Origin of the sequence: Mesotoga sp. Brook.08.105.5.1, assembly GCF_002752635.1 — a bacterium.
In the GTDB taxonomy this organism is placed as follows: domain Bacteria; phylum Thermotogota; class Thermotogae; order Petrotogales; family Kosmotogaceae; genus Mesotoga.
The window spans coordinates 1-57671 of record NZ_AYTW01000013.1; the positions used below are offsets into that span (position 1 = coordinate 1).

Consider the following 57671-nt stretch of genomic DNA (forward strand, 5'->3'; position numbering starts at 1 on the left):
TTATTAGTTAGCATCGTAGGCGCTTCCTACAAAACCAAAACGTATTGCAACGTCGGCAGCGTCAGATTTTTATAAGAGACAGGGTATACACACTTCAACCCAGGAGATACAACGAGCGATAAACTCACTCAAAGTGATGAAGTTCAGTCATGGTGAGCAAAGTTACTACATGAAAGCCAAATCACTACCCCTTGCTTCGAAGATTCTTTCATTAATGAAGATAACACAACCCGACAAGGTAACGCCTCAAGAAGAACTCACTCTCTGAATACAGAGTTTGTAGTGGCAAAATTCTTAGTTTCTAAAAATACTTTCGCTTGTTTAGCTGTTTTCAGAAGATTAAGTGATAAACTCAAGAGAAGAAGCTACCCAGAGGGTAGCTTCTTTTTATGTTGAGTGATGTTACTTTGCTTTCCCCTGATTCGCAACTGCCTGCTGCGCCTTTGCGATTTCTTCCGGATCACCCAGATAATAATGCTTTATTGGTTTTAGATCGTCATTCAGTTCGTAAACTAGAGGTATTCCAGTCGGAATGTTCAATCCTACGATCTCGTCGTCGGGAATATTGTCCAGATATTTGACCAGTGCCCGAAGGCTGTTTCCGTGGGCTACAATCAGCACTTTCTTTCCAGACTTTATCTCCGAGGATATCTCATTCTTCCATAGTGGCAGGAATCGCGCCACCGTGTCTTTGAGGCACTCCGTTCTGGGGAGCTCGTCATCCGAGAGAGTCTTGTACTTGGGGTCATGTCCCGGGAATCTTTCATCGCTCTCTTCAAGTGCAGGCGGCCTGATGTCGTAGCTTCTCCTCCAGATCTTCACCTGTTCTTCGCCATGCTTGGCTGCGGTTTCGGCTTTGTTCAAACCCTGAAGGGCGCCGTAGTGCCTCTCGTTAAGTCTCCAGTCCCTAATCACCGGAATCCACATGAGATCCATCTCATCCATTATGTACCATAGCGTTCTTATCGCTCTCTTAAGAACGGAAGTGTATGCTAGATCGAAGTCGTATCCTTCGGCTTTCAATATCTCGCCAGCTTTCTTCGCTTCCTCACGGCCCTTTTCGGACAGATCAACATCGGTCCAGCCTGTGAAACGGTTCTCTTTGTTCCATGTGCTTTCTCCGTGTCTTACCAGCACGAGTTTGGTCATATTACTCCTCCTTCCACATATCTTCTACATTATAAACTATTCCTCAAATTGGGGCAGATCGGTCTTTCTTTCGAAATAGTCTGTAGTCTTACTTTCTGTTCTTAGTCATCCATTCAACCGCGAAATCAACCAGTTCTACTTGAGGGAGAAGAGTTGATTCGGCGTACCCGATCATTCCCTTGTTTACCTTTGAGGGGAAATCTCTCTCGAAGTCGCTTCCTATGATATAAAAGTCGTCTGAATCAAGGTCGAAATCGTTGAACTCTTTCCAGACTCTCCTTCCGTTTTCCATAATCGGGGCTCCATCTTTGCACTTCTTTCTGGAGGGAAAGTTGGCCCGGTATTCTGCCAGATGCAATGAACTGTTGTTCGAATGATCGACACCCAAAAGCAGTATGTGAGCATTCAGGTCGTATAGTCTGGCAAGGGGCGATCCTTCACCCATGCCGAACTCCAGTTCGTGGCTATCTACAATGTAAGAGACCTTCTTTCCCCTGGCGGCAAATGAGACCTGAGGATGGTCGCTTCTCACAACACCTTTCATCTTTCTGAAAGTCTCTGAAATGACTCCCATCCCTCTTGTCGGAGTCTCCGCTCTGTTGAAGGGAGGCATTGTTCTTCTGATCGTGTCAAACCAGGTCGCCGGAACAGGAGGATTCGACCAGTTTGAGGGCTCGCTGAGATCTCCCGAATGAGCAGGCATTACTAGTGTTCCTTCCTCATCAAGTACTGCTTCAAGCGCCCTAATCACTGTAATGGCTCCTCCGCACACCCAGCCTAGACTGCTTAGTGAAGAGTGAACTAGCAGTACCATTCCTTTCCTTACTCCGAGATGCTTGAGATCAGAAATCATCCTCTTCATAGTTAGAGGCCCGTTCTTGCTAAGAGCAATTGCATCGGCTTCACTCATGTTTGACTCCTCAGTGATCCTACTTGTTAGAAGAATCATTCGGCGATTAACCAGTAGACTTCTACTTCAGCAAGACGTCTGTCTGCAGAGGGATCTTCGAAGACAACTTTGAGAGAGTACTCCCCTTCTTCTTCGAAGGTCATTTCATTTCTTGTCTTTTGCCAGTCTTCTGCAAACCGCTGGATTTCCTCTTCGCCTTTTTCCAGTAAGAGATACACGTTATTGTTCTTCAACACTTTTATGTTCAGTCTCACTCTCAGTTGCTGGCCAGGTTGAATAACGAACTTGGCAAAGCTTTCACCTGAGTCTCTTGCATACAGGGTTGTGCTCTCAAAGCCGGAGGATCCTGCAAGGAACAGTGTGAGAACGACTAGCCCGAGTATCCCGGCAAATGTCAGACAGCGTCCCGCGACAACAAGTCTCAAAGTAAATACCTCCGTAAGAGTTTTTCGTAAATAGATTATAACCGAATCCAGTGCTGGCGTCGATCTTAAGCCACCAATAGAATAGTTCGAACAAGACAGTAATGCAGAAAACGAGGCCGATTCAGGTAGATGTATAATTGAGATGGGACATACACCCGACAACTTGTCGATATGGAGTCTGGTTTCATGTGATCTAGTATGAAATCACTATCTTGATTTGGATTTAGGCGTGAGAGACTATATTATTGTGATATAGAACGGTGAAAGGGGGTAAACCGCCTTGAAGATAATTATCTTTGGTGGCACCGGAAGAGTAGGGAGGGTCATACTTGATAGGGCCTTGAACGATAATCACATAGTCACAATATTTGTTGGCAACGTCTCGAAATTGACTGTTAGAAAGGAAAACCTCAGGATTTTCCAGGGCGATGTCTTCAATAGCCAGAGCGTGAGAGATGCAATAAGAGGGCAAGATGCGATTGTCAGCGCTTTAGGCCCGGATAATTCGGGAAGCGTGAACGATACTCTGGCAGTCGCTATGAGAAACATAGTGAATGCCGCCAGGGATACCGAAGTGAGTAAGCTCGTTACGATCGCGAATTCGGGTATTCTTCAGCTATCGCCGAGAGAACTCAGGCTTGATTCCCCCAACTATCCGCAATATCTCAAGAAATCTTCAAGAGAATTCATGGATGCGTTCGAAATCCTCAAGACTTCGGAGCTTGATTGGGTCGTTGTGTGCCCGCCATTTATGTCCTTTTCAGAAGGCAACCAGAGTTACAGAGTTTCGGCCGACTTCCTTCCAGAAAACGGAGAGAAGATTTCGATTCAGGACGTTGCCGAGTTTGCTTACAAGCAATTGTTCACGTCCGAATACACTCAGAAGAGAGTTGGCATTGCCTACTAACCGTGAAAGAACTCGAAAGGTGAAGTTCCCGATCCTGAAATACGTGTGAATAGACTGGAGGCACTTACGAATGGTGTGTTTGCCATCGTAATGGCTGTTCTTGTGCTTTCTCTCGGGGTCCCGGTAAAGGATAAGATTACAGATCAGGGCGCTCAGTAAGGCACGTATTGAGCAAGAACTACGACTTTCTGAGTTACTTCATCTCCTTTTTCGTGATCGGATCGATCTGGATCTCCACAGTTAGAAGGACAGACATTTTGAAGAAGACTGATTACCGGCATCTTTGGTTGAACTTACTCAATCTCTTCTTCGTTACAACAGTCCCTTTCACTACCGCACTTCTTGGGGATTATGGTGAATTTGAGTTTGCAGAGCTGCTGTTTCATCTGAATATCCCGATTCTTGAGATTATCGCACTTGTTCAATGGCATTATCTGATGAAAAACACCGGTCTGATTCGCAATGAGATCCTGGAGAGCCTTGATATGCATTACTACAGAAAGATCTATGTTTCAGCGTATTCATCCCGCTTTTTGAAATCGCGATTTTCATTCTGACACCCTTATGGAGCAACCTTGTGTATCTCGTCATATTTCTCAGGGTGCTCTTTATACTCAGGTAATACTTAATTATGGTTTTGATTGCTAGAATATATCTATAATCTAGGGGGCGATCGAGATATTGTTCACTATCATTCGTTTTGTTGTTGCTGTTCTTACGGCAGTCACCGGTGTATATATAGTGTTGAAACCGGAATCCTACGCCAAGCTGGCCGAGTTTTCGGCCGGTAATGCCAGAGGAAAAACGGAAGTGAAGGCTATCATGGGGGGCACGTTTATAGGGCTTGGAGTTGCTCCAATAGTTCTCTTGGGTGCGCAGATTTCATTCCTTTTTCTGGGGATTGTTTATCTGTTTATCGCCGCAACGCGTATAATGTCCATATTTGTGGATAAGTCTTTGACGTTCACTAATCTGATTACTCTTCTCGTTGAAATAGCATTTGGTCTAATTATGGTACTCCCTATTTGAAAGAAAAGAAACCGACTTAGGTCGGTTTTTTTATACGAGGTACTTCTACCCCTGAGAAGATCATGAAAGAAATGGAGGAAAGGAAATTGAGAGAGGAAGATCTTAAGAAGGCAATAGAGGAAGCATGGGCAAAACGCCTTCAGGTTCCTGTCGATAGATTTGTCTCGAAAGAGCGGTTTCTCATAGCAGATGAGGCTAAGAAAGGAAAGGGCGAGATCAGTCATCTGAGTTTTGAAAAGCGAACGGTAATTCTTTATGATCCTAAGCTCGAAACAGTTGTAAAATCTGCTATTGAAGAAGAGGATAGAGAAAAGTTGGCTCTTGAGAAGTTGCTTCACGAGTCTTTTTCTCTCTGGAAGAAGACATCCATCAAGTACCTTAACCCTTCGAACTACGTTCCTTACGACCCACCAATGGATTTCGTTGTCAGAAGACTAAATCAGGGCGACAGGACTGCTTTCTATCGGTTCAGAAACCATTGTACAAGGGAGGATCTCGCCGAAGGATTTGTCGAGCTCGACCACGTAGTTGTTTTCGGAGCCTTTTATGAAGAGGAGATCGTGGCGGTCTCAAGCATTATTGAATGGGATAGCATTGCAGATATTGGCATAATAACTATGCCTGATTTCAGAGAGCTTGGCCTGGGAAAGGCGATCGGTTCAAGGGCAAGCGAGTGGGCAATCGTCAATAAGAAACTGATTCAGTACAGACATGACGTATTGAACTACGGATCGCTGAAAGTTTCTCGTGCTCTGGGATTCAGAGAGTACATACTCGAGCAAGAATACACCTATATTGGATGATCACCTTATCGGAAGAGAAATGCATCTGTTTCTTCAAGTCAAGAACGTATCTCTCTGAGATTGTTACTAGTGCGTAAGAATCAGTTCAGTTTGTCGGGCGATTTTTGTCTCTTTTGATTTGACATGGTGAGCCACAAAAGTGTAGAATTCTTTCATAAATAGCGGGGAGATGAATTGATGATAGACTCCAGATTTTCCTGGATAAATGCATATTATTATAACAACAGAAGCATTTGCTTGTGAGTGATAACTCCGGGTAAGTGCTTCTTGCATTTACTCCGGATGAAAGAAAAGAAAGGGTCTCCAATCCGGAGACCCTTTTCTTTTTCAGACAGGAAGGCGGGGTGGTGAAATGGTAGTCGTTCTTAAGAGAGGTACTGGTGAAGAGGAGATTAAGCAAGTAGAGTCTCTTTCAGAGAGTCTGAATCTGAGCTGTCATGTTTCCATGGGGATGGAGAGAGTAGTGATTGGTGTCATCGGTGACGACCGTTATATGTCAGTTGAACGATTTGAGGCTCTTGAGTGCGTTGAACAAGTTGTTCGAGTTCTCAAGCCGTTTAAGCTTGTTTCCAGGGAGTTTCACAGCGAAGATATCTCTGTAGACATTGGCAATGTCTCGGTAGGAGGAGGAAAGTTCGTAGTGATGGCCGGTCCGTGCGCGGTCGAGGATAGGCCTATGATAGAAGAGATCGCCGCCTTCCTTTCTGAAATGGGAGTGAAAGTGATTAGAGGAGGGGCTTTCAAGCCAAGAACCTCTCCATACTCTTTTCAAGGTCTTGGAGAAGTAGGTCTGAGATATTTGAGAGAAGCTGCGGATCGGTACGGCCTCAAGACGGTGACCGAGGTAACTGGCGAAGGGACACTTGAGGCCGTCTATGAAATGAGTGACATACTGCAAATTGGGGCAAGAAATTCACAGAACTTCCAGCTAATTCAGAAGGTTGCCGAAAAGGGAAAGCCGATTCTTCTGAAGAAGGGCTTCATGAATACGGTTGAAGAACTTCTTCTTTCTGCGGAGTATATTGCCTCCAAGGGGAACATGTCGATAATACTTTGCGAAAGGGGTATCAGGACCTTCGAAACGGCCACGAGAAACACGCTTGATATTTCTGCCGTGCCTCTAATCAAACTTCAATCTCCACTTCCGATTATCGTTGATCCCAGCCACGCAGCAGGGAGGAGAGACTTGATAATACCACTTTCCAGAGCTGCTCTGGCGGCCGGAGCTAACGGTATCGAAGTTGAAATTCATCCCAGGCCGGAGATGGCTCTTTCCGACAGCAAGCAAAGCCTAAGTTTTGGCGAATTTGAGAAACTAATGGATAGCCTTGGAGCACTGGCCGATTCTGCTGAGCTCCTGCTTACATGACTGGCAGGGAGGATAAAATGAGATTGCTGCCTTCAAAGAAAGTTGCCGGTGAAATAGCCGTGCCTCCTGATAAATCAATCTCCCATAGGGCACTAATGATGTGTTCGATGTGCAGTGGCGTAAGTGTCGTCCATAACCTGCTTGAAAGCGAGGATACTTTAAGGACTTTCAGGATTATCAGCGAACTTGGAGGAGGTTTCAAGGGAGATTTCGACAGACTTGAAATATCTCAGGCGTCGTGGAAAGAGTCATCCGGGCCGCTTTATTGTGGGAATTCCGGAACCACTGCAAGACTGATGGCCGGAGTTCTTGCGGGCAAGAGAGGAACTCACATCCTTTTCGGCGATGAATCCCTATCGGTGAGACCCATGAGGAGAGTTATCGCCCCGCTGAAAGAGATGGGGGCAAGGATATCGGCGAGGCAAGAAGATTCGCTTCTTCCAATGTGCATAGCCGGCGGCGAACTGAATGGGTGCGATCATTCTCTTTCAGTGGCAAGTGCTCAGGTAAAGAGCGCGATCTTGCTGGCAGGCATTCAAGCAGAAGGAGTCACAACTGTTACGGAGCCTCACTGCAGCAGAGATCACACAGAGAGGTTGCTTCAATCCATGGGCGCCGAAATAAGCGTACTTGAGAGAAGAGTCGAAGTACGAAAGAGCGAGCTCTCGCCGATTCACTTTTCGATACCCGGTGATATCTCCTCGGCCGCTTTCCTGATAGCTCTAGCTGTTCTTCACAAGAACGGTGCGGTGACAGTTCGAAATGTCGGACTGAATCATGGAAGGATTGGATTCCTTAAGCTCCTGACAAGTATGGGAGCCGAGATCGAGTTAGAAGTTGAAAACAGCTTCCCAGAACCATCGGGAACAATCTTGGCCAGATCTTCTCACTTGAGAGGTATTGAAATCGAAAGTGCGTTGATTCCTTCAATGATAGATGAGCTACCTCTAATTGCGCTTGCCGGTACCTTTGCAGATGGTGTAACTACAGTCAGGGGAGCTGAGGAATTGAGGAAAAAGGAGTCTGACAGGATCTCGGTTACCGTTCAGAACTTTAGAAAGATCGGAGTAGATATCGTTGAACATGAAGATGGTTTTAGCGTAGAGGGCCCTCAGAGAGTAACCGGAGGCAAGGTTGATTCCTATGGGGATCACAGAATCGCGATGCTTTTTTCAATAGCGGGTTTGCTGAGCGAGGAAGGAGTAGAGATAACCAACACAGAGGCGGTTGGTGTGTCCTTCCCCGGGTTCTTCCAGACGCTCGAGGAGGTCTGTCGATGAGGTTATGCATAATAGGACATCCAATTTCGCACAGCATGTCGCCAAGCATATACGGCCGTTTTTTCGAGGCCATGAACATCGATGCAACCTACGAAGCAGTTGACATCGACCCCAATGAGTTTTCCACGAAGATAGTCTCGATCATTCAGGACTTCGATGGTTTCAACGTCACGATTCCCTTCAAAGAGAGAATTGTTCCGCACATAGTCAGTCAAGTAGAACCTCCGCTCCTTGCAGTGAACTGCATCTTCCAAGGAAGGGGGTACAACACCGACTGGATTGGTTTTGGAAAGCCTTTGCAAAGAAGACCGATAGAGGAGCCGGTAATGATTATCGGAGCCGGGGGAGCGGCGAGAGCCGTGGTTTTCTATTTGAAAAGGGCAGGCGTGAAGAACATACAAATAGTCAATAGAACACTTTCGAGAGCCGAGAAAATCAAAGAAGAGTTCGAAGTATCCGGGAATCTGGAAGTCAACGTCTTTCCCTTGGAATCAATAAGAGAAGTTGCAGCAAAGAGCAAGAGCATAGTAAATGCCTCTTCTCTGGGAATAAATGGAGAGGATACTGGGATCACTGCTGAAGAGCTTTCCGGTAAGAGCCTCGTATACGATCTCATCTACTGGAAGACGCCCTTGATCGAGTCTTCCCGCCGCTGTGAAGTGAAAACTGTTCTTGACGGAAGGCACATGTTGCTTCATCAGGCAATGGAGAACCTCAGAATTTGGGGAGTGCCTTCAGGCGAAAGTTTCGAAAAAACGTTTTGGGAAGTGATGAAGTGAAGTTCACAGTTGTCGGAGACTCTCATGGTAGCGGGGTTTTTGGACTCATTGAAGAACTGCCCTCAGGTGTTTCTCTTTCGATCGAAAGGATAAACCAACAACTCCTCCGCAGACAGAAGGGCTACGGCCGGGGGGAAAGGATGGAACTTGAGCAGGATAAAGCAGTAGTTAGGTCTGGTCTGTGGAGGGGAGTTACGACTGGAGCCCCGCTCTTAATAGAGATCCCTAATAAGGTTTCCAGTGCAGAGAAGAGTGTGAGAAGCATCCCGAGACCCGGCCATTCAGATTATGCTGCCTGGACAAGATACAAACTGAATGATCTCGCGGTTTATGCAGAGAGAAGCAGTGCAAGATGGACTGCAGCTGCAACGGCTGTTGGATCGGTTGCATCGCAGATTCTTCATGAACTGGGCATCGCTTTGTGCAGTTCAGTAATAGCTATCGGAAATGTAAGTTGCGGACTGCCCTCAGAGACCGGCTGGATTTCAAATAGAGATGCGTCTCCGGTGTTCTGCCACGACAAGGAAGCTTCTCAAAAAATGGTCGAAGAAATAGAGGATTCAATCAAAGCGGGAGATACGCTCGGCGGGAGATTTGTGGTTATCGCCGATGGAGTTCCGACGGGAACCGGAGGATACGGGACTCTCTTTGAAAGGCTTGATTCGAGGATCGGCGAGTACTTTATGGCGATTCCTTCTGTCAAAGGAGTCTTCATTGGAAATCCGGACGTGCGACTTAGGGGTAGTGCGTATCACGACAAACTGTTCGTTGAGAACGGCATGATCGTGAGAAAGTCAAACAATGCCGGTGGTATTGAGGGTGGAATATCGAATGGCGAGCAGATCGTTGTTGAGGCAAGCGTAAAGCCGATTCCTTCGTTGAGAAAGGGAATCTCTTCTGTTGACCTGAGCAAAATGAATGAAACGGCAGCTCCTTATGTGCGCGCCGATACGACGGCAGTTCCAGCGGCTTCGGTAGTAGGCGAGTCGATGCTTGCGCTCTTGTTGCTTGAAGCGATTCTTGAGAGGTTTGGAAACGGGGATTTTCGCTCGATAAAAAGGAGGGTGACGGATGAGAGTCTTCCTTATTGGAATGATGGGCTCGGGGAAAAGCACTATAGGTAGAATTCTATCTTCAGTTCTAGACAAGGAATTCATAGATATGGATTTAGAGATAGAGAAAGCTAAAGGAACTAGCATAAGTGAGATTTTCGAGAAAGAAGGCGAGGAAGAATTCAGAAGACTGGAAAAGGACCTTCTGAAGAAACTAGTCCACAGGGACGAGATTGTGGTATCGACTGGAGGAGGTATCATACTGGACAAGGAAAACCGCCAGATTTTGAAGGGAGAGAATGCCGTCTATCTTAGGCTTCCTCCGGCCGATCTTTACAGGAGAGTCACTGTCAAGGGACGACCGCTGCTCAAGGAAGGTAAGGAGAGTATCTTCAGGATTTGGGAAGAGCGAAGGGAGCTATACGAGCAGTTTCCGTCTGTTGAAACTTCCAGCCAGTCCCAGTGGGAAACCGTTGCCGCGATATCCATGAAGATAGCTTCCGGAGAAAGCAGAGTGCTCAATAGCAGCTCACATCCAGTGTCCATATCACCTGGAGGATTCAAGTCAATAGGTAGAATGCCGAACGCGGTGGTGTCTAGAAGAGTTGAAAGGATCTTTTCCGAGTGGATCCCTTCTTCGGCTCTATCCATTGACGACGGTGAAGAAGCAAAGGGATTTCACACTCTCTTTCAAGTCTATGAGTACCTCATGGATAGAGGGCTTTCGAGAAGCGATGTCTTGGTTGGCGCGGGGGGAGGAACGGTGACGGATCTAGTCGGATTCGCTTCCTCCACATTCAAACGCGGTGTCCCCTTAATTCAGTATCCGACGACTCTGCTTGCACAAGTAGATGCTTCTATTGGCGGGAAGAATGGTCTGAACTTCAAAGGGTGCAAGAACGTCGTCGGGAACTTCTACATGCCTTCTGAAACAATAATCGATCCGGTTGTAACGCTTTCGATGGACGAGGGACGGTTCGAAGAGGGCCTCGTTGAGGCCTTCAAGATATTCCTAATAACCGGTCAGTACTATGAGAAGTTCAAGAAGTTGTGCGGTAAATTGAAGGAAAGAAATCTTGCCGCACTGAGTGAGATGCTGGAAGAAGCGGTGAAGCAAAAGGATAGGATAGTCTCGATGGACATTCGTGAAACAGGACTAAGGAAGGTCCTGAATCTTGGTCACACGCTAGGACATCTCTACGAACCATTATCGAGAGTCTCACACGGTATGGCCGTGGCCTGGGGGCTGGAACGGGAGATGCATTATTTCGCGGGTCTGGGTGTTATAGATGAACAGTTGTACAGAGATGTCTCGGATACGCTTTCAGAGATCGTTGGCCTCGATTTTCCGCAACTGCCTGTCGAGGAGGCTCTTAGACTGCTTAGAAACGACAAGAAAGCAGTTGACTCTGAGAGTGCGGAGATAGAGATTCCTGTGGTCAAGAGACCCGGGGAGTTCGAGTTCTTGAAAGTAAGACTTGATGATTTGCTGGCGGTGGTTGTATGAAGATACTCGTATTAAATGGACCCAATCTTAATATGCTCGGCTCGAGGGAGAAGAGTATCTATGGGGGTTTCACCTACGACGAACTGCGCGAGGCAATAGAAAGGAAGTGCCTAGAGAAAGGGGCGGTGGCCGATCTCTTCCAGTCTAACCACGAAGGAGATCTAGTCGATAGAATCCAGCGTATAGACTATGATGCAGTCGTAATAAATGCAGGTGCTCTAACTCATTACAGCTACTCGCTTAGAGATGCTCTTGAGCTTTTCAAGGGTCTAAAGATCGAAGTGCATATTTCAAACATCTTCGCTAGAGAAAAGTTCAGAAGCCGCTCAGTGATTTCCCCCGTATGCAAAGGCACAATCGCGGGATTTGGACTGCAGGGATACCTGCTGGCCATAGAATATGCGGTTTCAAATCTACACTCGTCGGCGGATTGGGAGGCGGTTGAATGAAGGCTATTAGGGGTGCAACATCTATAGAGTCAGATAATCCCGAAGAAATCGGAAGTTGTGTTATAGAACTAATGGAGGAGATTTTCGGAAGGAACGAGATCGGTGAACTGCACTCCGTGATATTTACCGTTACAAGCGATATAACTTCGTACAATCCGGCAACTGCCTTCAGGAAGGCATTTAACCAGAGTGATGTCGCGTTGCTGTGCCTCTATGAAGCCTCTTTTGAGAACTCGTGTGGTGGGATAATCAGGGTGCTGATTCACTGCGAGTCAAAGACTAAGAATTTCGTTTATTTGCGACGGGCGAAGAACTTGCGCCCAGATCAGGTGGAGATTGGTGACTCGAACACATGAAAATACAGATTATCGGCGCCGGTTCGATTGGGGGTTCGATCGCGATAAGGCTCTCGAAGTGCGGCCACGAAGTTTCGGTTTTTGATGAAAGTATAGGCACAACCGAGGCTCTGAAAAGAAAACATCGAGACATTTCGATATCACTCAAAATCTGTGAGAGTGCGGATCTAACAATCTTGGCTGTTCCCATGAGTTCAGAAGCTCAACTGCTACAATCGGTTGCTTTCGAAGAGACCGTATTAGATGTTGCAAGCGTTATGCAGCCCTTCCAGTTGATCGCCAGAAAGAGAAAAATCAGGTTCATTAGCGGTCATCCGATGGCTGGTAACGAACACAAAGGTCCGGCCGGTTGGGACGAGTCGATGTTCGACGGCCGCGTCTTTCTGCTTTCTCCCGCGGAGTTTGCTTCCGCAGAGGATCTGAAAAGTGTTTTAGAGATTATAGGTGATCTGCGTTCGTCTCCGGAATACCTCTCGCCGGAGAGACACGATTTAATCGTAAGCAGGGTGAGCCAGGCAGCCTACTTTCTCTCTAGAGCTCTACTTAATCTCGGTAGTGATTTCGAGAAGTACACCGGACCGGGCTACGCTTCAACTTCCAGACTGGGAAGACAGAACAGGGATATGGTCATCGACATGGCTAGATTCAACGGAAAGAATATCGCTTCCTCGCTTGAGGAAGCGGAAATCTATCTGCGCAAGATCAGGGTCGCGATCGAAAATGAAGATCTGAACGAACTTGAAGAACTGATTTCCGAGTGACTTATCATATGTTGAATAGAGAACTCGACTCTGCCTATCCGCTTGAATTAACCAAGTCTATATCGAAGGGCTTGGAGGAGATCCCTCTGTCGGCATAAAGTCACAAATCTCTCGCCAAAAGCACAATGTTGTCTATTCCGGAGAGCATAACAACAGATCGAGCTACCGTGCCTAGATTACTGAATCCGTTTTCTACAAAGAAGCTTGTCGTCCCGTTCGGGAATGGACTTACTTCACCGGATAATACCTCTACGCGACTGAACCCGAGCTTTCTGCACTCCTCCAGGACAGACTCGATCAATTCCCCGCGATAGTCGTATCGGGAGTCAGGAGAACTATAGACGCAGGTAATGAAGGCTGTGGACTGGTCCTTTGAGATTGGGTAAGGGGAATTGAGCGAGGGAATAACTTCAACCAGAGCGACTAGTTTTCCTTCAGCAAAGGAAACGAAGCCGAAGACGACTCCATTTCTCCTGGAACGCTCGTTCCAGTCGATTTTGTTCTCTGTACCGTAGCCGGTTCCATTGGTGCACACAAGACATGCGTGCCTCAAAGACTCTTTCAAAAGGCGTTCTATACCATCGCTTTTCCGGAGGGTTTTCGTTTCGCTTGCTCGAACGGAGCCGCGATTTTCCGACCCGTCAGTACGTCAACTATGAAACTGGACGAGACCGGCCCCGCAATCTCCAGATCTCCGTGAATAACCGAGAAAGGAAAGAAAATACGGATATCGACGCTTTCCTACATTAGATTGCATTCGATGAGGTCAACATCTAGAACCGCCGCGGCCTTTCTAGCTTGCTGCAGTGCTGATGCGTTCCAGGAGCACTGCTTGCCGAAGTAACAGACTCTAAGTGCTCTGTCGGTCATTGACAACCTCGCTATTTCTTCACCAGCGTGTAGACAGTGTTTCCCATTGTCTCATCCCTGAGTATGTAGAAGCCGGCGTTTCTTAACCATTGATCGTACCAGCTCTTCAGGGGCTTGAAATTGTATCTTCCTTCTTCATCTAGAAACTCGCCGACAACTACAGGGAGTCCGCTTTTCTTAAGAATGTCGTGCCGCTTCTTGGCCTCTTCTTCTTCACTGATTCCCGTTACGATTAGACCCACACCGCTGGTCTTAACTGACCTGGCGATTCTTAGAAGGGTCTTTGACCATAACTCGGGATGGAGTCTTTGAAGCATCCCAGAAGCGATGAATCCATCAAAGATACCGAGGAAGTTGAAATCGGAAAGGCTCATATTCATAACCCGGATTCCCATTGACTGCCTGACCGCTTGGTTACAGGAAACCCCCACGACTCTAAGTCTCATATCTCTTAGGAGAGGCCAAAAATCTGCAGAGCGGCAGCCGAAGTCTGCGACTATGTTCGACTCTTCGAGAAAACCTACCATCCGTAATACGAAATCCTGCAGTTTTCCTTTGTCTATCTCAATGCCAATAGAAGGTTGCTCTAGCACTCTAGCTCTATGTTGTTCAAGCCAATCTCGTCTTTGCAATCTACTCACCTACTATTAGAGATTGTATCGGAGTATGGAGGATAATCAAACAAAAGTCCTGACTCTAGTTGTCAGAAATGGTAATTCATCTTCACTAATTCAGTCTTCGACTCTCCAAATCTATAGGCTATTTCTGCTACAAAAGTGAGCGATGCGTCTCTATCGGCCTAATAGTAGACTGCTTTTGCTAATTCCTGCGAATTATTGTCTAATGGTAGGAAGAGAGTCTCTCTCGAATCCTCTCCTTCAACAACCTTTATCACCGCTTCAGAAATTCTAAGCTCTTCATCTCTACAATACTGTGTGTACAGATCAATTGAGTAGTGGATCTTGTCTGTTTCAAGAAGCCATGCGTGTCCAAGCAATTGATAGTGCTGAATGTTGTACAGATCGTGAGAAATGGCAAATTCTTTGCTCAATGTCTCTTTGTCGCCATCTCTTAGTCTAACCTGACCGTGATAAGTCTCTTCAGGAAATAGCTCGATCATTGCAGTAAAGACACCGTTCTCAGATTCGAGTTCATAAGATCGAACATCTGCATTTTCATCGATCACATTCAGAAATAGCTGACTTCCTTCTGTGAATTCAGAAAAAGTTACAGAGACCTTAAGTACAACTTTTTCAAGAGAAGTTGTAGGTCTGGTGAAGTGCACCGACTTGGTAATGTCGTCGGATTTCTCGATTTGGTTTCGAATATCGTTAACAACGGAATCAAGAGATGCAACTCTCGATCTGAGAGTAAAAAGGTCGGTGCGAACTTTCGAAATCTCTTCCAAGAGCTTGTTTGACTTAAAAACGGTTGTTTCGAGATTAACGATTGCAGCCACCGAAATCAATACAACCAATAACCAAGCGATGCCCCTACTCATAACATCCTTTCCTACTAAGTATTCACCCCGGCAATTTGAATAATATCACGATTTTCGTCTTTGCTCAAACACAATGGAATTCGATGCAATATAATTTACTAAGAGGGAGGTCTGAAGATGATTGTTGATAACGTGAAAAGACTGAGAAGAGAAATACCTGATTATGTGACCATCGTAGCCGCATCGAAAACGAGGACTGCTTCAGAGATTCTAGAGCTTCTGGATAGCGGTTTGAGGGATGTCGGTGAGAACTACGTTCAGGAGGCTCAAGAGAAATTCGAGGTGATCGGCAGCAAAGCCAGATGGCACTGTATAGGTCACCTGCAGCGAAACAAAGTCAAGAAGGCCGTTGAGATATTTGACTTGATCCAGACTGTGGATTCCCTGAAACTGGCCGAGGAAATAGATAAGCGATGCGCTTTCATAAACAGGAGAATGCCGATAATGATAGAAGTTAACAGCGGCAGGGAGGAAAAAAAGGCCGGGGTCTTTCCCGAGAATGTCTTTGAACTTATTGAATCGATTTCATCCCTCGAGAATATTTCTGTAGTTGGTCTGATGACTATGGGGCCGTTAACCGATGATCAGGAAGAAATCCGACCTTACTTAAGACTAACTAGAGAGTTGTTTGAAGAGATCTCCATGCATAAGATCGAGAGAGTTCAGATGCGTTACCTTTCTATGGGGATGTCCGGCTCATACAAGGTTGCGATTGAGGAAGGATCCAATATGGTGAGACTTGGCACGATAATCTTCGGCGAAAGACAGTAGGACGAGCGCTCCACAAGGGTACCGAGTAAGCATACTCGGTCGATCTTCGAACAGTTGCTTAGGGTCAAGAGTCCCTATATCGATTGAGTTGTGTCCAACGATTTCACGAATTGCCTAACTCCGAGATTCGTTGCTGCCGGAAAGCAACTCCAATCCAATCCTCATTCTCTTGGTGTCAACTTCAAGCACTCTAACTTTCACGATCTGGCCGACGCTCAAGACTTCAAGTGGATCCCTAACTCTTCTTCCCATCTTGCTTTTGTGAATCAGACCGTCCTGTTTGACTCCAATGTCTACGAAGGCGCCGAAATCTACGACGTTGCGGACGGTTCCTTCAAGTTCCATGCCTTTAGACAGGTCTTCCATCGAAAGCACGTCGGTCCTCAGAATCGGTTTCTCCAGCTCCCCTCTTGGGTCTAAACCGGGCTTTTTCAGCATCCCTATTACTTCTCTCACAGTGATCTGGTTAAAACTGTTTTCCCTTGCCAGAGCTTCGGGATCGATTTGATCAAGCAATTCAGTAATCTCATCTTTTCTGTCGAAGAGCTCTTCCGGGAGCAACTCTACGCTTTCAAGAATGAATCTGGCGATCTCGTAGCTCTCCGGATGGACAGAGGTTCCGTCAAGAGCTTCGGATCCATTGATTATTCTGCAGAATCCCGCCGCCTGCTCGAAGGCCTTTGGACCTAGACCGGAGACTTTCAGCAGTTCCTTTCTGTTCCTGAACGCTCCGTTTTCAGCCCTGTGTTTTACAATGTTCAGTGCGGCTCTTGAATTCAATCCGGATATGTATTTGAGTAAATGCTCCGATGCAGTGTTTAGATTGACGCCTACTAGATTCACGACAGACTCGACCTCTCTGTCGAGGGTCCTTTTCAGTTCTGACTGATTTACATCGTGCTGATACATACCTACTCCAATAGCTTCAGGCGAAATCTTCACATATTCGGCGAGGGGATCTTGAACTCTTCGGGCGATCGATATAGCCCCCCTTGTTGTTACGTCCTCATCTGGGAATTCCTCAATGGCGACTTTTGAAGCCGAATATACAGATGCGCCCGACTCGGTGACTATCATATACTTGACAGGAAGATTGTGTTCTCTAATCAGCCTGCTCACGAAGAGTTCGGTTTCCCTTGACCCCGTGCCATTACCTATGGATATAAGCTCGACATTCAACGTGTTTATCGCCTGAACAACTTTCATCGATGAACCGACGTAGTCATTCTTTGGAGGGGTGGGAAAGATCACGTCATGATAAAGAAGGGAACCGTCCTTTCCGATGACTGCAAGCTTGCACCCGGTCCTATAACCGGGGTCAACACCCATGACCACCTTCTCGCCGAGAGGAGGCTGAAGAAACAGGTCTCTCAGATTTCTGGCAAATACATGGATTGCCCTGCTTTCTGCTTCTTCTCTTATCAGATTTCTCACTTCTCTTTCTATCGAGGGCATGAGAAGTCTGGAGAAGGAATCGACCGAAGCCTCAATCAACTCTTCATAGTAGGCGAGATAGTCTCTCCATCCCAAGAGATCTCTCAAAGTTGGAAGGATATCGTACGGGAGCTCCAGTTTCAGCGAAATAATCTCCTCGCGCTCTCCTCTGAAAAGAGCGAGAATTTGATGGGCTACCAGTCTTGATATTGGCTGAGAGAAGTCGTAGTAATCTCTGTAGACTTCACGCTCATCCTCCTTTTCGGTTCGGGAGCTCTTGATTATCCCCTTCTCCTTAAGTAGACTTCTTAGCTTTTCTCTTACTGCCACTTCCTGTGAGAATTCTTCGGCAAGTATATCTCTGGCTCCTTCGAGTGCATCTTCGAGCTTGAGGATTTCCTGTTCTGCATTTATGAAAGTGAAGACAAAAACCTCATCTTTGATTCTTGAAGATTTAAGGAAATCCGCTAGAGGCTGGAGCCCTTTCTCCCTTGCCTTGTCGGCTCTGGTCTTCTTCTTTGATTTGAAGGGAAGATAGAGGTCCTCGACTAACTGAAGATTCTTTGCTCCTTTGATGCTTGCTTCCAGCTCATCAGTAAGCTTGCCTTTTTCCTCGATTATCCTAAGAACCTCATCTTTTCTAGAACTCAGTTTTTTCGCATACTCGAGAGCATCGGAAATCTCTCTTAACTGTATCTCATTTAACTCTCCAGTCTTTTCCTTTCTGTATCTAGCGATAAATGGAATCGTCTTTCCTTCTTCGAGCAGTTCGACTGCGTTTTCTACTTTCCATCTTGGTAAAGCCAGCGAGTTGGCGATGTCCAATATTATCTCATTCATCCGAAGTGACCTCCAGAACGGTCTTAATTGTCTCAATAGGGAAGGAACCATAAGCAGTTTCATTCGAGAGGACGACACCTGAAAACCCCTTTCTCTGAACGTCCTTTAAGTGGCACAGTTCACTCCTCGTAGCGAAAGGGTGTTCTACCATGTGCTCCAGAACCTCCCCTGCCATCAGAACCGGCTTGTAAAGATCATTGATATTCGCCGAAAAATAGTCATAGAAGTCTACAAGCCCTCTCGGCCCCAGCTGTGCTCCGAGATCTCCGCGGCATAACCAGAGCTCGTCGCTTGAAGCGGAGATTTCCTCGATTTTCGAGAAGGGTAGCTCCCTTTCGATCTTCGATGCCACAGCTCTTCCGGAAAGATCCTTCAGTTCGATTACTTCACTTGGACTTGAGACGAATGAAAGAGCGTATCTTATGAAGTCATATTTCTTAGTAGTCAGCACAATTTCTATGTCTCTCGATGAAAGCTCGATCTGATTTATGGGGTGCGGCGAGATGTTCATTCCTTTGGAAGGTCTTATTGTTCCTCCTCTCAGGACCATAGCTCTTGCGCAATCGGCTTCCGTCTTTAGCACCTGGAGTTCTATTCTGCCATCTTCTATGGAGACTTTAATCCCCGGGGAGAGATATGACAAAGATCTCGGGTCTATCAGTATACCCCTGAGTTCCGAACATTTACTACCCAGAATCACCTGTTCTCCGGCCTTTAGTTCGATTACCCGCTGGCTGCGCGATAGTCTAAGCTTTGCTCCCTGGAGATCAATATACAGTGGAAGCGAGCAGTTTTCCTCGTAGTAAGACACGAACTTCTGGAGGTCCTCAAGAGTCACATGTGATGAGTTTATTCTTATCGCCGAAGCCCCGGCCATCTCTACAGACTTGAGGAGTTTCCTGTCACTTATTGTAACAACGATCGAAAACGCTCCCATACTGATCACCTCTACTGAATTATATCAGTAACACCATTTGAGGCCTCTGCTTTTTGAGGAAGATGAAGCTACCGAATCTTTAATAATGATGGCTCTTTCTTACATCAGGTAGGTGGGAAATTGAGGTAGTTATCGGCTAATACGCGATCGTTCAATACGCAAGATATTAGACTAAACAAGTCCTTCCCGAATGCAGCTCTCAAGAGCGTTCACAATCTCGGGATCATATTGGGTGCCCGCCTGGGACTTCAGTTCCTCAAGAGCACCCTTGCAGCTCATTGCATCTCTGTACGGTCTTCGCGACGTCATTGCGTCAAATGAGTCGGCTACAGCTACTATTCTGGCCTCCAGCGATATTTCATCTCCCTTCAATCCGTCGGGATATCCGGAACCATTTACGCGTTCGTGATGATGTCTGATGATGTCGTGAGTATCTTCTAGAAAGCTGTTTTTTACCATCTGACAGCCAAACACCGGGTGAAGCTTAATTCTCTCGAACTCCTCTTTGGTTAATCTTGAGGGTTTCTTCAGTATCGAGTCCTCGATTTCGATCTTTCCGATGTCGTGGAAAAGGGCTCCCATCGCTATGTTCTCTTGCTTCTCGGGAGGGACGCCTAGCTTTCTTGCTATGGCAAGCGATACGTCTCTGACTCTTTTCCCATGTCCGTGGGTGTATGAGTCCTTTATCTCAACTTGAGAAAGAATACTCTTCATCACCGAGATATTCTTGCTGATGTGCTTGAACAAAGGTCTTGAAGAAATATGTAGAAGCTTGACATCCGTTTGGGGTTTCAGCTCAACTGGAGCCTTAAGATTGTGGGCGTAGAAGTAGTCGCCATGGCCAAGATGAACTTCTTCATCGGAGAAGTTACAGGAAATCCTTCCTTCGATCACATAATAGAATTCAAGAAGATCTCCACCCGCAAAGGTATCCAGAAAAGTGACGACTCCCGACTTGAGTTCATAAACCGAAATCTCTACTCCGTCGCCGTGAGCCAGAAGAGACAGAGAAGAGTTTTTTTGGACAACCGTTTCGATCGCTTCGTTAGATTTGCAGACTTTGAACCCTTCCATTTATTCCCCCAAAAAGAGCATCACAGTAAAAAGTATAATCTAGTACAGTGTATCACAAAAGACGCATAGTTTGCCTAAAACGAAAAAATGCCGTAGATGACTACGGCATCTAAAGCTCACTTTAACTTGCATGACTTGATTAGTCATCGATAATCAGTATCGGATCTATTAGAAAGACCTTGTAGCCGAGCTTCACCGGTACATAGTAACAGATGGCTTTGTAACCAAGCTCTTCGATTCTCGCTATCGCATCCTGAGAAATACTTAGAGCCTTACTGGCGAGTTCATTGCCTAGATTGTCTATTAGGGTTTCATATGCGTTTTGTGACATCCCTCTTTCAGTATAATGCACCGTGAATTTCTCGGCCTTCTCTACCGCCACTTCAATCAGCGACTCAATCTGTTCGTTTGCAGTGTTGGCTATCTCTTGTGCTAGATCAACCGAGGTAGCGATATCCGCAACGGCAAAAACCGAAACAAGAAGAAGCAACAGCGTTAAGGCAATTCCTTTTCTCATTGGTGTCCCTCCTCTCAATTTTTTCGAACGTATTAATCATATCATATAATCTATCGATTTCAAATATTCCGATATGCATCACAAATAATCTACTTGAAAAGGGTAACGTTGCATCAAAAATGAAACTACTCGAAAGGTAAGGATGAAGGGGATAATCTTCGCGAATGCCTAGTTGAAAGAGGTAGGGGCGAAGATGAAGAGAATAGACATGACTGGATTGATTGAGAAATACTCAAAGAAGTACAGGAAGGCTGGAAAGAAGGAGAAGAGTAGAATCCTTGACGAATTTATTGAATTAACTGAGTACAACCGGAGCTATGCATCACTAAAACTTAGGAGAGGTTATTCTAAGAAGAACAAGAGAAGCAAGTTCACAAAGAGGCGCGGAAGAAAGAAGAAATATGATTTCGAAGTATTTAGAAAACTAGTTGAGATATGGGAGATCCTGGACTTTCCTTGCGGCAAGAGACTCAAAGCGATTATTGAAGAGGCGATAGAGAATCTGATCAAGAATGGTCATTTGTCTTTGAGGGAAGAAGTTAAGCAGAAGCTTTTGGAAATAAGTTCCTCTACAATGGATAGACTTCTACGAAGTGAAAGGAAGAAGATGGAACTGAAGGGTAGGTCACATACAAAACCCGGTACTCTCTTGAAGAAACACATAAGGATAAAGACTCATCACGAATGGGATGACACAAAACCAGGTTTTGTCGAGGTGGATCTTGTCGGTCATGAAGGAGGTAATAGCTCGGGAGAATTCTGTTATAGCCTGAATATGGTAGATGTTGCCAGTGGTTGGAGTGTCGTTGCACCAATAAGGAACAAAGCTCAAAGATGGACCCTTGAAGCTATAATCGCATTGAGAGAGTTACTTCCTTTCCCTCTTTTGGGAATTCATTCTGACAATGGCTCGGAGTTTATTAACGCTCATTTGTATAAGTATTGCTTGGATGAAAGATTGGTCTTTACCAGAACCCGGAGTTACAACAAGAACGATAATCCCCATGTGGAACAGAAGAATTGGTCTTTGGTCAGAAGGGCCGTTGGCTATTACAGATACGACACTTTGGAGGAACTGACTATCTTGAAGGAGCTATATGCAAGCTTGAATCTCTACAACAACCATTTCCAGCCTACTCAAAAGATGATCCAAAAGACCAGAGATGGTACAAGAATAGTGAAGAAATACGACAAGTTCGCTACTCCCTACGAAAGAGTACTTAACTCTCCCTGGATTGACTACACAAAAAAAGATGAGCTTCGCAAGGTTCACGAAGCCCTAGATTTATATATACTCAAGAGTAATATAGCACATTCTCAGGAATCACTCGTTGATATACAGATAATGAAGTCTAAATCTAACTCAAAGGGAGGTGTTCTTAATCTCCTTCAATTCGATTTTGAATAGATTCTATTTTGATGCATTAACTCTCTCTTGAGTAGATTTAATTATGATGCATTACGTATTCTCGATATGCTCAGCATTACTCTCTCGACATCCCCACCTGATTCTTGATCTGCAACCGGCCTGAGATGTGATATTCTCATACTAGCATGTAGTTCGAGAGGTGAGGACTGTGGAGAAATTCTTCGATCTTTCAAGAGCAATTGAACACGGCCAGGCTGTCTATCCAGGCGATGAAGAGACTGAGTTGATCAGATCCAGGCATCTGGCAAAAGATGGGTTCAACAATCACAGGCTGAGAATAAGTATGCACTCGGGAACGCACATTGACGGACCCATGCATTTGACAGAGTCTGACACATATATTGACGAGATTGATATCGGCAGCTTCATCGGGAAAGGTATTTTACTGGACGTGAGGGGCAAAACGGTGATAAGAATGAAGTCGGAGTATGAAAAAGAAGTACCTCTGGAGGCGATAGTCTTGTTCTGGACGGGCCGTGACCTGTTTTTTGGAAGTGAGGATTATTTCGTCAACAACCCCTATCTGACGCGGGAGCTCGCAGAGTTTCTGGTTAAGCGGAGAACCCGGCTTGTTGGTTTCGATTCATCCTCTCCTGACAGGTATCCCTTCGATATTCACAGAATTCTATTCAATGGAGGCTGTTTGATCGCAGAAAACCTTACGGGGTTTGAAAGAATCGCGAACTATGAGCATATCAAAGTCTTTGCGATTCCCCTTAAGATCCATGCCGACTCCTCTGTAGCGCGAGTCTTTGCGGTTGCAGAATAAAAAAGGGTAGAGCTTTGAAGATTCAGCAGATTGGCAGCAGGGGAGTTTTGTTTACCTTTCAGGACGGAGACTCCCCGATGACTGGGGAGACATCCGTTTACTTGATAGAAGGCAGATATCGATTCTATTTGTGTGACACGTTTCTGGGGAACAGATCCATGAGTGTTGTCAAGAACTACATCCAGGAGACTCCCAGAAAGGAGCTTGTAATCTTCAACTCACATTCGGATTATGACCACATCTGGGGAAACGGAGCATTCGAAAGGTGCGAAATCGTGACTCATGAATTTGCTAGGAGAAGAAAAGAGAGAGATGGGATTACGATTTCGAAAATCTAGAGAGATTTCGAGACGGAGAAGTTTTGAAAAGACTTCCCGGCATTACCTTCAGCGATAGACTAGTCTTTGAAGATGACGACATAGAGTTTCGTTATATGCCTGGACATACGCTGTGTTCTTCAATATGTCTGGATAGAAGAGAGTCGGTGGTCTTCGTGGGAGATCTTGTGGAAGATCCTCTGCCAGTTACTCTTTGGAACGATCCGATCACGTTCATGGAGAGTTTGAAGACTATACTTGAATCGTCATGTCAGACAGTTGTTTCCGGACACTCCGGCATCGTCGCTGGGAATCTTATAAGAAGCAATCTAGAGTATCTGAAGGCTCTTTTTCTTGGTGAAGAAATAGACGTTGAAGAAGGCGAAGAGACACATTTGTTCAACACGAAGTATCTCGACTTTCTGCATTATGAAGATATCGCAAGAAAAATGCTTGGCGAGAAGTTTGACTTCGTGCAGTTTAAGAGAGAGTTTTGGCAGATGCTTGGAGTGGAAAGGGAATCTTTGAAATTTGAATCGAGATTGATCCGACAGACTCCTTCTGAAAGACTTGAAGAGATCTGGCCCCAATATGAAGAGCTGTTGAATAGCAGGAAAGCTTTGGAATGAAAGAGAGTAGAATACTGAGCAGCATATGGATTTGATGGAGGTGAGAATGTTTGGATTTTCGATTATTCCTTTAATTATCGGTATCACGGTGGTTGTGGGTCTAATTATTTACTTCACGATTGCAAGGTAAACGAAAGCAAGGGTTCATGAACCAGTAGGGGGTCTAATTTTATGTATCCATATCAACACAACGCTTTTCTTGATTTATTTGCCATGAATGATATCATTCGGGTGCCTAAGCTTTGTCATCTTAAACTACTGCCCCTCAAACGTTCAAAACGAGTGAAGGGCAGCTTGATCAGATAGTAAAACTACTCTAGAGAGGTATCTCGAATTTGCAGAGTATCCTCTTCATTGATTACTGAGTTACATCCCTTCCGAGGCTGCATGTATTCGGACGTATGCATCTTCGCCCCACACGGCAGAGAAACGATTCTGGGAGTAGTAGGCTGCCGCCTGTTGGAGCAACCCATCCTTACATGGTACCAAGACCTGGACACCGTATTTCTGAGCGAGTTCTCCGATTATCTCGGCTTCACGTTCGAGAACTTCCGTTTCCATGTATGATCTCGCAGTGTGCAGCGCCTCCAGAATCCAGTTCTTCTGCCTGTCGTTCAGCATTTTCCATGTAGCCTCGCCGATTATCGGGTTGATCGATTCGATCTGATGCCCGGTAAGTATTATGGTCTTTATAGAATCGATGCATTCCTCAGCTGTAATGCATTCAAGGAGCATCTCCGCGCCCTGAACTGAACCACAGCTCATCGCATCTTTGAGAGTGCTCTGACCCATATAGACGGGAGTTGCGCCAAGAGCTTTGCAGGCGTCGAATGAGCCCTGGTAACAGCTTGAGCAGAGCTTCAGTCCTTCCAGTTGCGAAGGATCTTCGATCCCGCTTATGACTTCGTTCAAGAAGAGATGATGACTTCCGCTGTACCAGTTGTCGAGCACCCTTACTCCGGAGTCTGCTGCGGCTCTATCAAGAAGCCCTGACATGATTCCACTGTCCATAGCCTTGTCCATGTGCTCCACATCCTCGAATAGATAAGCGGCGGAGAAGATCGATAGTTGAGGGAGGAACAGCGAGTCGGCAATTGAGCACAGGCTGCAGTCGAATGCCATCAATTCCGTTCCGTTGATTACACCGGAAAGAAGTTCTTCGGAACTACGGTTATTAGTATGAAAGATCCTGACGTAGATGTCTCCTTTGCTGAGAGTGTTTACGGTGCTTGCGAAGACCTTCATCGCTTCAACTTTCACATCATCCACGGGAGCGGAGGTAAAGGCGCTTATGAATACGCTGTACTCCTCTTCTTCCTCCCCTTCTCTGTAGAACCCATCGACTTCTTCTACGGGTTCAGATTCTTCCTTAGATGAAGAGGCAGAAGATGCAAAATAGTAGAATGAGGGATCCCCCTCTTCCTCCCGTTCTCTGTAGAACCCTCTTGCGGCCATATTCTCCAGAGTGATTGGGTCTGTATTGTCTTCTTCATACTTGAAAGAAGGGATCGTTGATGCGAAGTTCAATGAAACAGGATTTTCTTCTTCAAAGGGCTCATACATCTCGTCTATTGGTTCTTCGGAAAAAACGGATACACTAAGCAGTATTATTGAGACTAAGAGAAAAACTGATATTAGCTTCATTCTTCTCATGTAATCTCCTCCTCGGGCCAATGAGGCCTCTTATCGGTTCGATCGCTTTATGTAAGGACGATATATGCCCATCGGTCTTTTCCTATCGCGACAAGAGTATATAACCCTAATAGGCAACTGAAAGGGTACATTTGCTTCTAAGTTAAGGGGAACACTTCACAAGAAACCCGGCAAATAGGATTCGTTAGCTATATGTTCCTTGCATGCCTGCCAACTGGACTCGATTAGTGTATTATGATAGCAGGTCGTCTCTGAAATGGAGGGTTTTGCTTGAGATTCAGAAGTTCCCAAGAAAGAGCGAGAGCAATGGGGACGATGAAGATCCCTTCGCTTCTCATAGGTCTTTCGATCCCTTCAATAATTGCAATGTTGACAAATGCTATCTACAATCTAGTCGATACTTTCTTCATTGGGCGGATAGGCACAAGCGCCGTAGGCGCAGTTGCAGTCGCTTTTCCGATATTCAATCTGATTGGAGCCGTTGGTCTGACTTATGGCGTGGGAGCGGCTTCGTATGTCTCGCGTTTGCTTGGCGCAGGAGATAAGCAACAGGCCGACAAAGCGGCATCTACGGCTCTATTTACGAGTCTGGCGACCGGGATAGTCTTTACATTCCTTGGATTGATATTCTTGGACCCGCTCCTGGCTGCTTTTGGCGCAACTGAGACAATAATGGAATATGCTAGGGAATACACAATGATAATCATTATGGGATCGATCTTCACCATGATGAATATGACCATGAACAACCTAGTTAGAGCGGAGGGTAACGCCAAGAGATTCATGGTTGCCATGGTATCGGGAGCTCTACTGAATGTCGCTCTCGATCCGGTTTTCATATTTGGCCTTGGAATGGGAATAACTGGGGCGGCCGTCGCAACTGTAATCTCTCAGTCTGTTTCGACGATTATAATCCTCGAGTACTTCGTTCGTAGGAAGAGTTACACAAACCTATCTATCAGGCTATATCGGTTTTCGCTTCACATATACTCCGAGATCTTCAAGATCGGATTGCCAACCTTTTTGAGGCAGTCTCTGTCGAGCTTCTCTGTTGCTCTTCTTAACAATGCTGCAGGGACTTACGGAGATCACGCCGTTGCGGCCGTTGGGATAACCATGAGAGTGCTCATGCTTGGAATGATGGTCCTATTTGGCCATGGTCAAGCTTTTCAGCCAGTTGCCGGCTATAACTATGGTGCAAGAAAATTCTTGAGAGTGTTCGAGGCTCTCAAGTTTTCGATAATCGTCACTACTGTATTTGCGACACTTTTCGCGATTGTAGGGATGGTCATTCCCGCTTCAATAGTGAGCGTATTCAGCAACGATCCCGAAGTGATAGATGTAGGCTCAAGAGCTTTGAGGGCGGTGAGTATTTTCTTCCCGACATTCGGCTTCGTGATAACCTTCACGGTTTTGTTCCAGGCACTTGGAAAAGGTTTCGCGGCTGGCTTGCTTTCGATGTCGAAGCAGGGGTTCTTCTTGATTCCCGCAGTTATTGTCTTGCCAAGATTTTTCGGACTCAACGGAGTGATTTATTCTCAAACAGTTGCAGATTTCTTTACACTTTTCATTGCGGCTATTCTTGCATTCATGATCGTTAGAAAACTCAAGTCGCAGAGTAGAGAGCTTCCCGTGGAAGAACAGGGGGCTAGTTACACCTAGAAGATTACAGGTGAATTCCCTTCTCTTATGAAGGCCCAAGACATATCTTTGGCAGTGTGACCAATTCCGATGTTCCCATATCTGTCGATCGCTATGAGTCCACATTCACAGTTGAAGTATCTGGCTCTCTCGAGAGCGATGTCTACGGATTTTTGAGCGGGATATTGTTCCATGAAGAAGGCGACCAGCCTGCTCAGTGTGAGCTTCATGATCTTTTCTCCATGACCCGTTGCGGAGACTGCACCGAATGAGTCCGCATAGGTTCCTGCTCCCAAAATGGGGCTATCGCCCACTCTACCGAAACTTTTCATCATCATTCCGCCCGTGGATGTTCCGGCGACCATTCTTCCGTGGTCGTCTAGTGCGACCGCACCGCAGGTAGAGTGATATTTCTCGGCTTGTTTTGCCAGCTTGACGCTCTTTCCAAATCTAGTCTTCTCGCCTCTGGCGATTTTTTCAAGTTCTTCTTTCCACTGAAGGTGTCTTTTCGGAACGATCAGGTCATCTTCCCTAGGAAACCCTAGAACTGTAACGAATTCCTCCAGTTCGGCTCCGGCAAGCAAAACATGATCGGTTTGCTCCATGACGGCCCGTGCCACCGTTATGGGATGGAGAATTCTCTTAAGTCCGGAAATCGCCCCCGCATTTAGGTTGTTGTCCATTATCGCAGCATCCATTTCTATATCGCCGCGATAAGTAAGTGCCGATCCCCTGCCACAGTTAAAGGTGGGATCTTCTTCCATCACGGACACAGCGGTAACAACGGCTTCTTCTGCGTTGTTCATCTTCTGAAGAGTTGAGAATCCTTGCTTGACAGCCTCTTCGACTCCTCTTCTGTGTTCATCGGCGTCTATTACGCTACTAAAACTTCCGGTACCGCCGTGTACAATGATGGCCTTCATGCAAACACCTCGTTTCAAGCAATAGAATCTTCCTTGATGAAAACAAGAACACTCCTCTTTAAAAAGCAATTCAGATGCCGCGGTGGGCTAAGTCAATTCCCCTCTTCGATTCCTTTTTTCTTTTCACAAATTAGAGCCTTCACAAACAAGCGATGAAACTACTTGCTCTTTCCTTCAGTACTTATTGCCTTGTAACCTCTCTCCTCTACCTCAAACAACCTTCTCATCTCCTCCATGCCGGTCTTCTTCTCGCTTAGAATGATGAAGTTCCCTATCATTTCCACTACTGCAACGGGTCCGACGAAGGAATTGCCAAACAGAAGTGAGTTGTTCTCGCACAAAATCGACGAATAGGCTTTTGAATAGACCGGACAGTCAATGGAATCTGTAACGAGCAGAGTTCTTGCGGTTCTTTCACGTGCAAAGTCGATCATGTATTCCACTTCTTTTGAGTATGGAGGAAAGGTCATAACTATCAGAGCGTCATTTCTTTCCATAAGCTTTATTTTGAAGGAAAAGTCGGAGACCGATCCCGACAACAACCAGGTCGGCTTCCGCTGGAGAACGGAGATTGTGTACCGCATCAACGAAACCACGTGTCTTGTAGCGCCAAAGCCCCCGAAATAGATGTTCCTGGCTGTCCTTATAGTGTCTACCCATTTGTGAAGCTCTTCTTCTCTGATCCCGTGCAGAGTGTTTTTGAGATTGTTGATCTCATTCTGTCTTAGCAATTTCAACTGGTTTTCCACCGGAGCCATGTCAAGTTCTGTCGTTGCGATCTTTTCATACGGAGATAGCCTTCTTCTAAGTTCGCGCTGGATAGCCTTTTTCAGTTCATTGAATCCCGAGAAACCGAGACGCCTAGAGAATCTCACTACAGATGCCTTGCTAGCGCAGGCCATAGAGCTGAGTTCTTCAATGGACATGAATCCCACTTGCGAGTATTCTTTGAGAATACAGGTTGCTATCCTTTTGTAAGCTGGCGATAAACCATCTTTAATTTTCGCTATTTCTTCGGATACCATTGTTATCAACCTTTCGGGAAGGAATTAGTTAATCACTTATTTTATGAAACTATCTTTTCACAATAATAGCATAGTGAAACTATATTTTCATAACTGCATTCGCTGATTTTTGGAAAAAACTGAGATGATCGGTGAACTGTCAAAGCTTGATCTCGATGCTCAATTTCGTGAGTGATGATTTGGTAGATTTGATGTGATCAAGGTCTGTAGGAATTAGTTTGGAAACATTCTACTTAGCAGTTCAGATGATAGAATATAGCTACACTAATAGGAGGTGGATTTATGAAGCGAGTTCTTATCCTTACGATCTTTCTGATGTTAGTAGCAGCGGCCTTTTCAAACCTGGTGGTTTATTCCAGTGTGGATGAGGCAAATGCAAGGAAGATATTGAACGCATTTGTAGAGGAGACCGGAGTCAAGGTAGATTTCGTATTTCTTTCATCCGGGCCGGCGCTTGCACGAATCGAAGCAGAATCAAACAATCCACAGGCAGATGTTTGGTTTGGGGCTCCTTTGGAAAATCACATTATTGCAAAGGAAAGGGGACTTACGCAGCCTTATAAGACACTGAGCGTGTACGGTGTATCTCCAGAATTCTATGATGTTGAGGGCTATTATCACCCGATTTACATGAATCCTCTTGGCGTTGGAGTGAACACTTCAGTTATTGAGCAGATCAAAGCTTCTGTACCGGAAACATGGGAAGATCTCCTTGATTCTTCATACAGGAGAATGATACAATATCCAAATCCACAGTCTTCAGGAACTGCATACAGTCTGATAACTGGTCTCGTGAAGATTTACGGTGAAGACGGGGCTTTCGAGTATCTGAAAAACCTCGCTCCAAACATCCAGACCTACACACAGAGCGGAACTGGACCCTCCAAGGCCGTCGGCCCCGGTCAGGTTGCGCTTGGAATTCAGTTCACCCCTGCTTTCTTCCAGTTCATGGAACAGGGATATCCCGTCACCGTGGTTTTCCCTAAGGAGGGCGTACCATACGAAGTGGCATCCGTTTCGATTCTAAAGGGTGCCAGGAATCTCACCGATGCCCAGAAGTTAATTGACTGGGTTGTGTCAAAAGCCGGTCAGCAGCAGGTGGTTGATCAAAAAACCTTCTTCTACCCGATCAGGCCAGATGTTGACTTCGGCAGTCTGCAGCCTCTTTCGACCATTAACCTTGTTTCAGTAGATCCATCCTGGGCTGCAGAAAACAAGACCAGACTTATCGAAAGATGGATTAACGAAGTGCTTCCATACTAACGATCACTTAGATTTGCTTTGAGGGGGAGAAATCCCCCTTTTTAATAGGAGGTCGTCCTGTGGCTATAAGGGGAGAAGAAGCAAAAAATAGGTTTCTGAATCTTCTTAGGGATCCAGTTCTGCTTTTGATAATACTCCTGATATTCGCTGCCCTGGCAATATTCATTGTCTATCCCCTATTCAGGGTTTTCGCGGTCAGTATGACCGACAAGGAGGGCGGATTTGACCTGAGCGCGTACAGCCACGCCTTCTCGAATCGATACCTGAGGCAGGGCTTCTTCAACAGCCTTTTGGTGGCTGGCCTTACGGCAATATTCGGAATGCTTGTCGGGTATCTGTTTGCTTACACTCTTAACAGAACGGATATTCCGCTGAAGGGCTTTTTCAGAACCGTTGCCGTTCTGCCGATAGTCTTTCCACCGTTTATTGGCGCACTTTCTATCATAATGCTATTCGGATTCAACGGGATCATTACCGCCGGGATATTCGGGATCAGGAATTTCCCGGTGTACGGTTTATGGGGTCTCATGATGGCCCAGGTGGTCTGCTTTTTTCCGGTTGCCTTCATCACATTGGACGGCGTTATAGGAACTATCAGTCCGACACTTGAGGATGCCGCCTTCAATCTCGGTGCCAATCGATGGCAGGCTTTCAGAAAGGTAATTCTTCCGATGTCGGTTCCGGGTATTGCCAGCACAATGCTCGTTCTATTCATAGAATCACTCGCCGACTTTGGAAATCCTTTGATTCTTGCAGGCAGCAAATTTCCCGTGCTCTCAGTTCAGGCATACCTGCAAATAACCGGAATGTTTGATACTAGAGGGGGCGCTGCCCTCGCGGTCTGGTTGCTATTCCCTTCCATAGTGGCATTCGTAATCCAGAAGTACTGGGTGGGGAAGAAGAAGTACGTCACGGTTACAGGGAAACCGACGACTTCCGTCCTGAAAAGCGTCAGTAAACCGGTGAAATGGATTCTATTCTCCCTATGTATGTTAATTGCGGTCTTCACGCTGACTATTTATGCAACTATATTCTGGGGAGCTTTCGTTAAGGCGTGGGGGATGAACAACACCTTCACCCTCGAGAATTTCAGATACGTCTTTGATGTTGGACTGGAAGCAATCAAGGACACTCTCATTATTGCTTTCACATCCACGCCGATATCTGCCGTTCTTGGCATGATAATCGCGTTTCTTCTGGTTCGTAAAGTCTTTCCCGGAAGAAGAGTAATGGAATTCACTTCAATGCTAAGTTTCGCAGTTCCGGGAACAGTAATCGGAATAGGTTATATTCTTGCATTCAACAAGCCTCCGTTGCTGCTGACTGGTACTTTGGCAATACTCGTTCTCAATTTCGTCTTCAGATATATACCCGTTGGAATACAGTCGGGTGTTGCTTTGCTCAACCAGGTAGATCCTGCGATCGAAGAGGCGGCATATACACTTGGAGCAGATAACAGGCAGGTTTTCAGGAAAGTGACGCTGCCCCTTATTATGCCGGCCTTCTTCTCCGCTCTAGTCTTTGCCTTTGTAAGGGCGATGACTGCAATCAGCGCGGCGATATTTCTTGTTTCGGCCAGATGGAACCTGATAACAGTTCAGATACTGAGTCAGAGTGATTCCGGACGTCTATCGGAAGCATGTGCCTTTTCTGTGCTGTTGATCGGTATGATTATGAGCTTCATTCTTATATTGAAGATCTTCCTGAAGAACAAAATTAGTCTATCCAGCGGTGGAACGGCGGGACAGGGGTGATTACATGAGTCTGATTCTGAGAAATGTTAGAAAAGTCTTCACGAGTTATGGTACACAAACAGTCGCCGTTGACGACTTCGATCAAGAAATCGGGAAGGGGCAGCTTGTAACACTCCTGGGTCCTTCGGGATGTGGAAAGACGACCACATTGAGAATCATTGCCGGGTTCGAAGTTCCGACAAATGGTCGAGTTTTGCTGGATGGAAAGGACGTCACAAACCTGCCTCCCAATAGGAGGAGCATTTCGATGGTCTTCCAGAGTTACGCTCTCTTCCCTCACCTAACTGTGGAGGAGAATATCGCTTTTGGTCTGAAGCTGAAGAGACTTGATAAGAAAACCATGAAGAAAAAGATACGGGAGATGACAGACCTGGTGGGTCTTAAGGGTCTTGAAAAGAGACGGCCCGATCAACTGTCCGGCGGTCAACAGCAGAGAGTTGCATTGGCGAGAAGCCTTGTTATGGAGCCGAGCGTTCTTCTTTTTGATGAGCCGCTCTCGAATCTCGATGCGAAATTAAGGGAATCGATGAGGCTCGAAATCCGTCGAATACAGCAAGAGGTTGACATCACCAGTGTGTACGTTACTCACGACCAGGTAGAGGCGATGAGTATTTCCGATGTCATTGTGGTAATGAACGACGGAAAAGTAATGCAAATAGGAAGTCCGTTTGATATCTACGCCAGACCACAGAACAGTTTTGTAGCAGACTTCATCGGACGGGTCAATTTCATCGACGGGGAAGTGGAATCTGTCGACGGCGACTCAGTGACCGTGTTGTGCAGCTCTCTGGGAAAGAGGTTTGTAGGCAGTAAGGGAGGTGAATTCGCTGTCGGAGACAGTGTTAGGATAGTATTGAGACCGGAATCCCTTTCTGACAGGGAAGAAGACAAGATCAATATTCTTAATGGGAAGGTCTTGAAGTATGTCTTCCTCGGATCGAATGTTGAATATGAGATAGAGCTTCCGGATGGAAAGAGGTTGAACGCAGTGACTTTCAACCCAATTGAAAGAAAGTTTCCCGTTGTAGGCAAGGAAACCGAACTTTTCTTCTCAAAGAAAAGTGCATGGGTCATAAAGAGCTGATATGGATGGTCATGATGTTCTGACCTATTACTGTCTGGATAGGTGCAAGGGCTTTCTCTCTGAGAAAGTAGAGGTTACGCCTTATACTTATGAAGAAGAAGACCCAGGCCCTTACAGTCTTTCAGAGAGAGGCTTCGAAGATTATCTGGGGCGACAGTACCTTTCCGATTCGGACGAAGAGCTGCGGTTGGATTTCTTCGAGAATTCGTTGCCGATCGAGGGCAAAGCCCCCGCCTGGCAGATAATGACCGTCTACTCTTATGAACCTGATTTTGGAATGGATAGAGACCTAAAGCTCTCTCCACTGCAAAGGTTTATGGGAAGCAGCGGAATGTGGCGACATGAAGAGTATCACATCATACTTCGCTTTGGCGAAGTGACAAAGAGATTTCTTCATTTCGATCAAATGAGCGAACTAGCTATGCAAAAGGGTGACAGGTACTGGGCTCTGAGATTTGCGGCCAGAGCAATTCACTATCTTGAAGACTGCGGAACCCCGTACCACACCTCTCCGGGGACCCTCTTCGAAGTACTCAAGATTCCTTTTCTTTACAAGAGGCAGTTCAAGAAGATAAGCACATTCCACAAATTCCACGACAGGTACTTAGGCTACCGGCTTTGGAGAGAGTACGGTACGTACATTGAAGAGATCAAGACCGCGGAGCCCAACGATCCAAAATCCCTAGAAGTCGTGGCTAAAACAACGAGAAGGGAAGCATTGCGGCTTCTTCCCGAGACCGAGCGATCAATCAAGACTTTGCTCGACGAGGACCCGCCGATGTTTTCCGGAATAGAGTGCTCAAAAGATTACTATGACATTCTGGTTGCTTGTAAAGATACAAGCGAACTTGACCGAATGAGCCGTAAAGTGCTGAAGAATACCTCTTCAGCTGTGAAGACATACCTGAAGCATCTTGACCAGAGGTTCTCTTAGAAGATCCTTCGGGGAAAGAGCCAAGGCACAGAAAAGCCTCTGGGGACGCAAAGCTGCCTTCGGCAAGAGGCGAGGCCGACTACGTCGGGAGGTGACGCTTCTGCGCAGGAAGTGATTCTGGAATAAAACTTCAGACGCAAGGCCGGCAAGAACGGCCAGGTCGGAATGCTGCCTTCGGCAGGTGGCGAGGAATCAACAACGAACAACTTCATTCTTGAGAGAGTATCAGAGCTTTAGGATTTGAACTCAAATCCCTCGTCGAAGACTTCTAGGCAGACATTAACGACCTTTCTGTCGTAATACTTGCCCGAGTTTTGGATTATCTCTTCAAGGGCCTTGTCCATTCCCAGCGAAGCTCTGTATGGTCTGTGTGAAGACATAGCTTCAACAACATCGGCTACGGCGATTATTCGGGCTTCAATTCTAATATCGTCTCCCTTAAGTCCTCGAGGGTAACCCGAGCCGTCAAGCCTTTCATGATGCTGGAACACTATTTCCGCTATAGGCCACGGGAAATAGACTCCCTTAAGTATTTCGTAACCCTTTGCAGAATGCTCTCTAACAAGGTGATACTCGAGATCGTTAAGTCTCACGGGCTTTGTCAGTATTTCTGTCGGTACCGCACTCTTTCCTATGTCGTGAAGCAACGCGGCAACTCGAATCGATTCGATAATGTCCTTGTATTCATCATTATCTGAATATAGTCTTCGGGCAATAGCAACTGAAAGCTCACTCACCCGTTTCTGATGGCCGGAAGTGTATGGATCTCTCGCCTCGACAAGAGATGACAGTGTGTTTATTAGTGATTCAAGGCTTCTTTGAACCGACTCCTCTGATCTCTTTCTTTCGGTAATATCTAGAACAATCGCGACGAATACACGCTCATATTCGTCTTCATGTAGTTGAAGTCTCACTTCCACGGGATAGGCAGTTCCGTCTTTTCTGACATGCTCGGTCTCAAAGACTTCATAGGACATCGGGTCTTTTTTGAGTCTGTTCAGAACTTCCTCAAAAACTCCTCTATCCATCTTGAGTTGCAGATCCAGAGGAGTCATTTTACGCAGTTCATCAAGAGTGTAACCCGAGTTTTCCGTAGCTCCTCTATTCGCTTGAAGGAAACGCAATGAGTCCGGGTCGAACAAATACATCTCATTGAACGAGAGATCTATGACACTCCCAAGCCTCTTAAGGGCCATTTCGGCAATCCTTCGACTTGTAATGTCCAGAGCGATAGCGGCGATCATCGGTTTGTCGCCTTCGGAAGGTATGGGGAATTTCTGTACATAGAGGATCTTCTCCTGACCGTCGGCAGCCATAATCCTTTCTTCCCTCACTATCTGTTCTCCATTCTGAGTTCGCAGGTCGTCGTCAAGTATATCTCTGCCTAGCTTTCCGGGGTAGTTTTCCTTCGGATCTCTTCCAATCCAGTCGTCCTTGAACCCGAACATCTTGCTTGCAAAATCGTTGAAGTATGTCATTCTCAAATTGCTGTCCGAAATGAATACCGCTCCGGGAAGTCTATCCATGAACAGAGAGAATCTTCTCTGGAGAAGTTTCTCGTTCTTCTCAAGCTTGAGCTTGTAGATTGCGTAAGAGATATCGTCGACTATTTCGGAGAAGAGCTCTCTTTCTTCCTTTGAAAGATAGAAACTTGCCTTAATGACAACTGCCATGGCCCCCATGCAGTTGTCAGCAACTCTTAAGCCTTTTGCAAACACCGCAAGATCACCGGAGTCGCTAAATGTCAAGCACTTCTCGTGGTATTCCTTACTTTCGATCGAAATAACGCCTTCCCTTTCCATTGCCTCTCTCAGCATGGGAGGAATATGACCTGATTCTAAACTGGATTCTATTTCCAGCAGTTGAGATCTGCTGAAGCCCGAGGCGGCCCAGCTTGAAAGGTCCCCATTATTGGTCAACAGAATCATGCATCTCTCAAACCCTCTGGAGCCGGTCATCAACTCGGCACTCTTCTTTATGAGATCATCGATATCATTTTCGGTAACGATCAGACGATTAACTCTTCTAATTGAGGAAAGAACTCCGCTCTGGTGTTCTAGCTGAGCTTCAATTCTCATTGATGAAATGCCGAATGAGATGTCTTCAGCAAGCTCCTCCAAGAGTCGAACTTCCTCGCTATCAAAAGCGTCTTCATACTCCGAGTAAATCACCAGGCTGCCTATTACCCTCTTATCGACTAAAAGAGGGATTGCAACCGAGGCTTTCAGCCCGTACTTCAAAACAGTGTCTTTCCAAGGCAGATAATCGGGGGAACGATCAATACTCCTGGTAATAATGGTCATTCCGGTCTTAATAGCTTTTCCTATGGCACTTCTGCTCAGTTCGCTTTCATCCCAGGTAATTGCAACTTCAAACGGATAGTCCTTTGCCTTTCCGCTGACGGCAACCGGGTCAAGAGTCTTTTCTCCGGGCCTCTTAAAAGCTACCCAGGCAAGCGGGAAATCTCCAATCTTGGCGACGATATCACAAAGTCCATTGAGAAGAGATGCTTCTTCCTTTGCATGAATTAAGAACTCATTTGCCCTGAACATCAGTGTTAGCAACTTGTTGAGCCTTTGGAGTCTCATTTCGGCCGCTCTGTGCTGTGTTAGATCCGTATGGATCCCGACCATTCTCAAGGGTTCGCCGCTACCGTTCCTCGATACTACCTTTCCACTGTCGAGAACCCAGACAGACGAGCCGTCCTTCCCAATAAGCCTATACTCCAGCTGATAATTGGGTGTCTTGCCTGTAAGGCATTTCTCCAGAAGAGACTCCACTTCAGCGAGATCTTCCGGATGAACTCTCTTCTTCCATTCCTCTACGCTACTGGAGATCTCTTCATCAGAGAAACCCAGCATCTCCTTCCATCTTCTTGAGAAGAAAACGTGACCGGTCTTGATATTCCAATCCCACACACCTTCTTCCGAGGCGTCTATTGCAAAAGTCAACCTTTCTAGACTGTCCTTCATATCGTCCTGAATCGAGATTCTCTCTAGGGTATTTGAAAGAACCGAAGTCGCGGATAAGAGTAGCTTCCTCTCTTCTTTCAGGAAAGGTTCATCTTTGAAGAGTGATTCGTTGATAAGCGATACACTTACCTCTCCCATCTTCTTTCCATTTACGACTATGTCGGAAGAGATCGCCCTTTCGTTCGACCAATTGTCTCCAGAATTCCAAATACTCCCGTTGAATTCGATTCTTATAGATACTTGATCGGTGAACCTGAATCCTTTGGGAAGCTGATCAATTAACAGACCGACCGCTTCATTTGCCGTCGAGGATCCGTGAAGCGCGCTGGAGATCTTGTAGATACAATCCAGTTCTTTCATTTGCTCCTGAAGAGCGAGGATGGATTTCGCCAGTTTGTCGCTACCTTCTTCAATCGTCACATAAACGCCTCGCTCTGCAGTAGTCTAGAATCATTCTAGCATTAAACAGCCAGGCAACAAAAGGTTATGATGACAACGAAAATAACCGTCCCGAAGAGTGCGGGACGATGAATAAGTGTTTGCAGAAAGCATCACTACTAAGGGTATTCAATCACTCGGATCTAGAGTATGTTATTGACAGTTTAGGACACTTTTCCTTGCACTTGAGGCAAACGAGGCACTCTGAATTGTCTATCTTCATTCCATCACTCTCTTTTTCTATGGCGCTAACGGGGCAGACCTTCTGGCAGATTCCGCAGGATACGCATGAAGGTTTGTCAATCTTCATACCGAAAAACGGTTTCTTCGAGAAAAACGTTAGTAGCGTCCCAAAGGGACACATGTACCTGTGCCAGAACTCCTCCTCAAATATCAGAGTAACCAATACCGAAAACACTGTGATGTAAAGAAGGAGATTGATCTTGATTTTGAAAACCCTAACCGCAATCATAAGCACCACAAAGAGTATCAGAATCGTCCATCTGAATACGCCGTTCTTGAATATCGCCGGCGTTCTTAGCCTCTTCAGCCTCAATTTCGCATACAACCAGTCTATTGGTCTGAACAGGGTCTCCATGGGGCAGATCCATCCACAATAGACTCTCCCCAGAAAGAGAGCTCCCAGAAGTCCAACGCCGAATATCAAGAACCATCTCTGCAAATCCCTGTTTCGCAGCAAGAATACGAAGAGAGCGAGAAAAAGGACCTCCACGATAACTCTTAGTGTTGCAGCTTTTTTGCTAGACATAATCATCTCTCCTTTCATTCAGAGTCTATAGCAAACAGAGAGTCAAGTACGTGACATAAGTCACGAACTCGGTATTGTCAGTCGAAATCGAATTCAAGCTGGTATAGTCTTCTATATATCCGTAAATGCGGGGGGTGTTTCTTTGAAGAAGATCGAAGGAAGTGAATGGAAGAGACTCCTTCCTTTTCTGTACAGAAACAAGGAGTTCAACATGTTCATTATTGGAGATATCGAGAATACGAGTTCCGATTCAGAGCATATGGAGATATTCCTCGATGGAGATCTAGACGACCCGAAAGGTGTCCTCCTTCGTTACTACAAGTTCTTCATTCTAGCCGATTCCAGTAGAATGGATTTTCGAGAAGCTGCAGGTATCATAAAGAGGGATGTTCGGGCAATGATGCTTACCGGAAGCGTATACGGGATAGACAAAATGGTTCCGTATCTTAGTGGGATGTGTGAGGAAGAGGACGCTCTGCGTTTTGCCGTCATGAAGGAACCCAACCTTGTCGAGTCTGTATTTGAAGTGAGAAGAGCAACGATGAAGGATGCCGCAAAGCTTCTGGAATTTCTTTGCTCAGTAGAAGAGTTTCATGCTACGGAAGAAGAGTCTTTCATGGCTACACTTAGAGATGGAAGTACCCGTAGATATATAATAGAAGAAGATAGTGAGATCCTGGCTACGGCTGCCAGTACTTCCGAGAGTTGCGATATGGCGATGATCATTGCAGTTGCAACTAGGAAGGACCATAGAGGGCGAGGCCTGGCATCGGCAGTAGTATCCAGACTCTGCGGGGATCTCCTTGCCGAAGGAAAGACTCCCTGTCTGCTCTACGACAATCCTGATACGGGTAGAATCTACAATCGACTTGGATTCAGGGAGATCGGGGAGTTAAAGACGCTAAGATTTAAGAAACCATAGATTCATTTAGAAATCGATTACTAGACCTACTTGACCCATCGGGACGAAGCTGGTTTCTGGAGAAATGATTCTTTGAACTACGTTCAGGTTCAATCCTAGCTGGGATCCGGCCTTAAGTCCAGGTGAGATATTTCATTTCGTTTCCACAAGCACGCCCAGAACTGCTGCGAGACTAAACGATTCGGAGATGATCGCTTCCAGGCAACCTCTCATAAGCGCTGAAACTTCCATTCTATCCTTTCGTAGCATTATCGATGAGCAACTGTATCCCCCTGTGAAAGAAAAAGGCCAGGGGCTGCCGGTCCGAATATCGTGATCGGCGGTATGCTCCAAATCCAAAGCAAAGACCAGAATCCATCTCAAAGGACAGACCGAATATTGAGAGACCTTCAATCCCCATCCTCAACGTAAGCCCCGGAAGTAACGAAATGAAAAGGAGAATCGCAATAATCGAAGCGAGAACTTTCCGCATGATCCACCTCCCTTCTTCGGGAAGATTATATTGTTTTGTCTTTCATAAATAGCCTCATCTTGTACACAGATGATCGGCAGGTTGATGATAAAATCTTACTAGTGACAAAGAGTGAGGTGTGAGTTGATGGAGCATGGCAAGATATCGCCTAAGGAAGTAGTTGAGATCTTCTTTGACAGTTATAGAAATCACGATCTCGAGTCAATCGAATCGCTATGCTGTGCTGATATTACCTATGTGAATCCCGAAGGGCTCGTAAGTAATGGGAAGGGTGAGTTTCTTGAGCTTCTGGAAAAGGAGTTTGATTCATTTGGGGTTCTCTTTGAGCCGATATCTTGGGAAGTTACAGTTGAAAGAACCTCGTTCTGTTTTGTTTCATGGAAACGAGGTATGAAAATCGCAAGAAAAGCTGCATTCAGGAGAGTAGAGATATTCGGTTCGGCACTTGTTGTGAAAGCAGATGGCAAGTGGCAACTGATGCACTTCCAGCATGGCTTCACAAGTTCTTACTCCGGCCTTCTGAAAGCCAAGAAGAAGTGACTGCAATCTCACGGATCGCTTTTTCTCGCTAAGGATAGTACATCTAAGTGATTTTCGGCACTACGAACCGACTAAACAGATCTGCCCGGCAATTAGCATCATTTATCAGGAGGACAAATCTGTGGAAAACGACAGGAAAGCCTAACTCGTAGTCTTTAGTGGTTTGGGGTCAATTTGACTCTCGGGGTCCTTTATTCGTGGGGAATTATCTCAGCGGCCTTGATAGACGACTTCAACTGGACAGCAACGCAGACTCAGATTCCTTATATGCTTGCTTCAGCGGTCTTTGCTTTAAGCATGATTCCAGGAGGAAAGCTGCAGGATAGATTCGGTCCAAAGCCAGTTCTTTTCGTATCCTCACTTCTTGCGGGGATGGGTTTTATCTTCTCGGGGATGAATCTTACCGTAGCCGGGTTAACCTTCTTTTTCGGGTTCGTGTTCGGGCTTGCGATGGGATTTGGCTATTCGTAGCCAACACCGGTCGTGGTCAAGTGGTTTCATCCCGATCACAGAGGGCTGATATCAGGTATTGTTGTTAGCGGTTTTGGATTGGCACCTGTGTATATAGCGCCGCTGACTTCGAGCCTCATTGCTATGTTTGGACTGCCGACGGCTTTGGTGATTCTTGGTGTTCTCTTCTTTCTGATTCTGATTGTCTTTTCCTTCACCTTCCTAATCTCCAACCCTTCCGATGGTGTGGAAAAGGTAAAACTTAAGAAGAAGCCTAGAAGAACCCATAGGCTGGCGACAAAGGATTACTCATTGTCCGAAATGATGAAGACACCGCAGTTCTATATTTAGTGGACCATGTTCTTCTTTGGTACGTTTGCAGGACTGCTCATTATCGGTCAGATGTCGAAGATAGGGCTAGAGCAGGCATCAATTAGCAATGGATTTCTGCTGGTGGTTGTTTATGCGATTTTCAATTTCATTGGCCGGGTAACTTGGGGCACGATATCTGATTATATTGGAAGAACGGCCACCCTATTCACTATGTTTGCCATTCAGGCTCTCATATACTTCCTTTTCAGTTCATTCACCAACCCTGTTGCTCTGTTGATAGGGAAGAGCGTTGTGGGATTCACTTTTGGCGGAATGCTCGCAATCTTTCCGGTTGTAACTGCCGATTTCTACGGTGTGAAGAATCTTGGACTGAATTACGGGGTAATGATAACGGCCTGGGGTGTAGGTGGAGTCATCGGCCCTTTGCTAGGTGGGATTGCGCGCGACCTTACGGGTGGATACGGGATAAGTTACTTGGTCTCAGCGGTTCTGAGTGTTTTGGGTGCAGTGCTAAGTCTTATAATCAGACATCCAGAAGCAGAAGACCGCAAGGGACGTTTGGGGGAACCGGATGGTAAAACGGGTGGAAGCACTTGAGAAGATCAGGAAGACTCTGGCCGTCCTATCGGACGACGTTCAGTGGAAACTAGATGACATCGTCCTAACGATAGGAGATCTCATAGATGCGGAAAGAGAGATAAAGGTGGATTCTCTGAGAAAGATAGCAGCGATGAGTTCCCACAGGAGAAGACTTCTAAGCTATTACCTGATGGCTGTCGAAGAGAGAAATTCTTTTCTGAAGCAGAGAATTGAAGACTTATGGCAAGTAGAAGACAATGAGCTTCAGGAGGTTATCGAGGATCTTCAAGAACTGTTCAGAGATTCTCAAGACATGAAGAACGAACCTCCAGCTGGAGACTAGAGGCTCTTCTCTATATATTTCATGAGTGTTTCCAGCTCCGCTATCTTCTCTTCAATATTGCCGGAAACCACTGCTTCTCTTATGCAGGTTTCGATATGCTTGTTTACAACTGTTGTGTTTGCCTTTTTGAGGAGCGAGATGACAGCGAGAAGCTGAGTGGAAATATCTATGCAGTATCTCTCTTCTTCTATCATCTTGATTATGCCGTCTATCTGACCTCTGGCAGTCTTAAGAATCTTGAGAGCCCCGTCGTGTTTGTGATGAGAATGTGTATTCATAATTACTCTCTGATTCCCCTAAATGAATAACCTGCATCTTCAATACTCTCTCTCAAGCGGTTCTCTTCAATATTCTTGGTTGTGAAGATTTCTGCGATTCCTTCATCAATGTCTACCACTGCGTCCTCCACGCCTTCCACAGACTTCAACGCTCTTTCCACTCGCATTTTGCAGTGATTACAGCTCATTCCTCCAATTTCAAGCTTCATAGTATTCCTCCTTCTAGATTCGTACTCTCTTCAACCTCAGTGCGTTTGCGACTACACTAACACTGGAAAAGGCCATGGCTGCACCGGCTATCATAGGGTTAAGCTTTATTCCGGCCACTTTGTAAAGGAGACCGGCTGCCACTGGTATTCCAATAACGTTATAGAAAAAGGCCCAGAAGAGATTCTCTTTGATGTTTCTGATGGTTGCTCTGGATAGCTTTATTGCCTTCGGAACATTATTAAGATTGTCGCTGATAAGAACGACGTCTGAAGACTCGATAGCGATGTCGGTTCCCGATCCGACGGCAATGCTTATATCGGCCTCCGCCAGTGCTGGGGAATCGTTTATCCCGTCGCCAACCATCATGACGGTCTTGCCTTCTTTCTTAAGATCAGCAACCTTTCTCGCCTTGTCTTCGGGCATTACTTCGGCAAGGACATTCTCGATTCCTACCTGTTCTGCGATTGCTTTCGCGGTCCTAGTATTGTCTCCCGTCATAATATAGGTATCTATTCCCATTTCTTTCAGCGTTGATACGGCTTCCAAAGAATTTTCTTTCACAACATCTGCAATTCCAAACACCGCCGCCGGTTTGCCGTCTACGGAGACAGAAACGGGGGTCATTCCCTTGCTGGAAACCTTGTCCACTAACTCCATCTCTTCCGCAGATAGACCAACAAAATGGTGATTCCCGATTCGTACCTCTCTCCCGTTAACTACTGCGATGATTCCCTTTCCAGGGTAAGCCTCGAATGAAGAGACTTGCAGCAATGTGCCGTAATAAGCAATCGAAATAGCCGAGTCTAGAGGATGAGAGCTTCTTCTGGCGATGCTTGCAGACAGTTGTAATACCTGATCGCGATCTAGAGATCCCATTGTGTGAATGTCTACAAGCTCAGGTCTTCCTCGCGTTATGGTTCCTGTCTTGTCGAATACGATAGCATCAACCTTATGGGTTACTTCCAGAGCTTCTCCGTTTCTAAAGAGAATCCCCAACTCTGCTCCCTTTCCTGTGCCGACCATGATTGCTGTAGGAGTAGCGAGTCCCAGGGCGCAAGGACAGGCAATCACAAGGACTGCGATCATCATTGACATGGAGAACGCGAATCCGTAGCCTAGGAGTATCCAAGTAAGAAAGGTGACTGCAGCAGCAATAAGTACAAAGGGCACGAAGTAGCCGCTCACGATATCTGCCATCCTTGCTATCGGAGCCTTAGAAGACTGAGCATCTTCAACGAGCTTTATTATTCTCGATAAAACTGTATCGCTCCCTACTACAGTAGCCTTCATCTCAAATATTCCGCTGATGTTTGTTGTGCCGCCGATCACCTTAGCACCCTTCTGAACGTCAACGGGGATAGATTCCCCGGTTATTACCGATTGATCGATGGAGCTCGTTCCTTCCAAGATTTCCCCGTCTACCGGAATTCTCATTCCGGGCTTGACAAGGAGAGTATCTCCAACCTCGGTTTCCTCGATCGCAATTTCTTCGAAGCCGTTGCCCCTCTTCACATAAGCCGTTTCCGGAGATAGACTAATTAACTTCATTATTGCATCGGAAGTTCTGCCTCTCGAAAGGTTCTCTAGATATTTACCAAGCGAGATCAAAGCAATAATCACTCCTGCCGATTCAAAATAGAGATCTGCTACGTAAACGTGGTTACCAAGAGCGATTTGAGCCGTTGCAAAGATACCGTACGCAAACGCTGCGCCTGTTCCGAGACCAACAAGACTATCCATATTTGGATTGCCTCTGAAGAGATTCGGTATTCCCTTAAGATAAAAATCCTTTCCGGCAATTACTATCGGGACTGTTAAGAACAGCTGAATCATAGCGAAGTTCAACGGATTTATATGAGGATCTATGATTATGGGCAATCTGAGCCCGACCATATGGCCCATGGCAACTATCAACAAGGGCAGAGCAAAGATTGCGGAGAATACCAGCTTCCTCTTGTAAGAGAGCGTCGCCGCCTCTTTTCTTAAGCGGCTTGCTGCAAGGTTTTCCGTTATGAGGCCTCCAGCCTTATAGCCTGCCTTTTCGACGGCCGCCTTAACTTGACCGATTCTAAGAGCGTCGGGATCATACTCAAAGGAAACGGTATCTGAGGATAGATTCACGCTGACGCTCTTGATACCTTCTAGTCTACCGATCGCTTTCTCAACAGCTACAGAACATGCTGCGCAGGTCATGCCATCAATTTCCATTACGGCCTTTCTTCCGGACTTCACTTCTTTGAGCGAGTAGCCAGAGTTTTCCACTGTTTCAAACAGCATTTCTCTATCTATTTTGTTTGCAGCTTCGATAGAAAGTCTTTCCGTTGAAAGATTGACGGTCGCACTCTTCACCCCTGCGATTTTCAAGGCAGCTCTTTCAACCGCTTTTGCACAGGCTGCGCAGGTCATACCTTCAACGAAATACTCTTCTTTCATATGATTCTTCTCAAAACTCATCTTATTTCTCCTCGGACAGTGTTTTTTTCAGTTCCTCGTACTGCTCGATAGAGATCTCTCCGTTAGCCAATCTTTCTCTGAGAACTCTCATTTCTTTATCATATGAGGAGGAGACAGCCATTCGACTCTTCAAGATGTCGGGTTTAAGAAAGAATACTATAGCAAAGATTACTATTAGGAATCCAAAGAACATCATCGTATCACCTCTTCTATCGGGTACCTCCCCCTCCGGGGGTAGGGTTTTTTAATAATACTATAAATTCTATCGGATTTCAACCCAATACTTGAGGAATTTGTATAGCAGTATTAGGGCAAGGGTTAGAAGCAGAACCAATAGTGAAGAGAGAATGGATAAATTAGATTCTACTCGGCGAACCCGATTGCCGATCTGTTCTTATCATGACACCATCTGACTGAGTTAACGGATTCCATTTTCTAAAGTTTCGACCAGTTTCCTGCAGAAGTCAGGGATGTCCTTCACAACTCTTCCCCAAACTAGATTGCCATCAACCAATGCTGGCTCGTCTACCCAAACTGCACCAGCATTTATTAGGTCATCTTTTATTCCTTCGCTTCCGACAGATTTTGAACCTTCTACGATTCCGGCTGAAATGCCGACAAGGCCCGCGTGACATATCATCCCAATAACTTTTCTCCTTTCATGAGCGCTCTTTACTAACTTTTTTACTTCTTCATATCGTCTCAGTTTGTCGGGAGCCCACCCTCCGGGTATAAGAACTCCATCCAGCCTTGAAACATCTATCGACTCGAAGTCTGAGTCGGATACTGCCTGAAGACATCCCTTACCGCTGAATTGCTTGTCTTTTTCTTTGCCAGCTATGATTACTTCTGCCCCTTCCTCTAGAAGACGCATCACGGGGACCCAGAATTCGAGATCCTCAAATCCATTTTCAACCAAGACCACCACTCTTTTTCCTTTAAGTCTCACAACACACCTCCTAAATGCTAAAGAGTTATTATAAACCATTCCAGAGTAGCTTCAATGATCTCCCTCACCTTATCTTGCCTGTCGAAAAGATCGAAGATGTGACCGGAGTCCTGTTCAAGCAGTCTGTTTACCCCTTTATGGTACGTAATGAAAAGTCTAGAGACTTCTGGTTGGGGAAAGACAAGATCATCCTTCAGACCCGAAACGACGAGAAGCGGTCCTGTGTAGGATACAATTTCTGCCACAGGATTCACTGAAAACAACTCGTCGAAAAACTCCTTTCTCAGCACAGTAATTCCCCCCCAAGAGATGCTTGCCACTATTTCCTCAAAGGGAGTCGCGTTCGTGGCTCGCTCGACAGAGTCTACTCCTAGCAGTGCGGAATATGTGTGAATGGGTATAGCAACGGCCGACCAGAGAGCAACACTCCTTACTCTGGAATCGCGGGCGGCGAGACAAGCTGCCACTAGACCACCTTGACTGAGGCCGACAACTCCGATCCTGTTGCTGTCAGCGTTCTCGAGTGATTGAAGGAAGGAGATCGATGAAATTGCGTCAGATACCTGTTTGTTGAAGGTAGTATCCTTCCACTCTCCTTCACTAATCCCGGATCCTCTGAAGTCAAACCTTAGAGATGAGATGCCTCTTTCGGCGAAGATTCTCGCAGTCATCTCAAAAAGCGATTCTTCTGAATCGTTTACTAATAGATCATCCATATGTCCAAGGAATCCATGAAGAAGAATTATTACAGGCGCAGGAGTCTGCAGAAGCTCTGGTTCGGTAAGTATTCCATTTATCCTCTGTCCTTCATTGAAAAAGTGGACTGCTGTCTTCGAAATCTCACTGCGAGAATGGGTCGTGATAGCATGAGAAGAGACTGTCAGGAAGAAGAGAACGACCATTAATAGCACTGTCGATAAAATGTGTTTTTTCACGCACGCACCTCCGGGCTTTCCAGATATTCCATATTCAATTCTACGCTTCGAAGTCTGTCAGAAAACCTGGATCAGTGCTCAAAGTCAGCATAGTTCTCTTCCGAGCTAAGAATAGCGTCCGCGAGGCGCACTGTATTCGGAAGTTGCTTCATGCTAAAATAAACAAATAGAAGGTGGGAGAGTGGCCAGAACAGAAATTGATGCTCAGATTCTTCTGAGCGACCTCGAAAGTATTCTTCAATATCGCCTCAAAAGGAGAGACAAGGAGCGGATTTTCGACGCCTACGAGTTTGCGCGCTTTCATCATCAGGAGCAAATGAGAGACTCGGGTGAGCCGTTCATAAGTCACCCGGTAGAAGTCGCGAAGATTCTTGCCCAGTTCTCGGCCGACAATGATACTATAGTCGCTGGGATACTTCATGACATAGTTGAAGATTGCGATGTGCCGCTTTCCGAGATAGCTGAGAAGTACGGTGATACGGTTGCTCTGATCGTCGATGGTGTGACGAAGATAAGCAATTTGAAGCTCAACGAAAAGCTTGAGTCGAAGATAGTGAAGTCGAGAATGAAGGTCGAGACTCTACGCAAAATGCTTCTCGCGTTATCAGAAGACCCGAGGATCATAATCGTCAAACTTGCAGACAGGCTTCACAACATGCGAACTCTTGACTTCCTCAAGGATCCAGAGAAGAAGCGCGACAAGGCCAAAGAGACGATCCAAATCTATGCTCCAATAGCTCACAGAATAGGTATGCACAGAATACAGGCAGAGCTTGAAGATCTTGCCTTTAAGTTCGAGTATCCTGAGGAATTCAAGGAACTGAAGTTCAAGGTCAACAAGAAGCTTAAAGAGCGTCAGGACATAATGGATGAGTATAAGGAGATAGTGCTCAGAGAACTGAGAAAGAACAGGATACCTGCTTTGATAGAAGGCAGAGTGAAACACCTTTATAGCATATGGCAGAAGATGATAAAGAAGAACAGATCCTTCGACGAGGTGTTCGATCTTATTGCCCTGAGGATAATTACGGGTGACGAAGTGAATTGCTATAAGATTTTGGGCGCAGCACACTCTCTATGGCCTCCGATGCCTGGTAGGTTCAAAGACTACATTGCCGCACCGAAGTCGAACGGTTATAAGTCGCTTCACACAACCCTGATTACCCACAGAGGAGAGCCTCTTGAGATTCAGATAAGAAGCGAGAGAATGCACAAGGAGGCCGAATATGGAGTGGCCTCTCACTGGGTCTACAAAGAGGGAATTGATGTAAGGGATAGAACCTGGTTTACACAGCTCGTCGATTGGCAAAAGGATTTCATCGAGAGTTTCAAGGACATGGAGTCGATTTCTCGCGAACTTGAGGTCGAAGAGGTGTTTGTCTTCACGCCGAAAGGCGAGGTTGTTCATCTTCCAAAAGGAGCCACACCGATCGATTTTGCCTACGCAATTCACACGGAAGTGGGCCATCATTACGCGGGTGCGAAGGTTAATGACCGGCTAGTTCCTGTCAATTATGAACTAAAGCTCGGAGACAGAGTTGAGGTTGTCGTAAACAAGGCAAGTGAAGGTCCAAGTCTTGACTGGTTGAAGTATGTCAGGGCAAATTCTACAAAGGCAAAGATAAAGAGATACTTCAAAAATGAGTATTCGGCGAAACTCGTTGAAAGAGGTAAGGAGATATTCAGAAAGATCAGCAGACGGCTCTCCGTATCGATGGATGACTTGATAGAGGGAGAGCAGATAAAGTCCCTGATGAGCCGACTGGGGGCGCACAACGAAAACGATCTCTTTAGCAAGCTTGGCGACGGGTCGATAACGATGGGAGAGGTACTCAGTCTTCTTGCACCGAAGGAAGAAGAGATAGATGTTCTTCCCGAAGAGACCGAATTGATCAAACAGAAACAGGCGAAGGGGAACGAAGTCGTTGTTGGCGGCGAGACTGGAATCGCCGTCTACTTTGCCAAATGTTGTACTCCTCTTCCGGGCGACGACATAATCGCGGTGATGAGCAGCAGGGGTATATCAATTCACAACCGCAACTGCCGAAATCTGAAAGACATAAGTGAGGATAAGCTCGTGGATGCCCACTGGAACCTTGTAACGGGAGGGAGATTCAGTGCCTGGATTGTTGTGGAGTTTGACAGCACGGATAGAACTCTTATAAATAAGTTTCTTGAGAGACTGGAAAACAAGAATGCAAAAGTAATGAAGTACTCCGTTGAAGCAGGAAAGTGGGGATATGATACACTGATTGCGAATATCCTTGTAAAGGATGTTGCCCATCTGACTTTGGTGATGGAGAACCTCAGGGGTATGAAGGGTGTTCAAAACGTGAAGAGATTTGGAGGGGTTGCGTGAGGGCCGTAGTTCAAAGAGTTAGCAAGGCCAAGGTAACCGTAAGTGGGAGAATAACTGGAGAGATTGATAAGGGCCTTCTTGTTCTTGTTGGGATCGGTCGAGACGATGACGGGAGTGACGTGGAATGGCTGGTTGATAAGACACTCAATCTTCGTGTGTTTGAAGACGAAAATGAGAAGATGAATCTTTCGCTAATAGATGTCTCGGGAGCGCTTCTTGCCATTTCACAATTCACAATAATGGGCGACGCCAGAAAGGGAAGAAGGCCTTCTTTCACCGAAGCTGCCAAACCGGAAGCGGCCAGAGCGCTTTTCAACGATTTTCTCCAGATGGCGTCTAAGACTGTGAAAGTTGAAACAGGGATCTTCCAGGCTCACATGGATGTAGAGCTTGTTAACAGTGGGCCGGTAACGATTCTATTGGATTCAAAGAGAGTATTTTAGGAGGTGTTCTTGTGAAGAGATCCATGAAATTTATTCTTATCGTAATAATGGTTGCGGCGGTCGGGGCGATTGTTGTCTCTGAGAGCAGTGCGGGGCCTTCCAATCCTGCAAAAATCGCGTTTGCAGATATGCAGAAAGTCCTTGAGTCAACGAGAGACTGGGTTACATTGAATACCGACTATCAGAAAGACACTCAGTTTTATCAGGGCCAGTTGGATAGCTTGAGTAGAGAGTATCAGGACTTGGCGAACTCTGGGGCTAGTCAAGAAGCGCTTCTCCAGAAGCAACAGGAGATTCTTACCAAGAAGAGTCAGTACGAACAGACACTGGAAACTACTTACAATGCAAAACTGCAGGTCATATTGGAACAGGTTAACAAGAGAATCAGAGATTACGCAACGTTTATTGGTATAGACATGGTAATATCCGACGAAATAGTTGTATATGGTTCTTCTGCTTACAATATTACTGACGCGATAATCGAGTATATGAAAGGGTTTCAGAATTGAGTGATCCTTCTTATCTGAAATGCGAACATCTTGACAAGCGCTACGGAAGAAGAAGAGTACTGAAGGATGTATCAATAGAGGCATCATCGCTTGAGGTGGTGGGACTGCTTGGACCCAACGGTGCAGGCAAGACCACCGCCTTCAAGTCTATTCTCGGAATAGTTATTCCGAACACTGGGAGTATATTTCTCAATGGCGAGAATATAACTCATCTTCCAATCCACGAAAGAGCCAAGAGAGGAATAGCTTACCTTCCGCAGGAGACATCGATTTTCAGGGGACTCAAGGTGATTGAAAACCTGACGATGGTCATGAGACTTACCGGTCAAGAAGAAAGTCACTATGAGAGGGCGAGCGAGATACTGGATGAGTTCGGAATCCTTTCGTTGAAAGATCAGGTTGCTTCGTCGATATCGGGTGGGGAGAAGAGAAGACTGGAATTTGCCAGGACGATGACCCTTTCTCCTTCATTCATACTTCTCGATGAGCCTTTCGTGGGAATAGATCCTATGACTGTGAAGGATATTCAGAAGATGATCAGAAAGCTTAAGAGCAGGGGAATAGGTGTTATAGTTACGGACCACGATGTCTCTTCTATAGCAAAAGTTGTTGACAGACTCTATGTGTTGTACAAGGGAGAAGTCATCTCTTCCGGAGACCCGGAAGAGGTCCTTGGAGACAGCCAGGTTGTCGAGAAGTATCTGGGAAGTGACGATTGATGCTTCATGTCGCTGTAATTGGTTATTCGGGCCCCACGGACAGAAGTCCCGTGAAGGAGCTTCAAGTAGTCTGTGAAGAAGTTGGAAGAACTCTTGCAAGGCGTGGTCACGTTGCAATGACAGGTGGGAGAGACGGAGTAATGGAACTTGTTTCAAGATCTATGTCGGAAGAGGGAGGTCGGGTAGTTGGAGTACTTCCTATCGGAGACGAGGGCAACGAGCACAATGAGATCAGGATAAGAACCGGGATGGATTTTGCTATGAGATCCCTGATACTTACAAAATCAGCCGATGTAGTAATCTCTATTGGAGGTCAGGCGGGAACTCTGCTGGAAGTAGTTTCTTCGTACTCATATGGCCGTTCAGTAATCCTAATGGAGGGTACCGGCGGCTGGACAGACAGAATCAGATCTGTGTTAATTGACGGCAAGTATCTTGACGAGAGAAAGACTGTAGAAATGAAGCTGGCAAGTAATATAGAAGATCTTGAGACGTACCTTGAGGAGGCTGAAAATGGTAAGGTGTAGATTTGCGCCCAGTCCTACCGGCAATCTTCATGTTGGTGGTGTTAGGACGGCGCTGTTCAACTGGCTCTTTGCGAAAAACCAACATGGAGGTTTTGTGCTGAGAATAGAAGATACGGATATCGAGCGTTCTGAGAAGAGATTTGAGGATCAGATCCTTTCCTCCATGAAATGGTGTGGACTTGATTGGTCGGAAGGGCCGGATGTAGGCGGGGATTATGGCCCATATAGACAGAGCGAGCGTGTCGCTCTCGGTTTCTACGATAAGTTTGCTCAAGAGCTCGTCGAAAGAGGTCGGGCATATTTTGCAGTCTATTCCAAGTCAAATCAGGAAGAGGTTTTACGGATTTCAGAGGAGATTCCTGAGCTATCTGATGATGAGATATATACAGTGAAGTTCAAGATACCGGACGGTACGACCGGCTTTTCCGATCTGTCTAAAGGAGAGATGAGTTTCGAAAACGAGAATTTCTCTGATTTCATAATAATCAAATCGAATGGATTCCCGACCTACAATTTCGCTGTAGTTGTAGATGATCATATGATGGAGATTACTCATGTTTTCAGAGGAGAAGACCATCTCACAAATACTCCGAGGCAGCTCATGATCTATAGAGCCCTGGAATGGGAACCACCAACATTCATGCATATTCCTCTGATTCTTGGTAGTGACCGGGCTCCTCTTTCGAAGAGGCATGGTCATACTAGTGTGGATCATTTCAGAAGAGAAGGGTACTTGAGTGTGGGACTGATGAACTACCTTGCGCTTCTTGGATGGACGGTTGATCAGGAGATCTTTGATTACCACGAAAAGGTCAGGGACTTCGTTCCATCAGATATCTCCAACAAAGGAGTCGTCTTCGATTACGAGAAGCTTGAGTGGATTAACGGAAAGCACTTGAGGTTATTTGATCCCGACGAACTGGCTGTGCAGTTTGGATTGTGGCTGAAGTTCACTGGAAGGTTTGACTATTACGCGAACATGGAAGCCGATCAGTTTTACTCGAGAGAAGTCCTAACAATTTGCCGCGAGAAGATCAATACTCTACAGCAGCTGTTCGATTTCTCGGCGCCTTTCTTCTGCGAAGAGGTTGATTACCAGGAAGACTACGTTGTCAAGTATCTTAAAAATGACTGGAGCAAAGATCTTGTTTCTGCTGCTATCAGGCGGTTTGAAGACGCACGCGACTGGTCCGTTGAAGGTGTTGAGAAGACTGTTAGGGAACTTGCGGATGAGAAGATAACATCCAAGAAGAATACTTTCCAAACTCTAAGAGGGGGGGTAACTGGTAGGCTTGTGACTCCGGGACTCTTTGAGACGATCTCCGTACTTGGTAGAGATAGAGTTCTTGAGAGGTTGGAGAGCCTGCTCGAGTTGATTGAGTATGAGGAAGGGAATATCGCTGATTGAGATGGTAGTCTCTCTGGCAGTATCTGCTCTCTTGCTGATTTCGATCTTCAAAATTGTTAACATGTGGCTGGCTATGTCTTCCAGCATAGTTCAGGAAACGAAAACGAACATGTCTTTGTCGAGAACCTTCGACATCGTCGAAAGGGACCTTAATCGTTCCACGGGAAACTTCTCATGGGGGGTTTCCTTTATAAGCTTCGATGCAATTGTTGATGGGCAAAAGAAAAGGATAAGGTACTACGTGTCTGGAAACAGGATAATGAGAAGGTCTGGAAATTCATATAATACCGTGACCGAGTTTAGAGAGTCTGCAGGCTTCTTTGAAGAAGAAGGGACAGTCAGATTTGTAATCGATAAAAGAGAAATCTTGATAGGGACAAAAGGTGGATAGGATGAATCCAAAGGATATCAGGAAGATGCTTCAGGCTATAGAAGAGGAGATTCTCTCCAGAATAGAAATGGATGTAAAAGAGATGCTGGATTCACCTTCGGCATACGTAAGGGCAAGAGCTGTGAAGTCTGCTGCTGATAGAGAGATGAGAATAGAGAATATTGAAAGCTTTCTCGAAGACCCTTCACCCGAGGTCAGAAAGAATGCAGTGGTCACTATGGCAAAGTTGAGTGAGAACCGAGATTCTATTCTCAAAGCATTGGATGATCCGTCAGATCTTGTCAGAAGCACAACAGCGAAAGAACTCGTGGAATTTGGCTATGAAGACGAGGATCTTGCGAGGCGAATCGCCGCCGACCCCTCCAAAAAGGTTAGGAAGACTTTTGTTGTCGCTCTGGCTGAAGCCGGGGAGAACGAACTCCTGAAGGAGTTTGACGAAGACCCGAGTAACGATATTCGGAGTATCCTGGCGGCCTGCAAAGGGCAGCTCAGGCTTGAAGAAGAGGAGCTTTCATCTCTTTCAGGCAAGTTCCAGAAGGTGGCTCTTCTTTCGAGACTGGGCCAGAGAAACTCAGGCGCCGCTGAAGAGCTTCTAGTTCTCTTGAAGGATTTCCGATCCTCAAAAGTCAAACAGATAATTGTTGAGACTTTCGAGTCCTTTCCTGATGATATCGCGCTTCCCACTCTCAAGAAATTGATTGATTCCGATGATAGAACAGTTGCTATCTCCGCAATGAAAACTCACAGGAAGATCAAAGGGTACGATGTTTCGATGCTTCAGTCAGCAGAGAGATTCATGGATTCTGAGGATGAAGAGATGAGATTCGCAGGCGCACAGTATATTAAAGGTCTTGTAGAACCGTCTGCAGCAGAGATTTTACACACTGGATTAGAAGATCCTTCTGACAGAGTGAGAGCCGTATGTATGGAGGCGCTGGCAAGTCTTATGGATCATTCTATTGCAGATGTTATCGATGAATCTCTTAGATCAACATCATCCCGGCTAAAAAAGGCATCGCTAAGGGCCGTGAAGAAACTTAAGACTATCGATATCGAAGATCATATTACTAGAATTCTTTCTAACAGAAAAGAGGACCTTCAGACAAGAGTACTCGCTTCTTCCGTAACGGGACTTCTAAAACTGGAAGGACCTCTTCCTTATCTTGAAGAAATCGCTCTAAATGCTTCCATTGAAAGCCGCCTAAGAATCTCTGCGGCAAGAGCTATGGCAAGGATAAATCCTTCTCGTCTGGCCGAACTTTTCGGCTTCACAGTATGATGGCGGTCAGAATCGAAAGGATCGTTACTACTAAGAGAATCGAGTCACTCAAAGACCAGCTTTTTTCCTTGAGGCAAGTTAACTTGTGTCCAGGTCTGTATCCTCTAATTTGAAGGGCGGCAGCAGTGTCCTGAGCCTTCTTCAGCGAGGTTGCAATTACCGGGATCACTACGGAGATTGAGTTTTTCACTCTTGAGAATATGCTCCCTTTGTCGAACTCTATTCCCCGCACCTTCTGTGCCAAGATTATTCGGTTTGTCTGAAGGGAGATAAGGGGGATGAAAGTGAGAGTTAGAGAAAGCGCCATTCCAATTTCAGAAGACCGCTTCTTGCCCCCGGGGAGTTTTCCAATAATCTCTTCCACAGAAAAAGAGATCTCCAGGGGTGTTGTTGTAAGTGAAAGCATTATACTGAAAAGCACCGCAAGAATCATTCTGGCCGAAAGCACCGCAGCGTTTATCAAACCCTCTTCTGTGATCCTCAAAACCTTTAAGTCCAGCAAGACTCTTCCGTGAGTAAAAAGGATCTGAAAGACTACGATCAACAGGATTAACAACCTTATCCCCCGTAGCGTCTTCACGAACTCCCTGAAAGGAACTGCTGAAAGTGCGGAGAGAACAATCCAGAGTGATAGGAAGACTGTGAAATCTGCAATCCCGCTCAGAAACAGCGAGCCTATTGAAAGCGAAACAAAGGCTATGGTCTTTGCTATCGGTGACAATTTGTGAATCACCGAGTTCGTTGGAACGAATCGCCCAAAAGGAACTCCTACCAAACATCTCTCTCCCTGTAACGAACAAAACTAGTCGGTGTTTCCCACACCGCCACTTCGTAAAGCTCATAATCGCTTCCTCCAACCCTGGAAGCCAGGCGTTTGAATATCCACTCGGCTATGTTCTCTGCGGTCGGCTGAGGTATAACATCATTTATGTATGCGTGATCGAGCAAGCTCAACACTTCTGACTTGACTATGTCTTTGAGCCGCAGAAAATCGATGACCATATCTTCTTGATTCTTCTCTCCGGCAACTGTTATCTGAAGCTTATAGGTGTGGCCGTGAAGCTTCTCACACTTTCCGTGATAACTGGTCAGATTGTGAGCCGCATCAAATGTGAACTCCTTAGTTAGGAAGAACATGAGTCTCTATCACCATCCTTTTTCACTACCAATACAGACTCTCCATGAGACTATCATATCGTATTCTCGCTTGTCAGAAGGGTAACACCAAGGAAATGCTGATGATTTGTCCTGCCATTGAGCGGAGGAATCCCTTTAACGGATACCAGCATCGGTGTTTCGCTGCACAATGAAGAACGAGAAAGACTAAGAGTGAATAGGTCCTCAAAGTGATTTACTGGCCATAACAGATGCTCAATGTGGGAAAAGATTAGCAGAGCAAAGAATTTCTGAAGAAGATGTCGATAATTATCAGCTGACAAACCGGTCGAGCTAGCTCACTCTATAGTTAGATAACTGCGGAATTTGCATGAATATGTTTGACATTCATCTAACTATCTGTCATAATAGTACTGTAAGAGATGTATCGAACCGGGGAGGGATGACAGGTGTCAGAAAATCAGATGAAATCGATGAAGGAAGTTACAGAGCAGATAGAGAAAGTGAGAGTTGAGATTCTCAAGACGAGATCATTCATAACTTTCTGAGAAAGTGCTGGAAAATCACGAGAGAGCTTTCGGGCTCTTTTTTTTGTTGAAACTCCTGGCGTTTGGCGCATGTATGTGAGACCAACCGAGAAAAATCATTGTCGGGAGTTTTGCTTTGAGAGTGCGAGAAATGATCGTCGTTGACCGTTACGGGTCAACCGTCCGAGAACACCGCGAACCAGTCCACCGAAAAGAACAATCGAGAAAGAGCACTTTCGAGACGTTCGCTGCGCTCACGAGAAGACGAGAAATTCAAAGCCAGTCACCTTCGGTGGCCAGTCTTTGCTTCGCAAAGGCCGGTTCCGCTTCGCGGGCTAAGAACCGCTGTGCGCTTAAGATCAAGGACCCGCTGATCGCTTGTAAAAGTTCAGTTGCAAGTTCCAAGATGCAAGTTGCCAGAAAAAGCAAGAGACCGGGGTTGGGGGTAGCGGCTTCGTGGTAGGAAAGAGCACGTTGAACCAAAATAAGCTTCCCTGCGAAGCAGGCATTGCTATCACTGATGCTCTTCAGTGCATTGCGTCCCACCGAAGGTGGCATCACTTCCGCCGATGCTTTTCGGCGCATCACTTCCCCGAACGTTTCTCCGGGCATCACTACCACGCGCCAGCGAGCCTCACTTCCTGATGAAGTCGGCATCATTTCTGCTTGTCCTCTCTTTTCTCGGAGAACGGAGGATCGTTGACGGCCAACGTGGTTTTCATCAGCGACCAAGGTCTCTTTGCTTTTGATAGTAGGAGGTCCTTCCCCTACTTTGAAAGGAATGAAAAAAGGGCCTCTGCTGAGACCCGAAGTCATCTTTCTTTCCGTGGGGGAAAAGGGGGGTTGCTTGTATGTCGCGATTCTACTGGTAAATTCTTCAGAACGCCAGGAAATTACCGTGTTTTGCAGAAGCCGATCTTGCCTTGTCGATTTCTTTCTGAATGTCTTTTCGTATTCTCTTTGGTTCTCTCTTCATATCGACTCCTCCTTTTCGTTGCGTTCGATTCATCTCTTACATTTTGATCTTAGCATTGGGTTTGATAATTGTCAAACCTTAAATGTTAACGAACAATGAATTTCTAACTATATGTCGTTTAAGGACCTTATATTCTCTGATCGTTGAATGGTAGGGATCATAAGCATGAATAGATTCGTGTTGGAGCGAGTTCTGCAAAGCCTAAGAGCTATGTCTAGTCAGAACAGAGAGATCAGTTCTAAATTACTCTAACTGTATCTGTGCTATAATTCAAGACAAGTCGAACTTGAGAGGTGTATTCCTTGAAAATCATTCCGGGATACGTTGAACTTGTAGAGATTTTAATGGCATGTGGGTTTGCTGATAGAAAGAGTTACTTCGATGCACTCTCGCAAGACCTGGGGTTTGATTTCGAACCAGGAAGAGAACTTGTCGAATTTCTTGATAGAGTTAGAAGTAATGATAACTGGTCGATAAGAGTGGCTGTTGAGGTCTTCTCCGAAATAAAGGACAGTGTCATATTCTTCTGTGATTTTCCAAAGGAGCCCGGAGGCGAGCTTCTTCTTGAAGAGGCCATAGAGAGCCTGGGAAAAAGTTTTGAAGAAAAGGCAAGGTGTGTGGTTGACAGCATC

Annotated in this window: 60 protein-coding genes and 2 pseudogenes (1 of these 62 running past the window's edge); 36 read left to right on the plus strand and 26 right to left on the minus strand. The window is 45.9% G+C overall.

Annotation, left to right across the window (positions count from 1 at the left end):
• Positions 1-402: 402 nt before the first annotated feature.
• From gpmA to V512_RS06030, 3 genes are all read right to left on the minus strand, one after another.
• A complete protein-coding gene (gene gpmA, locus V512_RS06020) occupies positions 403-1149 on the minus strand; it encodes a 2,3-diphosphoglycerate-dependent phosphoglycerate mutase (RefSeq protein ID WP_099829553.1) in 747 nt (248 codons plus the stop codon).
• An 88-nt stretch (positions 1150-1237) separates the two neighbouring features.
• A complete protein-coding gene (locus V512_RS06025) occupies positions 1238-2059 on the minus strand; it encodes an AAC(3) family N-acetyltransferase (RefSeq protein WP_099829554.1) in 822 nt (273 codons plus the stop codon).
• 35 nt (positions 2060-2094) lie between these two features.
• Positions 2095-2484: a hypothetical protein gene (locus V512_RS06030; RefSeq protein ID WP_099829555.1), complete on the minus strand. Its 390-nt coding sequence runs from the start codon at positions 2482-2484 to the stop codon at positions 2095-2097.
• A 280-nt stretch (positions 2485-2764) separates the two neighbouring features.
• Here V512_RS06030 and V512_RS06035 point away from each other — a divergent pair, with 280 nt between their 5' ends.
• The 12 genes and pseudogenes from V512_RS06035 to V512_RS06090 all read left to right on the plus strand — a co-directional run bounded on the left by V512_RS06035 (position 2765) and on the right by V512_RS06090 (position 12776).
• Positions 2765-3391 (plus strand): NAD(P)H-binding protein, encoded by a 627-nt coding sequence (locus tag V512_RS06035; RefSeq protein ID WP_099829556.1) that lies wholly within the window; start codon positions 2765-2767, stop codon positions 3389-3391.
• Positions 3392-3552: 161 nt separating this feature from the next.
• A pseudogene (locus V512_RS06040) lies at positions 3553-3948 on the plus strand (TMEM175 family protein); the annotation flags it as partial.
• Positions 3949-4072: 124 nt separating this feature from the next.
• Positions 4073-4420 (plus strand): DUF4345 family protein, encoded by a 348-nt coding sequence (locus tag V512_RS06045; RefSeq protein ID WP_243392279.1) that lies wholly within the window; start codon positions 4073-4075, stop codon positions 4418-4420.
• An 86-nt stretch (positions 4421-4506) separates the two neighbouring features.
• Entirely contained in the window at positions 4507-5223 is a 717-nt protein-coding gene (locus V512_RS06050) for an N-acetyltransferase (RefSeq protein WP_099829559.1), read from the plus strand.
• Positions 5224-5575: 352 nt separating this feature from the next.
• Positions 5576-6592, plus strand: coding sequence for a 3-deoxy-7-phosphoheptulonate synthase (gene aroF, locus V512_RS06055; RefSeq protein ID WP_099829560.1), 1017 nt, complete (start codon positions 5576-5578; stop codon positions 6590-6592).
• Between the two features lie 17 nt (positions 6593-6609).
• Positions 6610-7872: a 3-phosphoshikimate 1-carboxyvinyltransferase gene (gene aroA, locus V512_RS06060; protein ID WP_099829561.1), complete on the plus strand. Its 1263-nt coding sequence runs from the start codon at positions 6610-6612 to the stop codon at positions 7870-7872.
• On the plus strand, positions 7869-8651 hold the full coding sequence (locus tag V512_RS06065) for a shikimate dehydrogenase (RefSeq protein WP_099829562.1): 783 nt from the start codon (positions 7869-7871) through the stop codon (positions 8649-8651). Before aroA ends, V512_RS06065 begins: the two co-directional genes overlap by 4 nt.
• Positions 8648-9775 (plus strand): chorismate synthase, encoded by a 1128-nt coding sequence (aroC, locus tag V512_RS06070; RefSeq protein ID WP_099829563.1) that lies wholly within the window; start codon positions 8648-8650, stop codon positions 9773-9775. The genes V512_RS06065 and aroC overlap by 4 nt, the downstream gene beginning before the upstream one ends.
• Positions 9723-11210, plus strand: coding sequence for a bifunctional shikimate kinase AroK/3-dehydroquinate synthase AroB (gene aroB, locus V512_RS06075; protein WP_099829564.1), 1488 nt, complete (start codon positions 9723-9725; stop codon positions 11208-11210). The genes aroC and aroB overlap by 53 nt, the downstream gene beginning before the upstream one ends.
• On the plus strand, positions 11207-11659 hold the full coding sequence (gene aroQ, locus V512_RS06080; RefSeq protein WP_099829565.1) for a type II 3-dehydroquinate dehydratase: 453 nt from the start codon (positions 11207-11209) through the stop codon (positions 11657-11659). Before aroB ends, aroQ begins: the two co-directional genes overlap by 4 nt.
• Positions 11656-12015, plus strand: a complete 360-nt coding sequence (gene aroH / locus V512_RS06085; RefSeq protein WP_099829566.1) for a chorismate mutase — start codon at positions 11656-11658, stop codon at positions 12013-12015. Before aroQ ends, aroH begins: the two co-directional genes overlap by 4 nt.
• Positions 12012-12776 (plus strand): prephenate dehydrogenase, encoded by a 765-nt coding sequence (locus V512_RS06090; protein ID WP_099829567.1) that lies wholly within the window; start codon positions 12012-12014, stop codon positions 12774-12776. The genes aroH and V512_RS06090 overlap by 4 nt, the downstream gene beginning before the upstream one ends.
• 100 nt (positions 12777-12876) lie before the next feature.
• Here V512_RS06090 and V512_RS14685 read toward each other — a convergent pair whose 3' ends face one another.
• From V512_RS14685 to V512_RS06105, 4 genes are all read right to left on the minus strand, one after another.
• Positions 12877-13311 (minus strand): hypothetical protein, encoded by a 435-nt coding sequence (locus V512_RS14685; protein ID WP_207759740.1) that lies wholly within the window; start codon positions 13309-13311, stop codon positions 12877-12879.
• 206 nt (positions 13312-13517) lie between these two features.
• On the minus strand, positions 13518-13646 hold the full coding sequence (locus V512_RS15285; RefSeq protein ID WP_279300413.1) for a hypothetical protein: 129 nt from the start codon (positions 13644-13646) through the stop codon (positions 13518-13520).
• 11 nt (positions 13647-13657) lie between these two features.
• Complete coding sequence (locus V512_RS06100; protein ID WP_099829568.1) at positions 13658-14278, minus strand: hypothetical protein; 621 nt, start codon at positions 14276-14278, stop codon at positions 13658-13660.
• A 167-nt stretch (positions 14279-14445) separates the two neighbouring features.
• Entirely contained in the window at positions 14446-15147 is a 702-nt protein-coding gene (locus tag V512_RS06105; RefSeq protein WP_243392280.1) for a hypothetical protein, read from the minus strand.
• Positions 15148-15264: 117 nt separating this feature from the next.
• On the opposite strand from V512_RS06105, the gene V512_RS06110 reads away from it, so the two are divergent.
• The gene (locus V512_RS06110; protein ID WP_099829569.1) at positions 15265-15918 is read left to right on the plus strand and encodes a YggS family pyridoxal phosphate-dependent enzyme; all 654 of its coding nucleotides are present in this window, start codon (positions 15265-15267) and stop codon (positions 15916-15918) included.
• Positions 15919-16032: 114 nt separating this feature from the next.
• Here V512_RS06110 and V512_RS06115 read toward each other — a convergent pair whose 3' ends face one another.
• From V512_RS06115 to V512_RS06130, 4 genes are all read right to left on the minus strand, one after another.
• The gene (locus V512_RS06115) at positions 16033-18192 is read right to left on the minus strand and encodes a Tex family protein (RefSeq protein WP_099829570.1); all 2160 of its coding nucleotides are present in this window, start codon (positions 18190-18192) and stop codon (positions 16033-16035) included.
• Positions 18185-19129, minus strand: a complete 945-nt coding sequence (locus tag V512_RS06120) for a pyruvate kinase (RefSeq protein ID WP_099829571.1) — start codon at positions 19127-19129, stop codon at positions 18185-18187. The genes V512_RS06115 and V512_RS06120 overlap by 8 nt, the downstream gene beginning before the upstream one ends.
• 171 nt (positions 19130-19300) lie before the next feature.
• The gene (locus V512_RS06125) at positions 19301-20203 is read right to left on the minus strand and encodes an HD domain-containing phosphohydrolase (RefSeq protein WP_099829572.1); all 903 of its coding nucleotides are present in this window, start codon (positions 20201-20203) and stop codon (positions 19301-19303) included.
• Positions 20204-20342: 139 nt separating this feature from the next.
• Positions 20343-20720, minus strand: coding sequence for a hypothetical protein (locus V512_RS06130; RefSeq protein ID WP_099829573.1), 378 nt, complete (start codon positions 20718-20720; stop codon positions 20343-20345).
• A 208-nt stretch (positions 20721-20928) separates the two neighbouring features.
• Here V512_RS06130 and V512_RS06135 point away from each other — a divergent pair, with 208 nt between their 5' ends.
• From V512_RS06135 to V512_RS14950, 4 genes are all read left to right on the plus strand, one after another.
• Complete coding sequence (locus V512_RS06135) at positions 20929-22128, plus strand: DDE-type integrase/transposase/recombinase (protein WP_099829646.1); 1200 nt, start codon at positions 20929-20931, stop codon at positions 22126-22128.
• Between the two features lie 169 nt (positions 22129-22297).
• Complete coding sequence (locus V512_RS06140) at positions 22298-22918, plus strand: cyclase family protein (protein ID WP_099829574.1); 621 nt, start codon at positions 22298-22300, stop codon at positions 22916-22918.
• 14 nt (positions 22919-22932) lie between these two features.
• Positions 22933-23256, plus strand: a complete 324-nt coding sequence (locus V512_RS14945; RefSeq protein WP_243392281.1) for an MBL fold metallo-hydrolase — start codon at positions 22933-22935, stop codon at positions 23254-23256.
• A 23-nt stretch (positions 23257-23279) separates the two neighbouring features.
• Positions 23280-23864 carry a hypothetical protein gene (locus tag V512_RS14950; RefSeq protein WP_243392282.1) on the plus strand — a complete coding sequence of 195 codons (585 nt, stop codon included), beginning with the start codon at positions 23280-23282 and terminating at the stop codon, positions 23862-23864.
• Between the two features lie 366 nt (positions 23865-24230).
• On the opposite strand, the gene dctP is transcribed toward V512_RS14950, so the two are convergent.
• Positions 24231-25517 (minus strand): TRAP transporter substrate-binding protein DctP, encoded by a 1287-nt coding sequence (gene dctP, locus V512_RS06150; protein ID WP_099829575.1) that lies wholly within the window; start codon positions 25515-25517, stop codon positions 24231-24233.
• 270 nt (positions 25518-25787) lie between these two features.
• Between dctP and V512_RS06155 the strand changes: the two genes are divergently transcribed.
• Positions 25788-27179 (plus strand): MATE family efflux transporter, encoded by a 1392-nt coding sequence (locus V512_RS06155; RefSeq protein ID WP_099829576.1) that lies wholly within the window; start codon positions 25788-25790, stop codon positions 27177-27179.
• On the opposite strand, the gene V512_RS06160 is transcribed toward V512_RS06155, so the two are convergent.
• Together V512_RS06160 and V512_RS06165 are read right to left on the minus strand one after the other, a co-directional pair.
• The gene (locus V512_RS06160; protein WP_099829577.1) at positions 27176-28081 is read right to left on the minus strand and encodes an isoaspartyl peptidase/L-asparaginase family protein; all 906 of its coding nucleotides are present in this window, start codon (positions 28079-28081) and stop codon (positions 27176-27178) included. The genes V512_RS06155 and V512_RS06160 overlap by 4 nt on opposite strands.
• A gap of 158 nt (positions 28082-28239) precedes the next feature.
• Entirely contained in the window at positions 28240-29106 is an 867-nt protein-coding gene (locus V512_RS06165) for a MurR/RpiR family transcriptional regulator (RefSeq protein ID WP_099829578.1), read from the minus strand.
• A 282-nt stretch (positions 29107-29388) separates the two neighbouring features.
• Here V512_RS06165 and V512_RS06170 point away from each other — a divergent pair, with 282 nt between their 5' ends.
• The 4 genes from V512_RS06170 to V512_RS06185 are packed head-to-tail and all read left to right on the plus strand — an operon-like array spanning position 29389 to position 34141.
• Positions 29389-30369, plus strand: a complete 981-nt coding sequence (locus tag V512_RS06170) for an ABC transporter substrate-binding protein (RefSeq protein WP_099829579.1) — start codon at positions 29389-29391, stop codon at positions 30367-30369.
• Between the two features lie 59 nt (positions 30370-30428).
• Positions 30429-32123: an iron ABC transporter permease gene (locus V512_RS06175; protein ID WP_099829580.1), complete on the plus strand. Its 1695-nt coding sequence runs from the start codon at positions 30429-30431 to the stop codon at positions 32121-32123.
• Positions 32124-32127: 4 nt separating this feature from the next.
• Entirely contained in the window at positions 32128-33207 is a 1080-nt protein-coding gene (locus V512_RS06180) for an ABC transporter ATP-binding protein (RefSeq protein WP_099829581.1), read from the plus strand.
• 1 nt (position 33208) lies between these two features.
• On the plus strand, positions 33209-34141 hold the full coding sequence (locus V512_RS06185) for a hypothetical protein (protein ID WP_099829582.1): 933 nt from the start codon (positions 33209-33211) through the stop codon (positions 34139-34141).
• A gap of 233 nt (positions 34142-34374) precedes the next feature.
• On the opposite strand, the gene V512_RS06190 is transcribed toward V512_RS06185, so the two are convergent.
• The gene (locus tag V512_RS06190) at positions 34375-37533 is read right to left on the minus strand and encodes a PAS domain S-box protein (protein WP_099829583.1); all 3159 of its coding nucleotides are present in this window, start codon (positions 37531-37533) and stop codon (positions 34375-34377) included.
• A gap of 151 nt (positions 37534-37684) precedes the next feature.
• Positions 37685-38320 carry a 4Fe-4S binding protein gene (locus tag V512_RS06195; RefSeq protein ID WP_099829584.1) on the minus strand — a complete coding sequence of 212 codons (636 nt, stop codon included), beginning with the start codon at positions 38318-38320 and terminating at the stop codon, positions 37685-37687.
• A gap of 142 nt (positions 38321-38462) precedes the next feature.
• On the opposite strand from V512_RS06195, the gene V512_RS06200 reads away from it, so the two are divergent.
• Positions 38463-39242, plus strand: coding sequence for a GNAT family N-acetyltransferase (locus V512_RS06200; RefSeq protein ID WP_099829585.1), 780 nt, complete (start codon positions 38463-38465; stop codon positions 39240-39242).
• Positions 39243-39474: 232 nt separating this feature from the next.
• Here the strand turns inward: V512_RS06200 and V512_RS06205 are convergent, their stop codons facing one another.
• Positions 39475-39714: a hypothetical protein gene (locus V512_RS06205; RefSeq protein ID WP_099829586.1), complete on the minus strand. Its 240-nt coding sequence runs from the start codon at positions 39712-39714 to the stop codon at positions 39475-39477.
• A gap of 126 nt (positions 39715-39840) precedes the next feature.
• Here V512_RS06205 and V512_RS06210 point away from each other — a divergent pair, with 126 nt between their 5' ends.
• From V512_RS06210 to V512_RS06220, 4 genes and pseudogenes are all read left to right on the plus strand, one after another.
• On the plus strand, positions 39841-40254 hold the full coding sequence (locus V512_RS06210; RefSeq protein WP_099829587.1) for a nuclear transport factor 2 family protein: 414 nt from the start codon (positions 39841-39843) through the stop codon (positions 40252-40254).
• A gap of 219 nt (positions 40255-40473) precedes the next feature.
• Positions 40474-41055 (plus strand): annotated as a pseudogene (locus tag V512_RS14955) (MFS transporter).
• A 6-nt stretch (positions 41056-41061) separates the two neighbouring features.
• On the plus strand, positions 41062-41634 hold the full coding sequence (locus V512_RS14960) for an MFS transporter (RefSeq protein WP_243392283.1): 573 nt from the start codon (positions 41062-41064) through the stop codon (positions 41632-41634).
• Complete coding sequence (locus V512_RS06220) at positions 41609-41959, plus strand: hypothetical protein (RefSeq protein WP_099829588.1); 351 nt, start codon at positions 41609-41611, stop codon at positions 41957-41959. Before V512_RS14960 ends, V512_RS06220 begins: the two co-directional genes overlap by 26 nt.
• Here V512_RS06220 and V512_RS06225 read toward each other — a convergent pair.
• The 6 genes from V512_RS06225 to V512_RS06250 all read right to left on the minus strand — a co-directional run bounded on the left by V512_RS06225 (position 41956) and on the right by V512_RS06250 (position 46785).
• Positions 41956-42237 (minus strand): metal-sensing transcriptional repressor, encoded by a 282-nt coding sequence (locus V512_RS06225; protein ID WP_099829589.1) that lies wholly within the window; start codon positions 42235-42237, stop codon positions 41956-41958. The genes V512_RS06220 and V512_RS06225 overlap by 4 nt on opposite strands.
• A 2-nt stretch (positions 42238-42239) precedes the next feature.
• Positions 42240-42446 carry a heavy-metal-associated domain-containing protein gene (locus V512_RS06230; protein ID WP_099829590.1) on the minus strand — a complete coding sequence of 69 codons (207 nt, stop codon included), beginning with the start codon at positions 42444-42446 and terminating at the stop codon, positions 42240-42242.
• 13 nt (positions 42447-42459) lie between these two features.
• Positions 42460-44901, minus strand: coding sequence for a heavy metal translocating P-type ATPase (locus V512_RS06235; RefSeq protein ID WP_099829591.1), 2442 nt, complete (start codon positions 44899-44901; stop codon positions 42460-42462).
• A 1-nt stretch (position 44902) separates the two neighbouring features.
• Positions 44903-45097, minus strand: a complete 195-nt coding sequence (locus V512_RS06240) for an SHOCT domain-containing protein (RefSeq protein ID WP_099829592.1) — start codon at positions 45095-45097, stop codon at positions 44903-44905.
• Positions 45098-45319: 222 nt separating this feature from the next.
• The gene (locus tag V512_RS06245) at positions 45320-45850 is read right to left on the minus strand and encodes a type 1 glutamine amidotransferase domain-containing protein (protein ID WP_099829593.1); all 531 of its coding nucleotides are present in this window, start codon (positions 45848-45850) and stop codon (positions 45320-45322) included.
• Between the two features lie 17 nt (positions 45851-45867).
• Positions 45868-46785 carry an alpha/beta fold hydrolase gene (locus V512_RS06250; protein WP_099829594.1) on the minus strand — a complete coding sequence of 306 codons (918 nt, stop codon included), beginning with the start codon at positions 46783-46785 and terminating at the stop codon, positions 45868-45870.
• 181 nt (positions 46786-46966) lie between these two features.
• Between V512_RS06250 and V512_RS06255 the strand changes: the two genes are divergently transcribed.
• The 8 genes from V512_RS06255 to V512_RS06290 are packed head-to-tail and all read left to right on the plus strand — an operon-like array spanning position 46967 to position 54420.
• Positions 46967-49144 (plus strand): bifunctional (p)ppGpp synthetase/guanosine-3',5'-bis(diphosphate) 3'-pyrophosphohydrolase, encoded by a 2178-nt coding sequence (locus tag V512_RS06255; protein ID WP_099829595.1) that lies wholly within the window; start codon positions 46967-46969, stop codon positions 49142-49144.
• The gene (gene dtd / locus V512_RS06260) at positions 49141-49587 is read left to right on the plus strand and encodes a D-aminoacyl-tRNA deacylase (RefSeq protein WP_099829596.1); all 447 of its coding nucleotides are present in this window, start codon (positions 49141-49143) and stop codon (positions 49585-49587) included. The genes V512_RS06255 and dtd overlap by 4 nt, the downstream gene beginning before the upstream one ends.
• An 11-nt stretch (positions 49588-49598) precedes the next feature.
• Positions 49599-50096, plus strand: a complete 498-nt coding sequence (locus V512_RS06265; RefSeq protein ID WP_099829597.1) for an OmpH family outer membrane protein — start codon at positions 49599-49601, stop codon at positions 50094-50096.
• A complete protein-coding gene (lptB, locus tag V512_RS06270; RefSeq protein WP_099829598.1) occupies positions 50093-50815 on the plus strand; it encodes an LPS export ABC transporter ATP-binding protein in 723 nt (240 codons plus the stop codon). Before V512_RS06265 ends, lptB begins: the two co-directional genes overlap by 4 nt.
• Entirely contained in the window at positions 50815-51342 is a 528-nt protein-coding gene (locus V512_RS06275; protein ID WP_165775353.1) for a TIGR00725 family protein, read from the plus strand. The genes lptB and V512_RS06275 overlap by 1 nt, the downstream gene beginning before the upstream one ends.
• Positions 51329-52750 (plus strand): glutamate--tRNA ligase, encoded by a 1422-nt coding sequence (gltX, locus tag V512_RS06280; RefSeq protein WP_099829600.1) that lies wholly within the window; start codon positions 51329-51331, stop codon positions 52748-52750. Before V512_RS06275 ends, gltX begins: the two co-directional genes overlap by 14 nt.
• On the plus strand, positions 52725-53141 hold the full coding sequence (locus tag V512_RS06285; protein ID WP_099829601.1) for a hypothetical protein: 417 nt from the start codon (positions 52725-52727) through the stop codon (positions 53139-53141). The genes gltX and V512_RS06285 overlap by 26 nt, the downstream gene beginning before the upstream one ends.
• 1 nt (position 53142) lies before the next feature.
• Positions 53143-54420 (plus strand): HEAT repeat domain-containing protein, encoded by a 1278-nt coding sequence (locus tag V512_RS06290; protein ID WP_099829602.1) that lies wholly within the window; start codon positions 53143-53145, stop codon positions 54418-54420.
• Here V512_RS06290 and V512_RS06295 read toward each other — a convergent pair.
• The 3 genes from V512_RS06295 to V512_RS06305 all read right to left on the minus strand — a co-directional run bounded on the left by V512_RS06295 (position 54410) and on the right by V512_RS06305 (position 56879).
• Positions 54410-55195 (minus strand): energy-coupling factor transporter transmembrane component T, encoded by a 786-nt coding sequence (locus V512_RS06295; protein ID WP_099829603.1) that lies wholly within the window; start codon positions 55193-55195, stop codon positions 54410-54412. The genes V512_RS06290 and V512_RS06295 overlap by 11 nt on opposite strands.
• Positions 55189-55557, minus strand: coding sequence for a 6-carboxytetrahydropterin synthase QueD (gene queD, locus V512_RS06300; protein WP_099829604.1), 369 nt, complete (start codon positions 55555-55557; stop codon positions 55189-55191). The genes V512_RS06295 and queD overlap by 7 nt, the downstream gene beginning before the upstream one ends.
• Before the next feature lie 779 nt (positions 55558-56336).
• Positions 56337-56879, minus strand: coding sequence for a hypothetical protein (locus V512_RS06305; protein ID WP_099829605.1), 543 nt, complete (start codon positions 56877-56879; stop codon positions 56337-56339).
• Positions 56880-57341: 462 nt separating this feature from the next.
• Between V512_RS06305 and V512_RS06310 the strand changes: the two genes are divergently transcribed.
• Positions 57342-57671, plus strand: the 5' portion of a protein-coding gene (locus V512_RS06310) for a winged helix-turn-helix domain-containing protein (protein WP_099829606.1). 738 nt of this gene lie beyond the right edge of the window; 330 of the gene's 1068 nt are visible here — the first part of the coding sequence; its start codon is at positions 57342-57344; the stop codon falls past the right edge of the window.

Excerpts from the sequence above, each read along its gene's own strand:
- gpmA (WP_099829553.1), bottom strand. The coding sequence starts at position 1,149 with ATGACCAAACTCGTGCTGGTAAGACACGGAGAAAGCACATGGAACAAA.
- V512_RS06025 (WP_099829554.1), bottom strand. The coding sequence starts at position 2,059 with ATGAGTGAAGCCGATGCAATTGCTCTTAGCAAGAACGGGCCTCTAACT.
- aroF (WP_099829560.1), top strand. The coding sequence starts at position 5,576 with ATGGTAGTCGTTCTTAAGAGAGGTACTGGTGAAGAGGAGATTAAGCAA.
- aroA (WP_099829561.1), top strand. The coding sequence starts at position 6,610 with ATGAGATTGCTGCCTTCAAAGAAAGTTGCCGGTGAAATAGCCGTGCCT.
- V512_RS06065 (WP_099829562.1), top strand. The coding sequence starts at position 7,869 with ATGAGGTTATGCATAATAGGACATCCAATTTCGCACAGCATGTCGCCA.
- aroB (WP_099829564.1), top strand. The coding sequence starts at position 9,723 with ATGAGAGTCTTCCTTATTGGAATGATGGGCTCGGGGAAAAGCACTATA.
- aroQ (WP_099829565.1), top strand. The coding sequence starts at position 11,207 with ATGAAGATACTCGTATTAAATGGACCCAATCTTAATATGCTCGGCTCG.
- aroH (WP_099829566.1), top strand. The coding sequence starts at position 11,656 with ATGAAGGCTATTAGGGGTGCAACATCTATAGAGTCAGATAATCCCGAA.
- V512_RS06090 (WP_099829567.1), top strand. The coding sequence starts at position 12,012 with ATGAAAATACAGATTATCGGCGCCGGTTCGATTGGGGGTTCGATCGCG.
- V512_RS15285 (WP_279300413.1), bottom strand. The coding sequence starts at position 13,646 with ATGACCGACAGAGCACTTAGAGTCTGTTACTTCGGCAAGCAGTGCTCC.
- V512_RS06105 (WP_243392280.1), bottom strand. The coding sequence starts at position 15,147 with ATGAGTAGGGGCATCGCTTGGTTATTGGTTGTATTGATTTCGGTGGCT.
- V512_RS06110 (WP_099829569.1), top strand. The coding sequence starts at position 15,265 with ATGATTGTTGATAACGTGAAAAGACTGAGAAGAGAAATACCTGATTAT.
- V512_RS06115 (WP_099829570.1), bottom strand. The coding sequence starts at position 18,192 with ATGAATGAGATAATATTGGACATCGCCAACTCGCTGGCTTTACCAAGA.
- V512_RS06120 (WP_099829571.1), bottom strand. The coding sequence starts at position 19,129 with ATGGGAGCGTTTTCGATCGTTGTTACAATAAGTGACAGGAAACTCCTC.
- V512_RS06125 (WP_099829572.1), bottom strand. The coding sequence starts at position 20,203 with ATGGAAGGGTTCAAAGTCTGCAAATCTAACGAAGCGATCGAAACGGTT.
- V512_RS06130 (WP_099829573.1), bottom strand. The coding sequence starts at position 20,720 with ATGAGAAAAGGAATTGCCTTAACGCTGTTGCTTCTTCTTGTTTCGGTT.
- V512_RS06135 (WP_099829646.1), top strand. The coding sequence starts at position 20,929 with ATGACTGGATTGATTGAGAAATACTCAAAGAAGTACAGGAAGGCTGGA.
- dctP (WP_099829575.1), bottom strand. The coding sequence starts at position 25,517 with ATGAGAAGAATGAAGCTAATATCAGTTTTTCTCTTAGTCTCAATAATA.
- V512_RS06160 (WP_099829577.1), bottom strand. The coding sequence starts at position 28,081 with ATGAAGGCCATCATTGTACACGGCGGTACCGGAAGTTTTAGTAGCGTA.
- V512_RS06165 (WP_099829578.1), bottom strand. The coding sequence starts at position 29,106 with ATGGTATCCGAAGAAATAGCGAAAATTAAAGATGGTTTATCGCCAGCT.
- V512_RS06170 (WP_099829579.1), top strand. The coding sequence starts at position 29,389 with ATGAAGCGAGTTCTTATCCTTACGATCTTTCTGATGTTAGTAGCAGCG.
- V512_RS06180 (WP_099829581.1), top strand. The coding sequence starts at position 32,128 with ATGAGTCTGATTCTGAGAAATGTTAGAAAAGTCTTCACGAGTTATGGT.
- V512_RS06185 (WP_099829582.1), top strand. The coding sequence starts at position 33,209 with ATGGATGGTCATGATGTTCTGACCTATTACTGTCTGGATAGGTGCAAG.
- V512_RS06195 (WP_099829584.1), bottom strand. The coding sequence starts at position 38,320 with ATGTCTAGCAAAAAAGCTGCAACACTAAGAGTTATCGTGGAGGTCCTT.
- V512_RS06205 (WP_099829586.1), bottom strand. The coding sequence starts at position 39,714 with ATGCGGAAAGTTCTCGCTTCGATTATTGCGATTCTCCTTTTCATTTCG.
- V512_RS06210 (WP_099829587.1), top strand. The coding sequence starts at position 39,841 with ATGGAGCATGGCAAGATATCGCCTAAGGAAGTAGTTGAGATCTTCTTT.
- V512_RS14960 (WP_243392283.1), top strand. The coding sequence starts at position 41,062 with ATGTTCTTCTTTGGTACGTTTGCAGGACTGCTCATTATCGGTCAGATG.
- V512_RS06220 (WP_099829588.1), top strand. The coding sequence starts at position 41,609 with ATGGTAAAACGGGTGGAAGCACTTGAGAAGATCAGGAAGACTCTGGCC.
- V512_RS06225 (WP_099829589.1), bottom strand. The coding sequence starts at position 42,237 with ATGAATACACATTCTCATCACAAACACGACGGGGCTCTCAAGATTCTT.
- V512_RS06230 (WP_099829590.1), bottom strand. The coding sequence starts at position 42,446 with ATGAAGCTTGAAATTGGAGGAATGAGCTGTAATCACTGCAAAATGCGA.
- V512_RS06235 (WP_099829591.1), bottom strand. The coding sequence starts at position 44,901 with ATGAGTTTTGAGAAGAATCATATGAAAGAAGAGTATTTCGTTGAAGGT.
- V512_RS06240 (WP_099829592.1), bottom strand. The coding sequence starts at position 45,097 with ATGATGTTCTTTGGATTCCTAATAGTAATCTTTGCTATAGTATTCTTT.
- V512_RS06275 (WP_165775353.1), top strand. The coding sequence starts at position 50,815 with ATGCTTCATGTCGCTGTAATTGGTTATTCGGGCCCCACGGACAGAAGT.
- gltX (WP_099829600.1), top strand. The coding sequence starts at position 51,329 with ATGGTAAGGTGTAGATTTGCGCCCAGTCCTACCGGCAATCTTCATGTT.
- V512_RS06285 (WP_099829601.1), top strand. The coding sequence starts at position 52,725 with ATGAGGAAGGGAATATCGCTGATTGAGATGGTAGTCTCTCTGGCAGTA.
- V512_RS06290 (WP_099829602.1), top strand. The coding sequence starts at position 53,143 with ATGAATCCAAAGGATATCAGGAAGATGCTTCAGGCTATAGAAGAGGAG.
- queD (WP_099829604.1), bottom strand. The coding sequence starts at position 55,557 with ATGTTCTTCCTAACTAAGGAGTTCACATTTGATGCGGCTCACAATCTG.
- V512_RS06305 (WP_099829605.1), bottom strand. The coding sequence starts at position 56,879 with ATGACTTCGGGTCTCAGCAGAGGCCCTTTTTTCATTCCTTTCAAAGTA.